Annotated in this window: 37 protein-coding genes; 23 read left to right on the plus strand and 14 right to left on the minus strand. The window is 37.3% G+C overall.

From position 1 onward, the window contains the following. The 3 genes from RUH60_RS06975 to RUH60_RS06985 form a co-directional block, all read left to right on the plus strand. A partial coding sequence (locus RUH60_RS06975; protein ID WP_313806774.1) for a M20/M25/M40 family metallo-hydrolase occupies nucleotides 1–1611 on the plus strand: 1611 nt, incomplete at its 5' end. A gap of 36 nt (nucleotides 1612–1647) precedes the next feature. Beyond that, the gene (gene pepT, locus RUH60_RS06980) at nucleotides 1648–2895 is read left to right on the plus strand and encodes a peptidase T (protein ID WP_313806776.1); all 1248 of its coding nucleotides are present in this window, start codon (nucleotides 1648–1650) and stop codon (nucleotides 2893–2895) included. A 23-nt stretch (nucleotides 2896–2918) separates the two neighbouring features. Then, the gene (locus tag RUH60_RS06985; protein WP_313806777.1) at nucleotides 2919–3506 is read left to right on the plus strand and encodes a YdeI/OmpD-associated family protein; all 588 of its coding nucleotides are present in this window, start codon (nucleotides 2919–2921) and stop codon (nucleotides 3504–3506) included. 49 nt (nucleotides 3507–3555) lie between these two features. Here RUH60_RS06985 and yajC read toward each other — a convergent pair whose 3' ends face one another. From yajC to RUH60_RS07005, 4 genes are all read right to left on the minus strand, one after another. Beyond that, nucleotides 3556–3831: a preprotein translocase subunit YajC gene (gene yajC, locus RUH60_RS06990; protein WP_313806840.1), complete on the minus strand. Its 276-nt coding sequence runs from the start codon at nucleotides 3829–3831 to the stop codon at nucleotides 3556–3558. A gap of 18 nt (nucleotides 3832–3849) precedes the next feature. Then, a complete protein-coding gene (locus RUH60_RS06995; RefSeq protein ID WP_313806779.1) occupies nucleotides 3850–4329 on the minus strand; it encodes a DUF1573 domain-containing protein in 480 nt (159 codons plus the stop codon). Between the two features lie 11 nt (nucleotides 4330–4340). Further along, on the minus strand, nucleotides 4341–5285 hold the full coding sequence (gene nusB / locus RUH60_RS07000; RefSeq protein ID WP_313806781.1) for a transcription antitermination factor NusB: 945 nt from the start codon (nucleotides 5283–5285) through the stop codon (nucleotides 4341–4343). A 79-nt stretch (nucleotides 5286–5364) separates the two neighbouring features. Continuing rightward, nucleotides 5365–6471 (minus strand): Glu/Leu/Phe/Val dehydrogenase dimerization domain-containing protein, encoded by a 1107-nt coding sequence (locus tag RUH60_RS07005; protein WP_313806783.1) that lies wholly within the window; start codon nucleotides 6469–6471, stop codon nucleotides 5365–5367. Nucleotides 6472–6670: 199 nt separating this feature from the next. Between RUH60_RS07005 and RUH60_RS07010 the strand changes: the two genes are divergently transcribed. Beyond that, nucleotides 6671–8407 carry an ABC transporter ATP-binding protein gene (locus RUH60_RS07010; protein ID WP_313806784.1) on the plus strand — a complete coding sequence of 579 codons (1737 nt, stop codon included), beginning with the start codon at nucleotides 6671–6673 and terminating at the stop codon, nucleotides 8405–8407. Between the two features lie 72 nt (nucleotides 8408–8479). Beyond that, nucleotides 8480–8851, plus strand: coding sequence for a PUR family DNA/RNA-binding protein (locus tag RUH60_RS07015; RefSeq protein WP_313806785.1), 372 nt, complete (start codon nucleotides 8480–8482; stop codon nucleotides 8849–8851). 60 nt (nucleotides 8852–8911) lie between these two features. Here RUH60_RS07015 and RUH60_RS07020 read toward each other — a convergent pair whose 3' ends face one another. Beyond that, nucleotides 8912–9244 carry a tRNA-binding protein gene (locus tag RUH60_RS07020; RefSeq protein ID WP_313806787.1) on the minus strand — a complete coding sequence of 111 codons (333 nt, stop codon included), beginning with the start codon at nucleotides 9242–9244 and terminating at the stop codon, nucleotides 8912–8914. A gap of 81 nt (nucleotides 9245–9325) precedes the next feature. Here RUH60_RS07020 and RUH60_RS07025 point away from each other — a divergent pair, with 81 nt between their 5' ends. The 3 genes from RUH60_RS07025 (at nucleotide 9326) to RUH60_RS07035 (ending at nucleotide 12109) form a co-directional block, all read left to right on the plus strand. Then, nucleotides 9326–9889 (plus strand): thioredoxin family protein, encoded by a 564-nt coding sequence (locus tag RUH60_RS07025; protein ID WP_313806789.1) that lies wholly within the window; start codon nucleotides 9326–9328, stop codon nucleotides 9887–9889. A 258-nt stretch (nucleotides 9890–10147) separates the two neighbouring features. Then, nucleotides 10148–11713, plus strand: a complete 1566-nt coding sequence (locus tag RUH60_RS07030; protein ID WP_313806791.1) for an FMN-binding glutamate synthase family protein — start codon at nucleotides 10148–10150, stop codon at nucleotides 11711–11713. Between the two features lie 6 nt (nucleotides 11714–11719). Then, entirely contained in the window at nucleotides 11720–12109 is a 390-nt protein-coding gene (locus RUH60_RS07035; RefSeq protein ID WP_313806793.1) for a GreA/GreB family elongation factor, read from the plus strand. 38 nt (nucleotides 12110–12147) lie between these two features. Here the strand turns inward: RUH60_RS07035 and RUH60_RS07040 are convergent, their stop codons facing one another. The 3 genes from RUH60_RS07040 to RUH60_RS07050 all read right to left on the minus strand — a co-directional run bounded on the left by RUH60_RS07040 (nucleotide 12148) and on the right by RUH60_RS07050 (nucleotide 14119). Continuing rightward, complete coding sequence (locus tag RUH60_RS07040; RefSeq protein WP_313806794.1) at nucleotides 12148–12672, minus strand: hypothetical protein; 525 nt, start codon at nucleotides 12670–12672, stop codon at nucleotides 12148–12150. A 70-nt stretch (nucleotides 12673–12742) separates the two neighbouring features. Then, complete coding sequence (locus RUH60_RS07045) at nucleotides 12743–13105, minus strand: hypothetical protein (protein WP_313806796.1); 363 nt, start codon at nucleotides 13103–13105, stop codon at nucleotides 12743–12745. Between the two features lie 81 nt (nucleotides 13106–13186). Next, on the minus strand, nucleotides 13187–14119 hold the full coding sequence (locus RUH60_RS07050; protein ID WP_313806797.1) for a peptidylprolyl isomerase: 933 nt from the start codon (nucleotides 14117–14119) through the stop codon (nucleotides 13187–13189). A 130-nt stretch (nucleotides 14120–14249) separates the two neighbouring features. Here RUH60_RS07050 and RUH60_RS07055 point away from each other — a divergent pair, with 130 nt between their 5' ends. The 8 genes from RUH60_RS07055 to RUH60_RS07090 all read left to right on the plus strand — a co-directional run bounded on the left by RUH60_RS07055 (nucleotide 14250) and on the right by RUH60_RS07090 (nucleotide 23015). Continuing rightward, entirely contained in the window at nucleotides 14250–14708 is a 459-nt protein-coding gene (locus RUH60_RS07055) for a GNAT family N-acetyltransferase (protein WP_313806799.1), read from the plus strand. A gap of 10 nt (nucleotides 14709–14718) precedes the next feature. Then, entirely contained in the window at nucleotides 14719–15519 is an 801-nt protein-coding gene (locus RUH60_RS07060; protein WP_313806800.1) for a class I SAM-dependent methyltransferase, read from the plus strand. A 9-nt stretch (nucleotides 15520–15528) separates the two neighbouring features. After that, nucleotides 15529–15978 carry a DUF1569 domain-containing protein gene (locus RUH60_RS07065; RefSeq protein WP_313806802.1) on the plus strand — a complete coding sequence of 150 codons (450 nt, stop codon included), beginning with the start codon at nucleotides 15529–15531 and terminating at the stop codon, nucleotides 15976–15978. 75 nt (nucleotides 15979–16053) lie between these two features. Next, nucleotides 16054–16731, plus strand: coding sequence for a tRNA (guanosine(37)-N1)-methyltransferase TrmD (gene trmD, locus RUH60_RS07070; RefSeq protein WP_313806804.1), 678 nt, complete (start codon nucleotides 16054–16056; stop codon nucleotides 16729–16731). A gap of 118 nt (nucleotides 16732–16849) precedes the next feature. Next, nucleotides 16850–17200, plus strand: coding sequence for a 50S ribosomal protein L19 (gene rplS, locus RUH60_RS07075; protein WP_313806806.1), 351 nt, complete (start codon nucleotides 16850–16852; stop codon nucleotides 17198–17200). A 247-nt stretch (nucleotides 17201–17447) separates the two neighbouring features. Continuing rightward, nucleotides 17448–19670, plus strand: coding sequence for an NADP-dependent isocitrate dehydrogenase (locus tag RUH60_RS07080; RefSeq protein ID WP_313806808.1), 2223 nt, complete (start codon nucleotides 17448–17450; stop codon nucleotides 19668–19670). Between the two features lie 142 nt (nucleotides 19671–19812). After that, the gene (locus RUH60_RS07085; RefSeq protein WP_313806810.1) at nucleotides 19813–22188 is read left to right on the plus strand and encodes a TonB-dependent receptor; all 2376 of its coding nucleotides are present in this window, start codon (nucleotides 19813–19815) and stop codon (nucleotides 22186–22188) included. Between the two features lie 2 nt (nucleotides 22189–22190). After that, nucleotides 22191–23015 carry a DUF4249 domain-containing protein gene (locus RUH60_RS07090; RefSeq protein WP_313806811.1) on the plus strand — a complete coding sequence of 275 codons (825 nt, stop codon included), beginning with the start codon at nucleotides 22191–22193 and terminating at the stop codon, nucleotides 23013–23015. An 82-nt stretch (nucleotides 23016–23097) separates the two neighbouring features. Here the strand turns inward: RUH60_RS07090 and RUH60_RS07095 are convergent, their stop codons facing one another. The 4 genes from RUH60_RS07095 to RUH60_RS07110 all read right to left on the minus strand — a co-directional run bounded on the left by RUH60_RS07095 (nucleotide 23098) and on the right by RUH60_RS07110 (nucleotide 39269). Further along, nucleotides 23098–29970: a choice-of-anchor J domain-containing protein gene (locus RUH60_RS07095; RefSeq protein WP_313806813.1), complete on the minus strand. Its 6873-nt coding sequence runs from the start codon at nucleotides 29968–29970 to the stop codon at nucleotides 23098–23100. Between the two features lie 82 nt (nucleotides 29971–30052). After that, on the minus strand, nucleotides 30053–36229 hold the full coding sequence (locus tag RUH60_RS07100; protein WP_313806815.1) for a T9SS type A sorting domain-containing protein: 6177 nt from the start codon (nucleotides 36227–36229) through the stop codon (nucleotides 30053–30055). Nucleotides 36230–36568: 339 nt separating this feature from the next. Further along, entirely contained in the window at nucleotides 36569–37762 is a 1194-nt protein-coding gene (locus RUH60_RS07105; protein WP_313806817.1) for a hypothetical protein, read from the minus strand. Further along, nucleotides 37713–39269, minus strand: a complete 1557-nt coding sequence (locus RUH60_RS07110; protein ID WP_313806819.1) for a helix-turn-helix domain-containing protein — start codon at nucleotides 39267–39269, stop codon at nucleotides 37713–37715. Before RUH60_RS07110 ends, RUH60_RS07105 begins: the two co-directional genes overlap by 50 nt. A gap of 382 nt (nucleotides 39270–39651) precedes the next feature. Here RUH60_RS07110 and RUH60_RS07115 point away from each other — a divergent pair, with 382 nt between their 5' ends. The 5 genes from RUH60_RS07115 (at nucleotide 39652) to RUH60_RS07135 (ending at nucleotide 47100) form a co-directional block, all read left to right on the plus strand. Further along, the gene (locus RUH60_RS07115) at nucleotides 39652–40314 is read left to right on the plus strand and encodes a thiamine diphosphokinase (protein WP_313806821.1); all 663 of its coding nucleotides are present in this window, start codon (nucleotides 39652–39654) and stop codon (nucleotides 40312–40314) included. A gap of 86 nt (nucleotides 40315–40400) precedes the next feature. Beyond that, nucleotides 40401–41696 (plus strand): DUF389 domain-containing protein, encoded by a 1296-nt coding sequence (locus tag RUH60_RS07120; RefSeq protein WP_313806823.1) that lies wholly within the window; start codon nucleotides 40401–40403, stop codon nucleotides 41694–41696. 41 nt (nucleotides 41697–41737) lie between these two features. After that, nucleotides 41738–43726 (plus strand): excinuclease ABC subunit UvrB, encoded by a 1989-nt coding sequence (uvrB, locus tag RUH60_RS07125; RefSeq protein ID WP_313806825.1) that lies wholly within the window; start codon nucleotides 41738–41740, stop codon nucleotides 43724–43726. 107 nt (nucleotides 43727–43833) lie between these two features. Then, nucleotides 43834–44745 carry a hypothetical protein gene (locus tag RUH60_RS07130; RefSeq protein WP_313806827.1) on the plus strand — a complete coding sequence of 304 codons (912 nt, stop codon included), beginning with the start codon at nucleotides 43834–43836 and terminating at the stop codon, nucleotides 44743–44745. 171 nt (nucleotides 44746–44916) lie between these two features. Then, nucleotides 44917–47100 (plus strand): prolyl oligopeptidase family serine peptidase, encoded by a 2184-nt coding sequence (locus RUH60_RS07135; RefSeq protein ID WP_313806830.1) that lies wholly within the window; start codon nucleotides 44917–44919, stop codon nucleotides 47098–47100. Between the two features lie 62 nt (nucleotides 47101–47162). On the opposite strand, the gene RUH60_RS07140 is transcribed toward RUH60_RS07135, so the two are convergent. Beyond that, nucleotides 47163–47564, minus strand: coding sequence for a TerB family tellurite resistance protein (locus tag RUH60_RS07140; RefSeq protein WP_313806832.1), 402 nt, complete (start codon nucleotides 47562–47564; stop codon nucleotides 47163–47165). A 74-nt stretch (nucleotides 47565–47638) separates the two neighbouring features. Here RUH60_RS07140 and RUH60_RS07145 point away from each other — a divergent pair, with 74 nt between their 5' ends. After that, on the plus strand, nucleotides 47639–48055 hold the full coding sequence (locus tag RUH60_RS07145; RefSeq protein WP_313806834.1) for a DUF1456 family protein: 417 nt from the start codon (nucleotides 47639–47641) through the stop codon (nucleotides 48053–48055). Between the two features lie 6 nt (nucleotides 48056–48061). Continuing rightward, nucleotides 48062–48589, plus strand: coding sequence for a DUF4269 domain-containing protein (locus RUH60_RS07150; RefSeq protein WP_313806836.1), 528 nt, complete (start codon nucleotides 48062–48064; stop codon nucleotides 48587–48589). Nucleotides 48590–48643: 54 nt separating this feature from the next. Here RUH60_RS07150 and sucC read toward each other — a convergent pair whose 3' ends face one another. After that, nucleotides 48644–49837, minus strand: coding sequence for an ADP-forming succinate--CoA ligase subunit beta (gene sucC / locus RUH60_RS07155; RefSeq protein WP_313806838.1), 1194 nt, complete (start codon nucleotides 49835–49837; stop codon nucleotides 48644–48646). Nucleotides 49838–49935 lie beyond the last annotated feature (98 nt).

Raw genomic sequence — 49935 nt, forward strand, 5'->3', positions numbered from 1 at the left:
TCGCACGACAGTAAAAAACTGGTTTTCCGTTCTTCAAGACCAAAAACGGAAGCTGCCATTAAAGATTATAAAGAGTTGCTGGCCGAAAATTTAGTCGCTCCAACTGAAATGGAAATCTACACCTGCAACATCGATGGTTCCGATTTAAAGCAGATTACCCATTTAGGAAAAGCCAATTGGGCGCCTTATTTCCATCCTTCTGATAAAAAAATTATATTTTCTTCGAATCATCATGCCACAAGAGGTTATGATTTTCAGTTGTACATGATTAATACTGATGGAACGGGTTTGAAACAAATTACCTACGAAAGCGAATTCAACGCCTTTCCAATGTTTTCACCTGATGGTAAAAAATTGGTATTTTCGAGCAACCGTCAACAGGGAAAAGCTCGTGAAACCAACGTTTTCATTGCCGATTGGGTTGATTCGGATGAAACGGAAACCATCAATCCGTCAAATTTGAAAAAGCATATTTCGTATTTGGCATCGGATGAATTGAAAGGAAGATTAACCGGCTCCAAAGAAGAAAAACTCGCGGCTCAATACATTGAAAAAGAGTTCAAAAAATTAGGTTTGAAGCCCTATAATGGTAAATCGTTTCAACAGCCATTTACATATTCCGTTAGATTAAATCCTCACGATACCATTTCCAAAGGAAAACCGAATAATGGCAGCAACGTAATCGCCTATTTAGATAACAAAGCCAAACGAACTATAGTAATTGGCGCGCATTACGATCATTTGGGATTGAACGAACACCATCATTCTACCAAAATGAATTCGGAAGGAGAAATTCACAACGGAGCTGACGATAATGCTTCAGGAGTTGCTGGTGTTTTAGAGTTAGCCAGAATATATTCGCAAAACAAAAACAAAGAAAACTTCAACGTTATTTTTGCTTTATTTTCGGGCGAAGAAGACGGTTTAATCGGTTCAAAACACATGGCTTCCACAATAAAAAAAATGTATCCGAATGTAGAAGCGATGCTTAACATGGACATGATTGGACGAATAGACGATAAAAAAGCAATGGTCGTAGGCGGAACCGGAACTTCTCCAAAATTCCCTGAAATCATTGAGAAAAACAAACCTGCAGGATTTAACATTACTCAGGAAACTGGCGGTGTTGGCCCATCCGATCATACTTCTTTTTATCTGAAAGATATTCCAGTGTTGTTCTTCTTTACCGGAACGCATCAGGATTACCACAAACCAAGTGACGATGAAGAAAAAATCAATTATACCGGAGTAACTTCTATTGTTGATTACATCTTCAGAACAGTTAATTCTATCGGAAATTTAGACAAAATCGAATTCACCAAAACCAAAATTACCGCCGAAAAAGTAGTACCAAAATACAAAGTTACATTAGGTATCATGCCGGATTATACAGATCACGGCGATGGTTTACACGTAGATGGCGTTACCGAAAACCGTCCTGCCCAAAAAGCCGGAATTCAGGCTGGAGACGTAATCACCAAAATTGGAGATTGTTCCATAAAAGAAGTATACAGTTACATGGAATGCCTTGGGAAAATTAATTCCGGAGACGAAAAAGAAGTCACTTTTTTAAGAGACGGAAAAGCCCAAACAGTTAAGGTAATCTTTTAATTTACCGTATATTTGTTCTTCTTAAAAACACCTGTTATGCAACATATTATTGACCGTTTCATCAGCTACGTAACTGTTGACACGGAATCTGATCCAAACTCAAAAACAACGCCAAGTACAGCTAAACAATGGGATTTAGCTAATAAATTAGTAGACGAATTAAAAGCCATTGGTTTACAAGATGTTACCATTGACGACAAATCATACATACAAGCGACTTTACCGAGCAATCTAGACTATGAAGTTCCGACGATTGGTTTTGTGGCGCATTTTGATACTACTCCAGATTTTACAGGAGCGAATGTAAAACCGCAAATTGTTCCGAATTATGATGGTGGCGATATCATTTTAAACAAAGAACAGAACATTGTTTTATCGCCTTCGTATTTTGAAGATTTATTGTTGTACAAAGGACAAACCTTAATTACAACCGACGGAACCACATTATTAGGTGCCGATGACAAAGCCGGAGTTACAGAAATTGTAACTGCAATGGAATATTTAATCAATAATCCGCAGATTAAACACGGAACGTTAAAAGTTGGTTTCACACCTGACGAAGAAATCGGTCGGGGAGCAGACTTTTTCGATGTAGAAAAATTCGGTTGCGAATGGGCTTACACTATGGACGGAAGCCAAATCGGTGAATTAGAATACGAAAACTTCAACGCTGCCGGTGTAAAATTGAAGTTCAAAGGGAAAAGCGTGCATCCGGGTTATGCAAAAGGAAAAATGATTAATTCTATGCTTTTGGCTACGAAATACATTTCCAAACTTCCGAAAGATGAAGTTCCGGAAAGAACCAAAGGCTACGAAGGTTTCTTCCACGTAGTACATTTAGACGGAAGTATTGAAGAAACGAACGTTCAGCTAATTATCCGTGACCACGACCGTAAAAAATTCGAAAAACGTAAAAAGAAAGCGGTTAAAATTGCTGAGAAATTCAACAAAAAATACGCAAAACAGTTTGGTGCAGACATCGTTGAGATCGAAGTAACCGACCAATACTACAACATGCGCGAAAAAGTTGAACCGGTAAAACACATTGTTGATTTAGCCGAACAAGCCATGAAAGATTTAGGCATCAAACCATTAATTAAACCAATTCGCGGTGGAACTGACGGTTCGCGTTTATCGTTTATGGGATTACCTTGTCCTAATATTTTCGCAGGCGGTCATAACTTCCATGGAAAGTACGAATATGTTCCGGTGGAAAGCATGCAAAAAGCTATCGATGTTATCATCCGCATCGCTGAATTGACTGCTGAGAAATACAAAAATTAATTTCCTTTTAATCCGATTATCATATGGGAATGAGTGAAAAAAATCCGTGGAACAAAACCAACCAATGGGACGAAGAATTGGCCGTTTTAAAATCCATAATCGATAAAACCGAACTGGAAGAAATGACCAAATGGGGCGGCCCGGTTTACACCATCAATAAAAAAAATGTGATTGGCATTGGCGGTTTTAAATCGTATGTTGGCGTTTGGTTTTTCAACGGAGTTTTTCTCAAAGATGAAAAAAAAGTTTTGGTAAATGCCAACGAAGGTGTAACCAAAGCATTGCGTCAATGGCGCTTCGAGTCGAAGGAAGAAATTCTGAAAAACGAAAAATTCATCTTACATTATATCAACGAAGCGATTGCCAATGAAAAAGCCGGTTTAGCCATCAAACCCGAAAAGAAAGAACAAATCGTTTCCGAAGTATGGAATGCCGAACTCAAAGCCGACAAAGCTCTAAAAACAGCTTTCGAAGCTTTCACACCTTACAAACAACGTGAATTCTTAGAACATATTGAATCGGCGAAACAGGAAAAAACAAAGCTTTCTCGTATCGAAAAAATCAAACCTTTGGTTCTAGAAGGAAAAGGATTAAACGACAAATACCGTTAACAAAAAAGCCTCCAATTACGGAGGCTTTTCTTTTATATTGTACTGAAAATTATTTTGCAGCGTTTGCTTTCTGGCTCAATTCTAAAGAAATGGCAGAACGCTCCATTTTGATTTTTCCTGCCATTGTTTCCACAACTACTGAATCTTCGTATAATTCAGCAACTTTTCCGTGAATTCCTGATTTTGTGATGATTTTGTCACCCACTTTTAAAGCGGCTTCAAATTCTTTTTCTTTTTTTGCACGTTGTTGTTGCGGTCTGATCATTAAGAAATAAACCACGGCAAACATCAATAAAAGTGGCAAAAACGAACTCATTTGTCCCATATCCATAATAACTCTATTTTAGTGAGCAGCCGGTGCGGAACCTCCTGCTTTTGGTGTAACATTTGCTTTAATTGTAATTTTTTCAGAACCTTCAGCCGTATTGGTTGTTAAAGTAACCGTTTTTTGCTGTTGCCCTGGTTTTCCTGATGAATTGAAAGTAACTTTCATATCCGCAGAAGCTCCCGGTTTGATTGGTTCTTTTGGCCATTCCGGAACCGTACATCCGCAGCTTCCTTGTGCGTTCATGATGATTAAATCGGCTTCTCCTTCATTGGAAATTGTGAAAGTCGTTTCTACTTTATCACCTTCATTAATCGTTCCGAAATCGTGTTCCGCTTCGTTGAATTTGATTTTTGGCAATTTACCTGAAACAGCACTTTCCATTTCAGCTTTGGCAACATTCTCCGGATTAATTTTCTCCGAAGCATTTTCGTTTTTACAAGAAGTTGAAAGGACTAAAGCTGCCACAGCCAACATTCCGAAAGTTTTTTTCATCATACTTTAATTAATTACATTAAACCTCTGCCGGTTTTAACCATTTTATTGTCGCGTTGGAATTCCTTTACCAAGTTGTCTAAAATTCCGTTGATAAAAATACTACTTTTTGGAGTAGAATATTCTTTCGCCAATTCTAAATATTCGTTAATTGTTACTTTTACCGGAATCGATGGGAATTTCAAAAACTCACAAATCGCCATTTTTAAAATAATCGTATCCAATTCTGCGATACGTTCTGAATCCCAATTTGGTGTTTTATCCATGAATTCTTTAGCTAAAACTTCATCGTTTAAAACTGTTTTTCGGAACAAATGACTTACGTATTCGCGGTCATCGGCGTCTTTGTACAATTTCGGAACATAGAAAGAAGTTTCATCTTCGGTTTTAATTTGCTTTAACTGCTTTGCAATCATTGTATTCACCAACGGAATATCATCAATCCAAGTCAATTTATGATCTTCTAAGTATTCGTATAATTTGTCGTTTGGCGCAATGATTTCAGTAAACAAATCGACTACAAATTGCTTGTCTGCATCGAAATCAGCTTTTCCGTTGCTCATGTATTGCTCATACAATTTGCTTGATTTCACCTCTTCTAAAAGTAGCAAAATGTAATCGTCGTTGTTTTTCCAGTTGGTGATTTTACGGTCTTCTAAAGCGATGGATAACGAATTGCTTTCGTCTAGCAAGCGTAAAACTTTGTTGTCGATAAATTTTCGGTTGGGATTGCGTTCTTCTTTGGTCGCAAGATGTTTTTTGCTGGATTTTTCGATAAAATCTTCTTCCGCTTTACGGATTTCAACTAGAGCCGAAACCATAATCAGGTACAAATCCTGAACATTGTCGATACTTTGCAGCAGAAATTTTTCTTCTTTCTCCAGATTATCGGAATGATTTTGGTACATCGCATAAATCGATTGCATCACTTTTACACGGATATGTCTTCTGTTTAACATCTTGGTAAGAACTTTAAAAATTAACGGAGCGGAAGATTTTCTCCCGCTCCGCAAAATTAAGAAATATTTTGACAGTAAATTATTTTCCTGCGTTTTCTTTTTTTCTAGCATCGATACGCTCTTGCGCCATTCTCATAGCCGCTTGATGCGTCGTGATGTTGTTTTCTTTAGCATAGTTGAAAATATCCAACGTCGTGTTGTAGATATTTTGTGTTCTGCGCATTGCTTCGTCTTTTCCGTAACCAGCAATTTCACCGTAAACATTGATGATTCCACCTGCGTTGATTAAGAAATCCGGCGCATATAAAATACCTCTTTCCTGTAATCTTGCTCCGTGAATTTGCTCTACAGCTAATTGGTTGTTAGCAGCACCCGCAATAACTTTCGCTTGAATTTTCTCGATAGTGTCGTCGTTGATAGTTGCTCCTAAAGCACAAGGCGCGTAAATATCAACATCAGCACCGTATAAATCACCACCTGAGAAAACTTTAGCACCGTATTTAGCACCAACTTCCTGTAAACGCGCTTCGTTGATATCGGCAATCTGAACGATAGCACCTTCCTTAGAAATCAATTCTACCAAAGTTTCACCTACGTGACCGATACCTTGAACTAATACTTTTTTACCTTCTAAATTGTCTGAACCAAACTGATATTTTGCAGCAGCTTTCATTCCCATGTAAACTCCGTAAGCAGTTACAGGTGAAGGGTTTCCAGAACCTCCGATTGACTCAGAAATACCGGTTACGCTGTTCGTATACTTTTTGATTAAATCCATGTCAGCAGTAGTTGTACCAACATCTTCTGCAGTGATATATTTTCCGCTTAATGAATCTACAAACTGACCGAATTTAGCAATCATTTCCGGTGTTTTATCCACTTTAGAATCTCCGATGATAACTGCTTTTCCTCCTCCAAGATTCAATCCTGAAATTGCTGATTTAAAAGTCATCCCGCGAGACAAGCGTAAAACGTCATTTAACGCTTCCCATTCGTTCGTGTATTTCCACATACGAGTACCACCTAAAGCAGGTCCTAAAACTGTGTTATGAACACCAATAATTGCTTTTAATCCAGTATCTTTGTCGTGACAAAATACGATTTGCTCATGATTATCAAAGGAAACCTGACCGAAAACCGGGTCGATTTTGTGAAGCTCATTAGCGTTTGTAACTTCTGTTATCATGTTGTATATTATTTTATTGAGTTGAATTATATTCAAAAACCGATTGCAAAATTACAATTTTATTCAGAATATTTCAGTGTTAAGCCGAAAAATTAATTTATTTTTAATATTTGTTTTCAGAATAAAAAGTCGTTTTTACAATACAAAAAACATGTTTTTAACATAATTTCATTAGAATTATTAAAATTCACCCCAAACAATGAAAGAACTTCAATATTTAAACAAATATTTCATCAAATATAAATATCGATTTCTGCTCGGTATTATCATTACAATTGTAGCACAATTCTTCACCTTATATACACCTAAATTGGTTGGAGAATCTTTTAAGATTTTAGAACATAAAGGATTATCTCCTGAAGCACTCACCAAAAATCTTTTATTAATTCTAGCTACAACTTTAATTGCCGGATTTTTGACTTTTTTAATGCGTCAGACTTTAATTGTAATGTCTCGTCACATTGAATTCGATTTAAAAAACGAAATCTTCCAGCAATACGAACGTTTAACCCAGAATTTCTACAAACAAAACCGAACCGGCGACTTAATGAACCGCATCAGCGAAGATGTTGGAAAAGTGCGCCAATATGTTGGTCCGGCAGTAATGTATTCGATAAATACCTTGATTCGATTTGCAGTGGTTACGGTTCAGATGTATATCGTATCGCCAAAACTAACTTTATACTCACTTTTACCATTACCAATTTTAGCGTACAGTATTTTCAAAATCAGTTCCGAAATCAATAAACGAAGTACCGCGTACCAACAAAATCTTTCCAAACTTTCGACTTTCACTCAGGAAATGTTTTCCGGTATTCGGGTGATTAAAGCTTATGCTTTAGAAGGTCAGAAACAAAACGATTTCACAGATTTATCCAAAGAAAGTAAGACCAAAAACCTTGATTTGGCAAAAGTTCAGTCGCTATTTGGTCCTTTTATGATTTTACTGATTGGTTTGAGCAATCTCGTTGTGATTTATGTGGGCGGAATGATGTACATCAACGGTTCGATTCCTGATATTGGTGTAATTGCTGAATTTATCCTTTACATCAATATGCTTACTTGGCCAGTCGCTTCACTTGGTTGGGTTTCGTCTATGGTTCAGGAAGCGGAAGCTTCACAAAAAAGAATCAACGAGTTTTTAAAAGTGGAACCTGAAATTCAGAATACCGTGGAAACAAAATCTGAAATTCACGGAGAAATTGCCTTCCAAAACGTTTCCTTTACGTATGAAGACACTGGAATTGAAGCACTTAAAAACGTTTCCTTAACTTTGAAAAAAGGAGAGACTTTGGCTATTTTAGGAAAAACCGGTTCTGGAAAATCTACTATTTTGTCTTTAATCAGTCGTTTGTATGACATTGAAAAAGGAAGTATTACGATTGATAACACTAGTATTAAAGATTTGAATTTATATGATGTCCGTAACCAAATTGGATTTGTTCCACAGGACGCCTTTTTGTTTTCGGATTCAATTAAAAACAACATCAAGTTCGGAAAAGAAAATGCTACCGACGAAGAAGTTATTGATGCCGCCAAAAAAGCCGTTGTCCATAAAAACATCGCCAAGTTTAAAAATCAGTACGATACCGTTTTAGGTGAACGTGGAATTACGCTTTCCGGCGGACAAAAACAGCGTGTTTCGATTGCCAGAGCTTTAATCAAAAATGCACCAATTTTACTACTAGACGACTGTTTATCAGCCGTTGATACGGAAACGGAAGAAGCGATTTTAAACAATCTTTCCGAATTCTGCAAAGACAAAACTACCATTATTGTAAGTCACCGAGTTTCTTCTGCCAAAAACGCCGATCAGATTATAATTTTGGAAGATGGAAAAATAATTCAGCAAGGTTCTCACTATCAGCTTGTAAATCAGGAAGGTTATTACAAAGAGCTGTATTATAAACAACTTTCCGAAAAAGAAATACTTTAAAATATTTGTATTTACAGTTTTTTTTCAGATTTTTGAGTTCACCTAACACAATTAAATTTTGAAAGAAGGACTATGAGAGAACATGAAATGTTAGAAAAGGAAGAGATCTTTTCTAAAGTTTTAAGAGCAGGACGAAGAACATACTTCTTCGATGTGAGAGCAACAAAAGCGGAAGATTACTACATCACGATTACTGAAAGTAAAAAATTCACGGAAGAAGACGGATCGTTCCACTTCAAAAAACACAAAATTTATTTGTACAAAGAAGATTTCGCTGCTTTTCAGGAAATTTTAACCGAAATGACAGATTTCGTTCTAAACCAAAAAGGTGAAGAAGTAATTTCTGAAAGACACCAGAAAGATTTCAAAAGAGAATTTTCTGAAAAATTAGAAGAAGTTAAAGCTGGCGGAAGCTACACTGATATTGATTTCGACGATATTTAATCGAATACTATAAAAAAAGCCCAAATTCAACTTTGGGCTTTTTTATTTCTATGCTATTGATTAACCGATTCGTAAACCGTTTTCGACTGCAAAATCCGGAGCCAATAAAACAATATCGTTATCCGCTCCAACTGAACCCATAACCAAACATTCGCTCATAAACTTTCCGATTTGTTTTTTAGGAAAATTGACAACAGCAATTATCTGACGATTAAGCAATTCCTCTTTTTGATAACGCTTTGTAATTTGTGCCGATGATTTTCTAATCCCAATTTCAGCACCAAAATCTATTGTTAATTGATAAGCTGGTTTTCTCGCCTCGGGAAAATCATTCACTTCGATGATAGTTCCAACACGCATTTCGACCTTTTCAAATTCTTCCCAGGTAAGCATACTTTCTGTTTTTCACTAAAGTACAAATTCAGTCAGAAAATTCATTTTTGTTTAGTAATTTTAACGGATAATTAAATGATTATGGCCAGAACTCCATCCAACATGCTTCCTTTGGGAACAATTGCTCCAGATTTTTTACTGAAAGACACCAATTCAGGATACACATATTCCTTTTCAGACTTGAAAGGTAAAAAAGGTACTTTGGTAATGTTCATCTGCAATCATTGTCCATTTGTGCATCATGTAATTGAAGAAGTAGTTCGTATCGCCAACGATTACCGCGTTCAAGGCATGGGAATTATCGCGATTTCCAGTAATGATGTAGCAAAATATCCGCAAGATTCTCCGGAACTTATGCAGGATTTTGCACTGAAGAACAACATCGAATTCCCTTATTTATACGATAAAAGTCAGGAAGTTGCCAAAGCTTATGACGCTGCCTGTACTCCAGATTTTTATCTTTTTGATGTTTTCGACAAATTGGTTTATCGCGGTCAGTTAGACGACAGTCGCCCTGGAAACGGAATCCCATTAAGCGGAAGTGACTTACGAAATGCCATTGACGGCGTAATCTACAACCGAAGCATCAATCCGGAACAGAAACCCAGTATTGGTTGTAATATTAAATGGAAGTTAAATTCTTGACCAGAACTTTTTCTTTCCTTACATTTGAAACTATAATTTTCAATGACTTGAATTATAATAACACATACCAAACAAAATTAGCTTGCATTTCGTGCAGGCTTTCTGTGTTATTCTCACACAATAAGGCCTTCATCAATTAGGCCTCCGTCTAACTCTACATACATTTCTCAGGCGGAGGATTTCTTTTTTACAACTCTGAAATTATTTTCATAACAAAGCGGCTTCACTTCGAGGTTCGCTGCCTTACATTTTATAATTATGTCATCAAGAAAGTTTTTTGACCATCTTGTGGCGCGCCAGATAATCTGGTTTATTGCTATAACATTTTTAATAGGTGTTACAGTTGCCGCATTGTTTCATAAGGAGTATTCAGTACATTTAATTGCTCCACTTTTCATTATTTTAATTGTGTGTCTGGACAGTTTTCAGTCAAAGCACACTTTACTTAAAAATTTCCCTCTAATAGGGAGATTTCGTTATTTTTTTGAGTCTATTCGACCAGAATTTCGGCAGTATTTTTTCGAAGGTGAATTAGACGGAAAACCTTTCAACAGAAGACAACGTCCCATCGTTTATCAAAGAGCCAAAAACGAAAAACAGACCATTTCATTTGGTATGCAGGATGACCCTAATCGAATAGGTTACGAATGGGCTGCTCATTCTATTTATCCTAAAAAAGCAAATGAACAACTCTTTAGAATTACTGTCGGAAATGAACAATGCAAACAGCCTTATAACGCAAGCATTTTCAATATTAGCGCCATGAGTTACGGAGCGCTTAGCAAGACAGCGGTTACTTCTCTGAACAAAGGCGCTCAGCTAGGTAATTTTGCACATAACACCGGAGAAGGCGGCATTAGCGACTATCATTTACAAGGCGGTGATTTAATCTGGCAAATTGGTACCGGATATTTTGGCTGTAGAGATGATGAAGGTAATTTTTCCGATGAACTTTTTACAGAAAGAGCCAATTATACTCAAGTAAAAATGATTGAAGTAAAACTCTCTCAAGGTGCAAAACCAGGACACGGAGGCTTATTACCCGCCGAAAAAAACACTGTTGAAATTGCCAAAATTAGAAGTATAAAACCGAATACAACTGTACATTCTCCTTCGGCACATACCGCTTTTAGTGATGCGGAAGGCTTAATGCTTTTCTTGGCCAAACTTCGAAAATTATCTAACGGCAAGCCAATCGGTTTTAAAATCTGTATCGGACGAAAAGATGAATTTATCGAAATTGTAGAAGCGATGTTCACCACAGGAATCTATCCGGATTTCATTACCATTGACGGTGCAGAAGGCGGAACTGGCGCGGCTCCCCTGGAATTTATCGACCATATGGGAATGGCACTTACCGATGCAATTGTATTTGTAAACCGAACCTTGACACAATTTGGTATTCGGGAGCATGTTAAAATTATGGCATCCGGGAAAATCATTTCGGCATTTGATATCTCAAAATCTTTAGCATTAGGAGCAGATGCTTGTTACAGTGCACGCGGAATGATGTTTGCCTTAGGTTGCATTCAGGCGCTTCAATGCGATAGTGGAAAATGTCCTGTTGGCATTGCAACCCAAAATAAATCGCTTTACAAAGGATTAGAGGTATCCGACAAAAGTGTTCGTGTAGCCAATTTCCATAAAAACACATTAAAAGCTTTAGCAGAATTTATTGGCGCTTGCGGTTTTATTAATCCTAAAGATGTAACTCCGGACATATTTTCCCGAAAAACCTCTGAAAATTCAAGCTTAACTTTTGCTGAAATCTATTATTCAAATTTAACGAGAAGACAAAATCCAGAACCTATTAATTTTAATTAAATACTTATGAAACCAATTCCAACATTTTCAAAAAATGAATATCATTTGCTGAAAGAATTAACCAAGAAAAACATTAACACCGCTAATTCTAAAGACTTAATGCTTTTAAACGAAGAACTGGATCGCGGAATTATTGTAAAAGAATTTGACCAATTCGAAAACTTTATTCGGTTAAATTCGACAGTAACCGTTGAAGATCTTACTGCGAAAAGGAAAGTTTCTTTTCAAATTGTTCTTCCGTCGATGGCAAATGTAAAAGAGAACAAAATTTCTGTTTTGGCACCGCTCAGTATTGCCATCATCGGATTTAGAGAAAACGATCAGATTGACTGGGAATTACCTGCCGGGATAAAAACCTTTAAAGTAATTGCAGTTGAAAATGAACTTGAAAATTAATAATTGAAAGAACACCTCATTAAAATGGCGGTGTTTTTTTATTTGCTCTTTTCAAGAACAATATCAATCGGACGGTTTTGCTTTTTACCGAACTGAACCGCTTTTTCACTCTGTGAAGCACACAAAACATACATATTGAACGCATACAACTGCACCATTTGTGTTTTGTACTTCTTGTTTAAATCTTCCACTTTTAAACGGAAATTATCGGCTGGAAAAGTATTGGCAATAGAAAGTAGATAATTGTCTTTCGCGTACGGAAAAAACCATCTCGCTTTCGGATTTTCTGCTGTTAATTTATTGCCTTTTTCATCAATCTGATAATTCAGAGAAAACTGCATTGGTTTGTTGCTGTTGTTCCAACTGTACAGATTGTTTATGTTGATTAAATCGTTTCCTAAACTATCTACAATCGTAATTTTCAGATTTTTGATGTTTTCTTTTTTTCCGTCTTCGTGAACATCCAAAACCAAATAGGACATAAAATCATAACCACAATGCATCGTCGTGATTTGCGATTTCACCGAAACAGTAAACAACAGTAAAACGAAAAGTAAACGCATAATTTGAAAAAATAATGGTGTAAAAATACGATTTAAAAGAAAAGCTCCCAAAAACGAGAGCTTTCAATAGTTATAAACTTGCTGTTACATATTCTAGAACCGCAGCTGTTTCTTCGTCTGAGATGTGAGCTTTTTTCTGCATTCGGATTACAATCGGCTTCCATTCTTCTTTTGAAAAGCTGTTGGTTTCAAACAATTTATGACATTTTCCACAATTGTTCTCGTATACTTTTTTTCCGAAAAGTTGGTTTTCGTTTAAAACTGCAGCGGTAGAAGCTTCAGATTTTGCTTCCATACGGGTAGCCTGTATCACTTCTTCTTTTACAATTTCTGTAACAACATCACCATCGTTTGAGGTTTGAGCTGCCTTTTTAGCTCCACAAGAATATACAATCATTGCTACTGCAGCAATTCCGAATAAATTCAATTTCATAGTTTCATTGGTTTAGGACGTAAATCTAATAAAAAAAGCTCTCCAAAAAAGAGAGCTTTAAAATTTTATGATTTGAGCAAATTATTTCACATCCATCAATTCCACATCGAAAACCAACGTGGCATCCGGCGGAATTACACCTCCTGCTCCACGAGAACCGTAACCCAAGTACGATGGAATCACAAAACGTGCCTTATCACCAACTTTCAATAACGCAATACCTTCGTCCCAACCTTCAATTACCTGACCTCTTCCCAATGAGAATTCGATTGGTTGTTTTCTTTTGTATGAGGAATCGAAAACCATTCCGTTGTCTAAAGCACCTTGGTAGTGAACGGAAACTGTTTTACCTTTTTCCGCTTGTTTACCGTTTCCTTTCTGGATGATTTGGTAACGCAAACCGCTATCTGTTTTTTGAAAACCGGCTGCTAATTTTTCTAATGCTTCTTCCGCTAAACGTTTTTGTTCTGCTAATCTTTTTTCTCTTGAACCTTCGAAAGTTCTGAAAGCTTCTACTGCGTTCCATTTTTCAGCTTCTGTCCCTACTCTAACGATTTCTATTGAATCGATTGAATCACCTTGAGCGATTGCATCCACAACATCTTGACCTTCTACTACATTTCCGAAAACTGTGTGTTTTCCATCTAACCAAGAAGTTTCAACATGCGTGATGAAAAACTGAGAACCGTTTGTTCCAGGACCAGCATTCGCCATAGACAATACACCAGGACCGCTGTGTCTCAATTCTGGATGAAACTCATCATCAAACTGATAACCAGGACCACCAACTCCGCTTCCAAGAGGACAACCTCCTTGAACCATAAAATCAGGAATTACTCTGTGGAATTTTAATCCGTCGTAGTATGGTTTTCCTTGTGGTTTAACATCGTTTTCTAATTTCCCTTCAGCTAAACCAACAAAGTTTCCAACTGTTCCAGGAGTTTTATCGTAAGTTAAGTTCACCAAAATCACTCCTTTCGAAGTATTGAATTTTGCGTAAATTCCGTCTTGCATCTTTTTGTGTTTTAAATTTTCGAAGGACAAAATTACGAATATTAAATCTAAAATCTTTCATAAATAATTGATTGACCAGAATAACAAGACAATAAAACTCATTAAATTTGTTAGGCAATTAAAACATGCGATGGAACCAACTATCATCACTTACAAACCGGAATACAAACAAAATTTTATCGATTTAAATACAGCCTGGCTGGAAGAGTATTTTTTTGTGGAACAACATGACAAAGACGTTTTTGAAAACATCGAAAAAGTAGTTTTAGAACCCGGTGGCGAAATTTTCTTCTGCTTAATTAATGGTGAAGTTGCCGGAACCGTTGCCATGCAAAAAGTAAACGACGACGTAATTGAAATGGCAAAATTAGCCGTAGACAAGCATTTTCAAGGTAAAAAACTCGGTAACTTATTGGTTGATGCTTGTATCGATTTCGCCAAATCCAACCATTACAAAACTTTAATGCTGGTTTCGAGCACCAAGCTTGATGTTGCTTTGAATTTGTACCGAAAATATGGCTTTATCAAAGTTCCGATGGATGAAACCGATTACCATCGTGCAGATATTCAAATGGAATTGTATCTTTAAATAAAAAATCATGGAAATCCCGGAAGATTATATCGACATTAACCGCAATACCTGGAATCAGAAAACCGAGGTACATTTCTCTTCGGAATTTTACGATATGGAAAGTTTCCTGAACGGACGCTCGTCATTAAACGACATTGAGCTTTCGGTTTTAGGAGATGTTTCCGGTAAAAAAGTTTTACATCTGCAGTGCCATTTCGGTCAGGATACCATTTCGTTGGCAAAACTTGGCGCACAATCTACCGGAGTTGATTTATCCAACAGAGCTATTGAAAAAGCAAAAGAATTGGCCGATCAAATGAATGCCGATGCACAATTTATCTGCTGCGATTTGTACGATTTACCGAATCATCTCAACGAACAATTCGATATTATTTTCACCAGTTACGGAACCATTGGCTGGCTTCCCGATTTGGACAAATGGGCAAAAATCATCCATACTTTTTTAAAACCCGGAGGGAAATTTGTTTTTGCAGAATTTCACCCGATTGTTTGGATGTTTGATTATGATTTCAAGAAAATCGACTACAATTATTTTAATGTAGAATCAATTATAGAAACCGAAGAAGGAACGTATGCTGATAAAAACGCGGCTATTTCAAATAAAACCGTAAGTTGGAATCATCCGCTTTCGGAAGTTTTTTCGGCTTTAATAAAAAACAATCTGGAAATCACTTCGTTTCAAGAATTTGATTACTCACCTTATAATTGTTTCAACCACATCGAAGAATTTGAACCGAACCGATTCAGAATAAAACATTTGGAAAACAAAATACCTATGGTATATTCCCTAACCGCAATCAAAAAATAACAATCATACATGGAAAGTTTATTCACGCCTGACGGCAACCAAAACATTATCGACAGAATTAATAAATTAGAACCAACATCGCTTTCACAATGGGGAAAAATGACAGTTGACCAAATGATGTCACACTGTATTGCCCCACTTGATGTAGTTTTTGGCGATCTTCAATTAAAAATCAATCCTGTTATGGCTTTCTTCGGAAGAACTTTTATCCGAAAAAAAGTATTGAGCGCACCAAGATTCAAAAAAGACAGCCCGACAGCACCGGCATTTATCAGAACCGGACATTATGATTTCGATGCTACCAAAGCCGAATTGATTCAGAAAGTTCAGCGATTTAAAGAAGGACCACAAGTTATCAGAACCAATACGCATCCTTTTTTTGGACCTATGACCAATGCAGAATGGGACAGTATTCAGTGGAAACATTTGGATCATCATTTGAGACAATTTGGAGTTTAATCTGGTTTACAGTCGCAGTATTCAGTTGGCAGTTCTTGTGTGAGTTTGTATCTTTGCGACTCAATTACTCAAAAAATGCGCATCGACATCATTACCGTTTTACCGGATTTAATCCGAAGTCCGTTTGAAGCTTCTATTCTAAAACGAGCCATCGCTAAAGGTTTGGTGGAAGTTCATATGCACAACCTTCGTGATTACAGCACCAACAAACACAAAAATGTGGATGACTACCAATTTGGTGGCGGCGCTGGTATGGTAATGAGTATCGAACCGATTGACGCTTGTATTTCCAAACTGAAAAGTGAACGCGACTACGACGAAGTGATTTACATGACACCGGACGGCGCTACTTTGAATCAGAAGATGGCGAATTCAATGTCGTTACTAAAAAATATCATCATTCTTTGTGGCCATTATAAAGGTGTGGATCAGCGAGTTCGTGATCATTTTATTACTAAAGAAATTTCTATTGGTGATTACGTTCTATCTGGAGGAGAATTGGGTGCAGCTGTTTTATGTGATGCTATCATCCGATTGATTCCGGGTGTTTTGAGTAATGAAACTTCGGCCTTAACCGATAGTTTTCAGGACAATTTGCTTTCACCTCCAATATATACTCGCCCAGCAGAATACAACGGTTGGAAAGTTCCTGATATTCTTTTAAGCGGCAACACACCTGAGATTGAAAAATGGCGTGAAAACATGGCTTTTGAACACACTAAAAACCGTAGACCGGATTTGTTAGATGATTAAACTTCTAGCAAAAATTTGCAATTTCAAATAAAAATCGTAATTTCGCAGCCACAATTGGACTAACCTCTGACGATATCCGTGTATGTTACTCTGATTCAAACGTTTAATTATAACAATCATGTCAAATTTATTAAAATTTGTTCAAGACGAATTCGTAGCGAAAAAAGATTTTCCTGAATTCAACGCTGGTGATACAATCACTGTTTACTACGAAATTAAAGAGGGTGAAAAAACTCGTACTCAGTTCTTCAAAGGAGTTGTTATCCAAAAAAGAGGTTCTGGTGTAACTGAAACTTTCACTATCCGTAAAATGTCTGGTGCTGTTGGTGTAGAGCGTATCTTCCCAGTAAACATGCCAGCTTTACAAAAAATTGAAGTTAACCAAAGAGGTAAAGTTCGTAGAGCTCGTATCTTCTACTTCAGAGAACTTACTGGTAAAAAAGCAAAAATCAAAGAAAGAAGAAGATAATTCACTTTCTGAAGTTTATAAAATCAGCCTCGATAACCTCGGGGCTTTTTTTATGCAATAAATTCACCTCTAAATTATCATTTTGACAAATTAAAACTTCCAAAATAGCAATCTGATAATTCTTCATTTCAGCAACGATTTACGCACAACTTTTTGGGCTGATTTTCTTATATTTGCTACGCTTTTTTAAGCATCTTTCAATAAATACTTTTAAAAACACAGCTATAGCATTTAAAATTCATCCAAAATGGCACAAAATTCAAAAATCCATTACACTTTGACTGATGAGGCTCCAATGTTGGCCACACATTCATTTTTACCCATTGTACAAGCTTTCACGGCTCCTGCAAACATCGATATCGAATTGAGAGACATCTCTTTAGCAGGTCGTATTTTGGCAAACTTCCCTGAATTTTTAAAAGACGAACAACGTATTGGTGACGCATTAACGGAACTTGGTCAATTGGCTACAACTCCAGAGGCGAACATCATCAAATTACCAAATATTTCCGCATCGGTTATCCAGTTAAAAGAAGCGATTGCAGAATTACAAGCTCACGGTTTTGCCGTTCCAAATTTCCCTGAAGAGCCGCAAAATGACGAAGAAAAAAACATCAAAACCAAATACGGTAAAGTATTAGGTTCTGCGGTAAACCCCGTGTTACGAGAAGGAAATTCAGACCGTCGCGCTCCAAAAGCCGTTAAAAACTACGCTAAAGAAAACCCTCACCGAATGGGAACTTGGGCTTCAGACAGCAAAACCAATGTTGCGCACATGAATTCAGGCGATTTCTACGGAACTGAAAATTCAACTACAGTTGCATCTGATTCTAAATTCAGAATTGTTTTCACAGGAACTGATGGTGCAACTAAAGTTTTAAAAGATTTCTCTGGTTTGAAAGCTGGTGAAGTTATCGATAGTTCAGTGATGAACTTAAATGCTTTAAAATCATTTGTAGCTACTGCAATTGCTGAAGCAAAAGAGAAAAACGTTTTATTATCAGCGCACTTAAAAGCTACGATGATGAAAGTTTCCGACCCGATTATTTTCGGTGCGATTGTTGAAACTTTCTTCAAGGATGTTTTCACTAAATATGCCGATTTATTCAAATCGTTAGATATCAACGCCAACAACGGTTTACAGGATTTATTCGAGAAATTAGCCGGAAACGCACAGGAAGCAGAAGTTAAAACTGCAATTGACAGCGCTTTAGCTAACGGACCACGTGTGGCCATGGTGAATTCTGACAAAGGAATCACTAATTTCCACGTTCCATCAGATGTAATTGTGGATGCTTCTATGGCGGCATTAGCTCGTAGCGGCGGTAAAATGTGGAACAAAGAAGGAAAAGAAGAAGACACCATCTGCATTATTCCAGATCGTTCGTATGCTGGTTTCTACCAAGCAGTTATTGACGATATGCGTAAAAATGGTGCTTTAGATCCAAAAACTATGGGTTCAGTACCAAACGTTGGATTAATGGCGCAAAAAGCAGAAGAATACGGTTCACATGATAAAACTTTCCAAATGACCGCTGCCGGAAAAGTAACGGTAGAAGACGAAAACGGAAACGTATTATTATCGCAAAATGTTGAATCTGGTGACATCTTCAGAATGTGTCAAACCAAAGACGCTCCTATTCAGGATTGGGTTAAATTAGCTGTAAACAGAGCTCGTTTATCGGATACTCCGGCAATTTTCTGGTTGGATAAAGACAGAGCACACGATAGAGAAATCATCAAAAAAGTAGAGAAGTATTTAAAAGATTTCGATACAACCGGTTTAGATATTCGCATCATGGATGTTAAAGACGCGATGACGGAAACCTTAAAAAGAATCCGTGAAGGAAAAGACACTATTTCTGTTTCAGGAAACGTATTACGTGATTATTTAACCGATTTATTCCCGATTTTAGAATTAGGAACTTCGGCTAAAATGTTATCCATCGTTCCGTTGATGAACGGTGGTGGATTGTTCGAGACCGGTGCTGGTGGATCAGCTCCAAAACACGTTGAACAATTTACAGAAGAAGGTTACTTACGTTGGGATTCTCTTGGTGAATTCTTAGCCTTACAAGCTTCTTTAGAGCATTTGTCACAAACACAGAACAATCCTAAAGCACAGGTTTTAGCTGACACTTTAGACGAAGCGAATGCCAAATTCTTAGCTACGGATAAATCTCCGGCTCGTAAAGTTGGTGAGATTGATAACAGAGGTTCGCACTTCTATTTGGCTTTATATTGGGCTCAGGCTTTGGCCAACCAAACTAAGGATACTGAATTGCAGGCTAAATTTGCTCCAATCGCAGCAGAATTAACTGCAAACGAAGCTAAAATCAATGCGGAATTAATTGGTGCACAAGGAAAACCTCAGGATATTGGCGGATATTACCAGCCATCTGAAAACGCTACCACAAAAGCAATGCGTCCTAGTGATACATTAAATACAACATTAGCAAAATTAGCGTAAGCTAACAGCTGATTATACTTCTAAGGCGGTTCATTTGAATCGCCTTTTTTTATTTCATTAAACCTCAACAGATTAACCAAATCTTAACAATTATTCTCTTTCAAAATCACGAAATTTGTAAGACAACCAACAACTTACAATTATGCTTTCGCTGTTAAAGAAATATCTTCCGATTTATTTTATATTCTTGTTTGCGGATGCATTTTCACAGGAGAAATTCACTATCAGCGGAACTATCAGAGATTTAAAAACCAACGAAAGACTAATCGGTGTAAATGTTCAAACGAAAGAATCAAAAGCCAACACGATTACCAATGAATATGGTTTTTTCTCACTAACGCTTCCCAAAGGAAATTATACGCTTTTAATTTCATCCGTCGGTTTTCAGACAACGGAAGAAACGATTGATCTTTCCGGCAATCTGACAAAAAATTTCTCACTAAGCGAGATTAGTAAAGAACTCGACGAAATCGTTATCGTCAACAAACAAAAAGCCAACATCCGAAAACCGGAAATGAGCGTCAATAAATTATCCATCGCTACTATTAAACAAATGCCGGTGGTTTTAGGCGAAGTCGACATCATCAAATCGCTCTTATTTTTACCTGGAGTTACCAATGCCGGTGAAGGGCAATCGGGTTTTAATGTTCGCGGTGGTGGTGCCGATCAGAATCTTATTTTATTGGATGAAGCCACAATTTACAATTCGTCACACGTTTTTGGGATGTTTTCGGTGTTCAATCCAGATGCGATTAAGGATTTAAAATTGTACAAAGGTGGAATTCCTTCTCGTTACGGCGGACGCGTTTCTTCGGTTTTGGATATTTATCAGAAAGACGGTAACAGCAACAAATTCAGTCTGAACGGCGGTATCGGATTAATTTCCAGCAGAATTTTAGCCGAAGGTCCAATTGTAAAGGAAAAAGGGTCTTTTCTTTTCGGTGGACGCGCTTCGTATGCCCATCTTTTTCTAAAACTGACTGACAATGATAATTCCGCTTATTTTTACGATTTGAACACGAAACTGAACTACAAATTCGACGATAAAAACAGTTTATATCTTTCCGGATACTTTGGACGAGACGTTTTCACTTTAAGCGAAGTTTTTACCAATACCTACGGAAATGCAACCATCAACACCCGTTGGAATCATTTATTTTCCGATAAATTGTTCTCTAATTTGTCTTTTATTTACAGCGATTACTATTACGGCTTGATTTTAGATTTCGTCGGATTCAACTGGAAATCGGGCATCCGAAATGTCAATTTAAAATACGATTTCAAGCATTATCTATCTGAAAATATCAAATTGACCTACGGAGCAAACGCCAACTATTATACTTTCAATCCGGGAACGATTGAACCTTTAGATGATGAATCGTCCATCAATTACAGACAACTGGACAAAAAATATGCTTTAGAACCCGCTTTCTATATTGATGCGGAACAAAAAATCAGCGAAAAAATAAATATTTCCTACGGATTACGCTACAGTTTGTTTTACCGATTGGGTGAATCAACCATCAATTATTACGAAAACAATCTGCCGGTCACTTACGATGAAGAACTTCAGATTTATGAAAAAGGCGAACCGATTTCTACCGAATATTTTAAAAAGTATGAAACTATTGCTTACTTCGACAATTTAGAACCGCGTTTTGCCATAGCTTATGAAATTAACGCAAAAGAATCGGTAAAAGCGAGCTATCATCGGATGTCGCAATACCTGCATCTGATTTCCAACACGGCTTCTCCTACTCCGTTAGACGTTTGGACGCCGAGTGACAATTACATCAAACCACAACTTTCCGACCAAATCGCTGTGGGTTACTTCCGAAATTTCAAAGATGATAATTACACGCTCGAAGTAGAAACCTATTACAAAACGGTAAAAAACCGCATGGATTACATTGATGGAGCCGATTTGATTGCCAACGAAGCCATTGAACAAGTTATCCTGAACGGAAAAATGCGATCTTACGGCTTAGAAGTTTTGTTCCGAAAAAACACAGGCAAACTCAACGGTTGGATTGCTTATACGTTATCCAAATCGCAACAGAAAACTCCCGGAAGAACAACAACCGAAGTAGGAATCAACAACAGTGACTGGTACAATTCCGCTTATGATAAAACGCATAATTTAGCCGTAACCGGAAATTACAAATGGAACAAAAAATGGACATTCGGAGCCAATTTTACACTTCAAACAGGGCAACCTGTTACGTTTCCCAACGGAAAATATGTATATCAAGGGATAACCGTACCTAGTTACAATTCCAGAAATGGTGACCGATTACCATACTATCACCATTTGGATGTTTCGGCAACTTTAACTCCAAAATCAGCGGAAAACAAACGTTGGAAAGGCGAATGGGTTTTCGGTATTTACAATTTGTACAGCCGAAAAAATGCGGCTTCTATTGGCTTCCGCCAGAACTATGAAACAGGTGCCAACGAAGCGATTCGACTGTCAATTTTCGGTATTGTTCCATCGGTTACGTATAACTTTAAATTTTAAAGATGAAAACACTACAGTATATGTTTTTGATTGTTTCAACACTTTTCATCACCAGTTGTGAAGATGTTGTTGATGTCGATTTAAACGATGAAAATCCGAGATTGGTTATTGACGCCGCCATCAAATGGCAAAAGGGAACTGCAGGCGAAACCCAAACCATCAGATTGAGTATGACCAACAATTATTTTACCAATGATGTTGTTCAGGCAACTGGTGCGATTGTTCAGATTACTAACAGTTCAAGCACCATTTTTCCGTTTATTGAAGTTGGAAACACAGGCGAATATATTTGTACCAATTTCGTTCCGGTAATCAATGAAAATTATACTCTGGAAGTTACTTACGATGGCGAAACCTATTCGGCAACTAATACCCTTTTAGCAACTCCGGAAATTATGTATGTGGAACAGGAAACCGTTACTGATGTGGACGGCAGCGATAAAATTCAGCTGAAATGGTTTTTTCAGGACAATGGTGCCGAAGATAATTTCTATCTGTTAACCGTAAAAAACCCGAACAAAGTCATTCCGGAATATGGAACTTTGAGTGATGAATTTTTTCAGGGAAATCCGATGTTTGGCTTTTATTCGAGTGGAGAAACTGAATCCGGAACTACCGTTTTACTTCAGGTTCAAGGTGTAAACGAACCGTATTACAACTACATGAACAAACTGATTACCATCGCCACAACCAATGGTGGAAATCCGTTTGCCACACCTCCGGTTACCTTACGAAGTAATATTGTCAATCAGACTACTTTTGAAAAGTATCCACTTGGCTATTTCAGTTTGGGGGAAATTGATTTGCGGAATTATCCGGTGCAATAATAATGTCTAAAAAATGTCCTATAAAAAAACAGTCTGCTCAAATTGAACAGACTGTTTTCATTTCAAACCTTATAACGTATATCTAAAGTTCGCGATTGATATAAACCCAACCGGTTACTGTTGAATTATCTCCTTTCACAATACTGTAGAAATAAGTTCCGTCAGGTAATTTATCTCCTTTTTTAGAAGTTCCGGTCCATTGCTTCTGATAACCTTCTCCATACGAATACACTTCGGTTCCGTATCGGTTGAAAATCGTCAACTGCTTAACGTTTAATCCGGTAAGATCAAATTCGTCGTTCTGTCCATCGCCATTAGGAGAAATTCCTTTTGGAATGAATCCGCATGAAACGTCAACGGTTACTACTTCACTGTATGAACCGGCTAGATTACATCCGTTAACATATTCATCAATAGCGTAAGTAACTGTATAAATACCATTTGCACTGGAACTGATATCCAAAGCACCTGTTAAAGTATTCAATGATAAACCAGACGGTGTTACACTAAATGTTCCTCCGGTTGTAAATCCGTCAGCAGTTGTAATGGTTGAGGAATCACCAACGCAATACATTTCTTTATCATAAGCAAATACTACCTCAGAAGCAACTGCATCATTAACGATTACTTCAATAGCAACTCTTGGCCCGATACAACCGTTAACATCTACTGCACTTACATAATAGATTGTAGTTCCTGGAAGTGAAGTATCAGGAATTGGTGCTGTTGTAGAACCAGTCCCACCGAATTCTTGTGTATACCATAACAAAGTATGATTTGCAGGCGGAGTTGCTGTTAAAGCGTTTGCTACAACATTTAAACAATATTCCACTTGAGATTCAACAGTTGGAACTTCAGTAATTCCTTGATAGGTTATTGTAACTGTAGATTCGCAATAACGGGTTTTCCAATGATAAAGATATTCTCCAGCAATATTGAACCCAGAAACTGTAGCTGATGTAACAGTCGGAGTATCTATAGTTGTTGGTGCAGGATTTGCTGCGTCTGCTACCCATTCTCCAATACCTTCGGCTTCAACTAAAGTTGATGTGCTACTACAATCTAATGTAATAGATGCATTTTTAACTCTAGTATCAGCTTTGAAATTTGCGGCATCGATAACGTGACCAATTGCATTTCCTTCTACACGGAAAATAAATCGTGTTGTTGTCTGACCTGAAGGTACCGAATAGCTGCCTTGAACCAATTCCCAAACCAAACTATTGGCATGGTCTGATGCAATTTCTGCAAATGGTCCTGAAGGTGGTCCAGCAAATAACTTAACCGTTGTTCCGGTTCCGGTTGTCTGTCTGGTTGCGCTGGCGAAACTAAAATCCATCACGGTGATTTCGGATGTATCAAAATCTTTATACAATCCTTTAATGTTTGGATCAGCCGGATTCCAATCTGCAGCATCATCTTGAATTAATTGGACACATTGACCACCAGAATATGGAGTAACATTCATCGAATTGTTCGCTTCTTGAAAAAACATTGTTCCTCTGTTTGTATTTACTCTCCATCCTGGAGTTACTTTAGCATCAATAATAGCTGTAACACCTGTCACAACTTGCATCGAAAGTTTCTCAAAGTCGTAATTGAAGGCATCCATGCCACAAATATCAGATGGTGTGCTCACACAAATATCAAAACGTTTATCGTTTGGTGTAGTTCCATCCAACTTAACTCTGATTTTATAAGTGTTTCCTACTACCAATTCAGAAGAATAAGCTGCAATTAAGGAATTATTTTCACTACAAGCCTTTTCGATTAAAGTACCATCTGTCTGCACTTCATAAAGTGATAATATGATTTTTGGCCAAGGTCCTTGGAAGCTACTACCATAATAACTCCCCGGATTGAAATTACTCAATTCAACAGTATGCACTTTTGATGTTGCTACAAACTCATACCAAATATCTCCTCCGTTCACTCCGTCACAAGATGTTGCGTCACTTGAAGCGGTTGCCCCAATAAAAGATGCCATAGTTCCCTGTTCATCACAATTACCATCAGTATTAACCTGAAGTGCAATTGCCGTAGAAGCTTCATCATTTCTAACATAGGCTTTGGGTCCTGACCAATAACTTTTATTGGTATCACTACAAATTGCTCTCACAAAAAATTCGTTAGTTGCTCCCATTGGATAGAAGAAATCAGAGGCTTGAGGCGTGTATGATGGTGTATTGACAATAACTCCTGATTGCGCAATCGTTCCATTAGCGAATGGTTGAACAAAAACTTCCCATTGCGTTTCAGAACCTCCAGGTGTCCAAGAGAGAACTCCAGCATTACTTACTGTCAAATTCGTTGGCTGAGGACAGGTAATTGTTCCACAACTTGGAATGCCGGTATAAATATTGTTATGTACCGTACCCAAACCAAGCGGACTCGTCCAAACAACATTATTAGACTGGTCTCTAATAACAGCTTGCGCTTGTGAATATTGAGCACCACTTCCTAAACCATCCCAGTATAAATTAAACTCTACACCAGAACACAAAAATACCTGATAATCAATAACCAATGGTTGATTAGGTGCTACAATTGGGAAGGTAAGAGTTTGCAATACGATTCCGTTTTGTACTACATTGATGCCTCCTGCCACATGTCCTGTATTACCATTACTTAATGAAACAGTATACTGACATAAATTGGAAGAATCACATCGAGTTAAAATTTCAATTGGCCCTACCCAAACACTTTGATCTGTTCCACTACAAATAGCTCTCACATATACATCATATTTTGTTGAAGGATCAAGCCCAGTAATTGTATAAGGATGAGTTGTAGCTGTATGTAAATACTCAGGAAGCGTGTTCCCCGTTGGAGCTGGTGAACCAAAAGGCTGAACCGATAATTCCCAAGAAGATTCCGAACCTGTTGCTTCCCAATCTACTACAGCTGTGTCATCTGTTACAGTTCCAGTTGTTACATTAATTACTGATGGACATGCTGGAATATCTTCAACAATTACGTTATCAATAAAAGTTAATTGTCCTCTATAACCCCAAGGGTTAGAAGGAAAACCAGGAGTATGAAAACCAATATTAATATCGGTTTGCGATGTGATATTGGTTAAATCAATTACCTTTTCACGAACTTCCATATTATTAATTGTTTCGCTTTTAAACTCAACATAAAGCGAACCTGTTTGTGTAACAGTTGCATTGGCTGACATTGTTATCACAGCTCCATTTTTAGCAATTACAGTGGTTCCGAATGCAAATGGATAACCTTGCATATACACGACATCACCTACATTAATACGATTAAGTTCAGTCGAAGTTACAGTAATTGTATTAGATCCCGCTACAACACCAGTACCATTAGTTGTTGTAGTATAACTGTTTTCATATAAAAGCGTCGATAACTGATTCACAACGGCGCCATTTGTAGAAAGAAACACCTTCAAATCTTCTTTGAAATCACTATGATATACTTTGTACGAAAAGCGTAAACGCTGACCTGCATGAGCCTTTAGTGTAGGCGTTACCAACCAATCGTTGTTTGCACCATTAGATCCGGTGAATAATGCCGCCATTTGATCACCTTCAATAGGTTGAACGGTGGAATTTAAATTCCAATCGTTAGCATCATTATTCAGGTTGAAAATTTTCCAGCAAGCTTCTGATGTTGAATTTGAATCAAACGTCTCAAAAAATGGTGTATCTAAAGCAATACAACTTGTTCTGAAAGCAAACGGACCAACCCATTCGCTACTATCAGACGAGTTACAGATAGCACGTACATAATATTCGTATCCGGTATTCGGATTTAAACTTTGAGCATTATAAACTGGGTTTGTATTCACAACTTCTCCCGTTCCCGGAGTTGGAATTCCTTCTCCTGCTTCTTGAACAACAACTTCCCATTGAGTTTCCAAATATCCTGCTGACCATCCTAAATTAGCGGTAGTTGTCGTGATTCCTGAAACTGTTAAATCTGAAGGGTTTGGACACAATACCATATCTTCTACTACAAAATCATCTACTACAACGATTCCGGTATCTGCTGGGTTTGGCATATCCGCAGGAAGTCTGAAAGCAAAATAAGTTACTCCAGTTCCGGTAAATACTGCAAAATCCTCCATAAAACCAGGATTATCAAAATCGTGTGCCGGAATCAAAGTTGTATAGCTGCTAAAATCCGGGGTTGAAGACATCAAAACTTCAAAGTTTCCTCTTGGCATTGGAAAAAATGGAGTTGTCGTTACTCTGTATTTAAAGCGAACTCTTTTTAGACCCACAGCGTTAACGGGAGCACTAATCAACCAATCGTTGTATGTTACAAATGGTATAAATGGACTTTGTGCCTGTGGGCGGATAGTTGCCTCAGTTCCATTAATAGTCCATTGCGCAGCATCATTATCCACATTATTGGTTGACCAACAGAATTTTTTAGTTGCCGTATCTGTATCGTTAAAACTTTCAACATAAGGAACCGGTTGTGCGATACACAGAGTGTTGAAATTGGTAGGTCCTGCCCAAATACTTGTTCCTGTAGATCCTGAACAAACTGCTCTTACATAAAATTCGTAACGGGTTGATGGACTTAAATTTGTAATCGTATATGGATTTGTAGTTACAATATTCACTACGGCTCCCGGAACATAAGGTGCAGATGGCTCGCCAGTTCCCAAAGGTTGTGCTATGACTTCCCACTGACCGTTATTGAACCCGTTCGTCCAAGAAACTTCTGCTGTTGTTGTTGTAATCGAACTAGCATTTATAACAGGATACGTAGGCTCTGAACAGTTCGGTAAGTTTTCAATATAAACATCATCGATATAAATCCATGTTCCTGTTTGTGTTGCTCCCGATGGCACTATCCAGGCGATATTAACATCTCCCGTTACGTTTGGCAAAGGCACAATCATTTCAATTGCTTGATACGCTGTAGTATACGAAGCTAACGGAACTACAGTAGTTGTAAAATTCTGAGCACCAACACCAGTGGTTGACATTTTTACTTCAAATGAACCAGGTCCAGCATTTGGATTACTTGCAGAACCCCAGTTACCGTAAATTGTATATTTGAATTTCAATCTTTTCTGATCCACTCCGTCAAAGTGAAATTGAGGCGAAACTAAAATATCATTCGTGTTTGTTCCTGCATTTGAAGTACGCAACTTTGCAACAGGCTCACTGGATGAATTGTTTCCGAAATGGAAAAAATCTGCATCATTGTTCAAATTAATCTGTGACCAACAGTCATTCATTCCGGAACTTTCAAATCCTGTGTAATAAGGCAATACCTGAATATTACAAGGTGTTCTGAAATTTAACGGAGCTGTCCATTCTCCCGGTGTTCCTCCACAAACTGAACGCACAAACAAATTATAGTTCGTAGCGGCTGTCAATGGCATACTTGGGTTGTTCGTATTGGTTGCTGTCGGTGTTACAACATCGGTTCCATTTGGAACTCCCTGAGAAGCTTCTTTTACAATATATTCCCAATTGCTAACTAAATTTTGTGGATTTGCCCAAGAAAAAGTAGCACTGGTCTGTGTTAAATCGTTATAAGATAATCCCGAAGGCATTGGACAAGAAGGCTGTGATAAAGTAAATGTAAAACAAATACTTGCAGCCGAACTTTGCTGATACGGTGATGAAATTATAAAGTAATAAGTTTGACCTCCTTGCATCAACATATTTTGAATCTGACCGGAAGTTACTCCAGATGGCTGTCCTGTAATAATTGATCCTAAGCAATTAGCTGTTCCAACTGTACAACTATCGAAAATAAAAACACTCGACAAAGCATTGAAACATCCCGCCGACGAATTCACATTTACAGCCATACTAATATTAACCAAACCAGTCGTAGCTGGTGTATACGTTAAAAAGGCATGATCTCCAAGCAGCCAGTTTTGTGATGACCCAGAAGGTTGACAACTCAATCCTTGAGAATTCAGAGGTGTATAACTTTGGGTATCATGATAGAGGTTCAAATTGGTACTTAAAACATATGGTGATGTCGAAACATTTTGCGGAATAACAATTGGTGTAGCACATGACAATCCTAATGTTGCAGTCGTAATCTGGAAAGGTCCTGCCCAACCACTGGATGTTGTTGCATCACAAACTGTTTTGATATAAACATCATAGGTAGTCCCATCTTCTAATGGGTTGCCATTTGTTAATGTTGTTGTGTCATAAGTAAGTCCCGGAACAGCAGTTCCCGTAGCTCCAATTCCGCTTCCTTGCTCAACAATTTGAATTTCAAAATTATTAGCTGTCGGATGATTCCAGTTAATCAAGGCACTATTTGCAGATGTGGCAGATGTAATTCCGGTAACTTCAGAACAGGTTTCGATTACTCTAATATTATCTACAAACCAAATATCACCGCTGGTTCCTGATGGATTAGCAGCATCCTGATTTGTTATTGCCACAAAAGCCAAATAAACCGGTATTCCCTGAGGTAACGTAAGCGGTACTATTTTTTCCTGATAAGTGGTCGCCGGCACATTCAATTGTGCTTCGGTCCATGAAGCTACAACGGTTGTAAAACTACTGATATCCGGTTGCGAAGCTGTAGAAAGTCGCAATTGAAAAACAGTTCCTTTATTGGTAAAACTTCCCTGTTTCGTCCAAAATCGAATTTCAGGATTATTAGTTGTTAAAAATTGAGGAGAGATTAAATAGTACTCAGCAGTAGTCCCTACAGTACTATTCAACGCTGGATTGACTTTAGCTCCTGGTGTTCCTAAATACCCTTCTGCAGGTGTAGAAGCAACCCAGTTGTTACTAACGGTCTGATTGCTGTTAATTCCCCATGTGGCCGGAATTCCTCCACTAAAATCTTCTAAATTCAATTGAGCCGATGCATCAGTTGAATATAACCCAAGTAAAAAAGCCAACAAGACCATTTGTAATGATTTTTCTCTCAATCGCTTAAGAAAAAATCTGGAATTGAACAGCCAATTGGAGTTGTGTAATTCGGTTTGCATTTTTTTAGTTTTACTGAGTTAAAAACAGCTTTAAAAAAATGTAGGACATTATAAAAATGCCCTACATGATAAAAAGCAAAAATTAATTTTTAATAATTTTCAATACTTGAGTGCTTTCTTCTGTAAACACTTTAACCAGATACGTTGACGCTGATAAATCATTAAAGTCAACCTGAACCGTATTATCATTAGTATTTTGCACTTTTACAAGTTGTCCTAATAAATTGTAGAATTCAACTTTTGTAATCGGATCTTTTGCTGAAACGGTTAAATAGTCAGTAACCGGATTCGGATAGTATTTTAAGCCCTCGATTTCAAAATCGTTTGACCCTAAACATGGTCCGTTTGCCTGAATGGCTAATCTTGGTCCTTCACAACCAGCAACAGTTTGTGATACATAATAAGTATTGCTCACTACAGCAGTTGTTGATGTTGGTAAAACAGTTCCCAAAGTTGCTGCATCATACCAAGTATAGGTCGCTCCCGTTTCTCCAGTCACTGAGAAATCTGCAATTGTCCCGGTTGAACAAGCGTCTTGTGTCGCTGCTCCGGTTGGCGCAACAGTATTAACTACAGTCGCTGTAACTGGTACTCTAGTCGATTCACATGTTTCATCATACGTTAAATTATGGAAACAGTTTGTTGTATTAGCAGTTGTATTAACCGCATCAACCAACGATGAAATGTTTCCTGTCAATTTAAGGGCTCCGCCTGTTGGATATGATATTGTTGCAGTACTATTTCCTAATGAATTGGTCGTTGCAGCTAAACCGTTAGAAGCTACCAATCTGTAACCAACTCCAACAGGAATTGTATAATCTAAAGTTACCACTTGCGGTGTAGAACCTACAGTCCCTGTCACTAATGTTGGAATAAAAGTAACTGGACTCGTTCCTGTAACAATGTTTCCATTAGCATCGTACAAACTCACTGTAATTGGAGCTAAAGCGGCAGTGTTTTTCGGATAAACAGTTACTGTTCTCAATTTAATATTATTGGTTACATCAAACGCAATTCCTTTAAACAAAGCTGTAGAAAGTGCTGATCCTGTATAAGTACCAGTATTTACAGCATTTGAGGTTTCCGAACCAGAAGCCACATAATACGTAGTTGTTGAAGAAACACTTGGGCTATATGCAGTACCTGTTGCTACTAAATTACCTCCAGAAGCCGCATCATACCAATTAAGAATTGTGCTTCCTGAAGCTGTTAAGTTAACCGTTCCACTAGTACAAATTGAACCGTTAGTTACTACAACACTTGAAGTTGTCACCGTAACTGTTACAGGAGTTGAAGTTCCTGTAGCCGAAGAACATGTTACATTACACCTGTACATCGTATCTGCATAAAGTGTAGCAATGTAAGTAGCTTCATCAGCACCTGAAACATCTGTCCAGTTAGCACCTCCATTAACCGAAGTTTGCCATTGATAAGTTACACCAGCACCCGTAGTTGCAGTTTCTAAACTCAATGTCACTGACTGACCTGAACAAACTGAAGCTGATGTAGAAATCGTTGCTCCCGGAGCCGGAGTTCCTGTACAACCAGGACCATCAGCATATGCAAAATTGCCTAAAAACCCTCCAGTTTGAGGCGTAGCTAAATTCAATACCGGCACACTATATGTTGTACCATCAAAGTTGGTTGCCGATGCAGGAGTAGCTACTAAATCATATACTCCATTTTCAGTTGCTGAATGAACAATCATACTTGATGAAGTGATTGGAGCAGATCCGATTCTTACATTATATCCTGTAAAATTACCTGCTGTACCTACTCTTGAAACATTCCAACGATCTGCACTTAAATTAGAAGCATTTGCTGCATTTACTGTACCTGAATTAGTGTCAAAAGCTTCAGCCATTAACTCAACTCCTCCTGTAGAGGCAATATATACAGGCATATACTTACCATTTTTACCAACTGGAAATAATCTGTATTGTGTAAGTGTACCACCCGTCTTGTTAGCGTGTGCACAAGGACCATCAATGTGTGTTGTGTTACTTCCGTTAGGCGCACTAAAACTACCAGGCGTAAATGGAGTTCCTGTTACATCCTCAAGGCCACAATAAATAGGATAAGCCGCTGAAGTATGAAGAATACCATTCGTTAATGTAACTGAACTCCAAACTCTGAAATTCGGAACCTGTAATGTTACACCGGCCGGATTTGTATTATTAATCGTTAAACTTTGTAATGCATAACCTGTTTTTGGTCCGTTCGTTAATGACCATTGATTCGTTTCCCATACACCAGGACCTGAAATTGTTTGTGGTAAGGTAGTTGGTACAACCGTATCATCAATCATGTTAGCCAATTGCAAACTCGTTCCTGCAGACGGAAAGTAAATCGCTCCGTTATTGGTAATATTTCCACCAACATAAACTACTGAATTCGCAAAAGTTTTTTTGAATACACTACCAGCTGTTACGGTAAATGCATTCTGAACGTTCATGTTGTAATTGTTATTGATATTGTTACTACCAACATTCATAAATCTTGATGCTCCGTTTGGTGCATCTACAGTTAAATTCCCTAATGATAATAAACCTCCGCCCGCTTGAAACTGACAGTTAAATCCAGTCGTTATAGTATTTGCATTTTGAGTTGACACTCCATCTCCTATCTGCAATGTATGATTTAAGCCTGCTGCATAATGATTTGCAGAAGCGTAAATGAACGCTCCACTCGAAAGTGTATTAAACGGAGAGAAATTCATAACCAATGGAGATGGCGCTCCAGTTTGAATTGGTTCTGATAATGTTAAACTTGTTCCTGAAATATCTGTTACAAAAGTACCAGGAGCAATTCCGGCACCACTCACAGACATACCTGCAACAATACTTGGGTTTGCCACTGTTAAAACTGTACTATAAGAACCCTCTGAAATGGCATTAAAAGTCATCGTTTCTTGTGTAGTGATAGGTGATGTACCTAAACCTGTAACAGGTGAAGACAACGTGATTTTAGCTAAAGCGTTTGATGTTATATTACTATTAAAAACCAAACCAGTAATTGTTGAACCTGCTTGAATTCCGGTTCCCGAAACACCTTGTCCTAAGGCAAGATTTGCATTACTTGCATTCGCTTCAAGAACTACTGTCGACCCTCCATTCTTCATTGACGAAAAATTCAAAGGTGTACCTGCAGGAATTGCAGCAGTAACCGGAGCAGACAATGTTAAAGTAATTGGCGGTGGAAACCCAGCCATTCCAACAGTAATATTTGTGATTGTCGTCCCGGTAGGAATATTAGCATGACCTGAAACTTCCTGACCAATTTCAAAAAGGTTGTAGGTTCCTGTGATGTTAACAGTACTTCCTGTAGCGGCACCATTTACAGTAAATGTACCAGCTGCACCAGCAGTGTTTAAATTATAATTTCCAATAGTTGAACCAGTAATAGGAGTTGTTTCGTTTACCAACGGGTCAACAATGGTAATCTTTCCACCTGTCAAATTCAGATTAGAAGTTTCTATTTTACAAGAAGCTCCTCCAAACGCTACTGAAGTTGCAGCATCACCATTATTGTTACTGTCAATAATAATGTCACCACCCGACTGATTGAAAATACTTTCTCCTTTATGAGCAACAAAACCATTTACTTTTAAGTTTCCGGAGGTCATTGTATGAGTTCCGTAATTGTAAAATGCTGCTTTGTTATTGACACAACCAACAGTCATTGTTGTTGATCCTCCATTATTTGTCAATGTTCCGCCTTTAGCAATAATTACGCTTGATGCATTAGCTGTAGTTGTAACTGTAACGTTATGTCCGTTAGCAATAGAAACTACATCTGTACAAGTTGGTACAACTCCTCCTACCCAAGTAGATGTTACATTCCAATCCCCTGACGCTGCCGATGTAATAGCTGTAGCCATATTCAAAACCGAAGCATCATTTGCTCCAATATAAACCGGTGCCGCTGTTAAACTCGCAAACGGAATTTCTTTTCTGAATACGAAAGGAGTAGCTGTTCCATCTTGGTGTGTTCCTGCTAAAGCTGCAGACGCATTCATCAGTCTTGAAGAACCATCAATAACCTGAAAACCTCCGTTAGCATATACCCCAACTCTATTGGTTGAAGTTGTTGCATTAGGTGCGAACACTAAAGCGGGTCCAGCTGGAACAGCATTCCCGTCTGGAGTTGAGACTGCCCAATTTCCATTGTATCTGTTGTTGATTGTGTAACTTCCGTCAGCAATCGAAAGACTTCCTGTTGTTGTAGCAGCATCAGTATAGGTAACCGCTACTTCACCCGGTGTAGCCGGAGCTGCATCTGGTAATAAATAGAAAGATCTATCCAAACCTGTGTTGCTGATAAAAGGATACCAAAAAGCTTTACCGTTATTATCTGTTCCTGGGTACTCTGTTCCCGGTTGAATCTCTTTCGTATTTACAGTTGAAGTCCATTTTGAAACCATTCCGCCAGTAAAACCATTACCTGATGGGATAACAATATTTAACCCAAGCATTGCGCTGAAGTTTCCAAGTACTAATTTGTTACCACTAGTAACATTCACTCTACCTTTTGACAAATTCAAAACCGATTTAACTCTTACTCCGTTTGCATTCCAGATAACATTCGAAGCAGCAGTAGCAGTATTATTAACCTCCAACTGATTTAAAGTACCTGAAACATTGGCAAAAGCATTAACTCCAGGTGTTGAACCTCCAAAGAAACCTGCTGGATCAACTGTTACTGTCTGAACCAAAGAACCGTTAAGATTCAATCTTCCCTGATAAGCTGTTGCAGCCCCAAGACTACTGTCAAATCTGGCAGCAGGGCCAACGTCTAAATTGTGTTTTAACTTTAAATGTTTCCCATTTGTTCCATCGTGGTTATTAAATCTAGCGCCACTTGCCGCCAAGTTTAAATCATTATTAATACTAAATTCATCAATAACATTACTAATTGCATATTGTACTAGTGTATTCACACCTGCCAAAATCAAATCCTGACAACCTGAATATCTTGCATCCAACATTACCACCTCATTATCGTTATCCAAAACAACAACATCTGCTGGAGTTGGAACTTTCCCGCCATCCCAAGTTGTTTCCTGCGACCAAAGTCCTGAATGAGCACAGGTAATTTCTTCTGAAACTCTTGAAGTAAGTGAAATATTGTCAATAGCTGCCGGTGGAAGTGTTCCAGCCGAAGTATTGTTTGTCCATGTAAAAATCAATCGGAAAATTGTTCCTGCAAAACTGCCAGGAATAAATGCTGTTGTTTTGGTAACCGCAACCTGTGGATTTGAATTAAACGAAACCATAGTTGCTCCAGACCAAACCCCTCCATAAGTAAAAGCACTTACAATCTGTGAATTTGCTCCTTCAACAACTTGCGAAACTGGTGCAGCCCAAACTTGCCATCCACCACCTGAACTTGGTGCTGATTTCACATCAAAAGTTAGTGTAATTGCATTTTGACCTACTGGAACAGTAACATCTTTGTAAAAATATACCGTTCTAGCACCAGAATTACCACCATATGAATTTGAAGTTCCGTTATCATTACTGATATAAGCAGCATTACCGGATATTGCAGATGAAGTTGCTGTAAAATTCAAAGTTTGTGCTACAGCAAGTGCCGTTCCGTTAATGGATGCTTTAGATAATCCTAAAGTTGTTCCATTGATACTGGCAACATAAGTATTCACATCAATAAAACCCGCAACTGGAGCAATTGCCATACCAACCACAATGTTAGGATTAGCAGCCGATAAAGTAACAGAATATGTATTTGCTGCAATAGAAGCATTTGTTAGTTGAGTAGTCCCAACACTAATACCTCCAGCATATTTTCCAAATCCTAAAGTAATGCCAGAAGCAGAACCTGTAGCATTTTGTGAAAGTGTAAGCGTTGTTCCGACAATACTCTGTACAAAGGTATTAACCGGAATATTTGCGCCATACACTAATTGCCCCACAACAATACTTGCATTTGGAGCAGTCAAAGTAACGGTTGCTGAGGAAACAGTAGTATTACCAACGGAAGTCGTTCCGGAAGCTGCGCTACCAACAGTCCATTTAACTGGGCCTGTTCCTTGATTGGCAACTGTCCATCCGTTTGCTTCAAATGTGCTTCCTGAGTTAAATCCTCCATCCGTAGCCGGATTGATGATTGTAGTCTGAGAGAACACAGCATTTGAAAAACAAAAAAACAATAATGCCAAAAACTTATTGTGGAATTGTCCATCTTCTTTTGAGGCGACAAAGCGATTAATCACTTTGCTCTGTTGTAATTTTTTAATCATAATTCATACTTTTTGTTGATGTGTCAATAAAGTAAATGTATAAAAACAGATACTTAATATATTAACACAATTCTTTAAGAATTCCTTAATTTCAAAAATAGAAAAATGTTAAAAAACCCTTAAAAATCAAGGGATTCGAGAGTAAAAATCAAAAAAGAGAACATTCAAAAAAGAGTAACGTAATTGTGAATAATTTCATGATTTTTTAATAAAAAAAACACATTGTTAAAAAATCACACGATAATTTCAGAAGATAAAAATGGTCATAAAAAAATAGTACAGAATTATTAAAGTTGAATAATTCTGTACTATTTATAGGTAAAATAAGTAATTAAAAAACTACGTTTTATTATAGTCTTTAAGCATTTTTTCTCCCTGAAGGTTTTTTATTGACGCTTCTAATTTTAGAATTGTTACTTTTCTTTTTCGAGAAGACAATAGTAGAAAAGCAGTAAGAACAATCAATATTACAGCTACAATTAGGGTTTTATACAATATGCCGGGAACTTCGTTTTTATACTTTTCAGCAAATTCAACCTTAATCGCTTCAAGTGAATTACCCGCCGATTTACGTTCCCTCACTTTAACTTCATTTTGGATATCCAAATACTTCTGATGGTACTTTCTGTATTCATCCCATTTATTGATGGCTAGATAATTTTCAGACAAACCGCGGTAAATTTCCTGGTTTAAAATCAAATCATCAACCTCTTTTGAAGTAGTAAGTGCTTCATGCAACAGCGAAATCGCCTGATTGTAATCGCCTTCCATTGTGTAAACCTGTGCCAAACCTTTTTCTGCAAATCCCAACAAACTGGCTGCTTTAATATTTTTGGCATATTGCAATGATTCCTCAAAACTTTGTTTAGCCAACTTCGTATCTGACATCAGTAAATAACAGTTCCCTTTATTATATTTTGCAATACTTATTACATTGGAGTTTCCTACAACATCTTTAGATTTCATGATTTCCTGTACACCTCGGTCGAAAAATTCAATGGCTATCCCACAATTCAGTTTCTCTTTATAAATAAACCCCCTTACCACATAATTAACCGCCAGACTCACATGAACGGAATCAGGTTTATCATACTCAAGACATAATTTTTCAGCCTTATCTAAATTCTCTATCGCTTTGTCGAAAATTTTAAGCTGATGATACTGAATACCCGTTTTGGTTGTTACGGATATCTTTAGTCTCTTATCTTTGGTTTGAGGAAGCAATTCATTAGCCTTAATTACATACTCAAGTGATTTTTGATAATCTCTTTTAGCAGAATAACCGTCAGAAATTAACTTATACGCTCTAATTTTAACATCGACATCATTAGTCGCCTTTAGTATTTCATTCCCGGTTTTAATTGTCTTATCCGGATTTTTATACATTTCTGAAGTAGAAACCTTAATTATACTGTCAATGCTTTTTGAATCCTGAGCTTGAATTTGTAGCCCTGAAAACACCAGCAGCAATACTAACCAAAAATTAATCGTTTGCTTCATCATCACTGGCGGTATTAAGGTTAGTATTTTCATTCGTTAGTAACTCAATAAAAGTCACTGGAGCAATTCCGGTAATGGACTTAAAAACGGTAGCAAAACTACTATGAGAAGAAAAACCGGAAACATCTGCCAAATAACTGATTTTGTAATTCAAATAATTTGAATCAGTTTTTAACTTTTCAACTATATAACTGATTCTCAATCTGTTAATATAAGTATTAAAGTTTACTTCATAATGAGTATTAATAATCTCCGATAAATACTTCGTATTGGTATCAAACTGACCGGCCAAAACTGAAAGTGACATCTCTTTACTGAGAAAACGGGAAGAACTCTCAAATTTTTTGAGTTTCGTTAATAAAAGTTGTTCGGTCTCTTCTGGAATTGTAGATTTCTTTTTAACAGTCTTCTTTTCAGTTGAACTTTCAGTTTGACGCGTTCTCGTTAATAGATTGTTTCTGGTGATTTCTAGATAATTGATAACTTCTTCAAGACGTCGCTGCCTGCCCACAACACGAAACCAATAAACGGCAGACAACACAGCACCAATTAAAAATATAGCCAAAAGCAAGTACATATAACGCAGATAATCTGCCCTTTTACCTTTGTAATTTTCTTCATATGATTTAGAAATAAGGTTATGTGCAGTATTAACTGATTCCTGCTCTTTTGCGTCTACTTCGGTATTTATTTTTAAAAATTCAGCATTGTAAAACTTATAATTCGACTGATCGTTTAAAGCAATATAATTGGCAATGAGCTGACGTCGAATTTTTCTTGACAAATAATCATTATCGATTAATTTAGTTGTTTTCATAGCCTCCAAAATCTCGGCTACAGCAATTTTATGTTCTTTTTTTTGAAAATTCACATTGGCTAATCCTAACAAAACCAAAGCCTTTCCGTAATCATTTTTATTACCTTCTTTGGCAATACGATTCAAAACAGATTCAAAACAAACAATAGATTCCTCCAGCTTGTCTTTACTATACAAAGCCTTTCCTTTTGAAATCATGATTCTCATCCAGATATCCGAATGTTTATCTGAAATATCGTCAATGATGGTTTTATTTTTTTCAATCAGCTGAATTGCCGCATCAAATTTTTGCTTGTCCAATAACATCCCTACTTCTTCAAGAAACAAAAGGGATTTACCTATTTTAAGTTCATTGGAATCCGATACAGATTGCAATCTGTTTTGGGCTTCATCAAAATAGAATCGAGCCTGATTGTCAAGATATAATGTCCGTAATATTTCCGATTTCCCAACCGCAGCTTTTATAAGGAGAAAAGGATCATCCTCGGTTTCTTCATCAACTTTAAAAAGATAATTAAGTGCATTGCTGTAATCTCCTTTTACTGTATAAATCTCAGCAATTAAGAGATTAACCTTATTTTTTTCTGTATCAGATATGTTTAAAGAGAGTAAATGTAAGGCTACTTTAAGCCCTTCATCCGGATTCGTATAAGCCAAACTTTCAGATTCGGAAAACAAAACCTGCTCTCCCATAACTGTCTGAGCATCTGTTCGGAATGACATCAGGATGGTTGAAAAAAATAATACGAAATAAAGATTAAATTTTATGTAAGGGTATTTCATTAAATTTTAGTGCGCAAATACGCAAATTTTAATTAGCATTCTTTTTCCCAAAAAAAGAACCTCAAAACAGCTACTAAAAATAGGGATATAATATCAAAATTACTGCATTTTTAAATTCTATTTTTTGTTTTTTTTATACTTTTTAATATAATAACTATTTTTCTATAAATTATTACAAAAACACAGCCTTTTCAAGTATATCTTCATTCTCTCACTGCTACTTACATTTAATCGGAACAACATACTTTGCTAAACCAGTTAATATTCTGTATTCGGAAATCAAAGTCACAATTCCTATCTTTGGAAGATTAACATCATTAAAATGTCATCACACCACATCGTACGCGACGATCAGGAACCCGCTTTAATCATTGCCAATGGAGCCGAGTGCAGCACCGAATTACTTGGTCAATTGCTAGAATGGTCACCTTTGGTAATTGTTCTTGATTCTGCTATTGAGCGCGTATTAGATTTAGGAATAAAAGTCGATGTACTTTTAGGCGATTTCGACCGTGGTTTTGATGCCGAACATTACCGTGAAAAACAATATCCCATAGAAATCGTCCACACTCCAGATCAAGACAAAACCGATTTGGAAAAAGCCTTCGATTATTTAATCGAAAAAGGTCATAAAGCGGTAAACGTTATTTGGGCAACAGGAAAAAGAGCCGATCACACTATCACTAACATTACCAATATTGTACGTTATCGTGACCAACTGAAAATTGTGATTTTAGACGATCATTCAAAGATTTTTTTACTGCCTAAACATTTTCAGAAATGGTATACAAAAGATAGCATTATTTCCTTAATTCCTATCGGAAGTGTAAACGGAATACATTCTGAAAATCTGTATTATCCCTTACACGATTACAGCTTGAATCTAGGCTATAGAACCGGAAGCAGCAACCATGTTTCTGAAGACGGAATTGTAGTTATAAATCATCAAGAAGGCGATTTGCTTTTGATTGAATCACTTGATTAATCTGAGTATTTTGTAGCTGGTTATCTTTTCGAAATTTTGCCATTCCCTATTTTTTTAGTATATTATCGTTTGATAAAATATTTGCCATGAAAAAATTATTAGAATACCTGAATTTGGAGCGCGAACTGGACGATTTTGACATCATTCATGAAAAAGTAGCAAAAGATATCAGTTTTAAAGGAACCAACCTCTGGATTTTAGTTTTTGCGATTTTCGTAGCTTCCATCGGATTGAACATGAACTCAACTGCTGTGATTATCGGCGCCATGTTAATTTCACCTTTAATGGGACCGATTAACGGAATGGGCTACAGTGTTGCCACTTACGATTTTCCATTATTCAAAACCGCTTTAAAAAACTTCGGATTTGCCGTCGTGGCCAGTTTGATTGCTTCGACTTTATATTTTACAATCAGTCCGGTTTCAGCTGCACATTCTGAATTATTAGCCAGAACCAGCCCAACAATTTATGATGTATTAATTGCCTTTTTTGGCGGATTGGCAGGAATTGTCGCCATCAGCAGCAAACAAAAAGGAAACGTAATTCCTGGTGTTGCCATTGCGACTGCTTTGATGCCACCTTTATGTACAGCCGGTTACGGTTTGGCTACCGCTAATTTGACGTACTTTTTTGGAGCTTTCTACTTATTTACCATCAATACCGTTTTTATTGCTTTGTCTTCAACTTTGGTTTGTCAATTGCTGAAATTCCCAATTCGGGCTTCAATTGATGATAAGCGAAAACGAAGCGTCAACCAACTTTTATCGTTTATTATTCTGATTACTGTTATTCCGAGTATTTATTTCGGTTACGGATTGGTGATGAACGAAAAATTCACGGAAAAATCAAAGAAATTCATTGAAAGCATCAGTGTTTTTGAAGGTAATTATCTTTTGAAAAGCAATATCGATGCCTCAAAAAAGATAGTCACTTTAGGTTTTGCCGGAAATCTCCTCGACGATAATTACAAATCTAAAATTTATAAGCGAGCACACGCCTTTGGCATCGACAGCACAGGCATTGTCTTCCAAAAAGCACTTACTTTTACTAAAGAATCCGAATTGAACAAATCGAACAATCTTCAGGCACAAGTTAATCAATTGCAATCAGTTATATCGGAACAAAACAGAAAAAAAGACAGTTTGAATTTAGTCGGAAATCAACTCCTTAAAGAAGTCAACACGTTGTATCCGGAACTAAAAGGATGTGCGTTTGCGGTAACTAAAAGTTATTCGGTGAAAGATTCGGTACAAAATGTGGCTTTGGTGTCATTTAACAGTTCAAGAAATTTCAATGCTGAAGAAGAACAACGCATTAAAAAATGGCTTGCATCACGACTAAACATTGATAACATCAAGTTAATTATCGAAACTGACAAGTAAAATAATTTATCTTTGTAAACCGATAAAAAAGGAGCTCCAGCATGAAATTTCAAGTCGTTTCCGATTACCAACCCATGGGCGATCAGCCACAGGCCATTGAAAAATTAGCCAACGGCATCATTAATGGAGAGAAATACCAAACTCTACTTGGTGTAACCGGCTCTGGAAAGACATTTTCTGTTGCGAATGTCATTCAAGAAGTACAACGTCCAACTCTGGTTTTAGCGCACAACAAAACGCTGGCAGCTCAGTTGTATTCGGAATTCAAACAGTTTTTCCCGAACAATTCGGTACAATATTTCGTTTCGTATTACGACTATTATCAGCCGGAAGCGTTTATTCCCGTTACAGGAACCTATATCGAAAAAGATTTGTCCATTAACGACGAATTAGAGAAATTGCGTTTAAGCACCACTTCTGCCCTGCTTTCAGGACGTCGCGATGTTTTGGTAGTTGCTTCTGTTTCGTGTTTGTACGGTATCGGAAACCCTGTGGAATTTCAAAAAAACGTAATTTCCATTGAACGCGACCAAACCATTTCCCGTACCAAATTATTGCATCGTTTAGTGCAGAGTTTGTATTCGAGAACCGAAGGTGAATTCACTCCGGGAACGTTTAGAATTAAAGGTGATACGGTAGAAATTTTCCCGAGTTATGCTGACGAACCTTTCCGCGTGCATTTCTTCGGTGATGACATTGAAGAAATTGAAGCTTTTGATGCCAAAACTGCTCAAGTCATAGAAAAATATTCAAAACTGAATATCTATCCAGCGAATATGTTTGTGACTTCTCCAGATGTGTTGCAAAATGCAATTTGGGAAATTCAGCAGGATTTGGTAAAACAAGTTGATTATTTTAAAGAAATCGGTAAACATTTAGAAGCCAAACGATTGGAAGAAAGAACCAATTTCGATTTGGAAATGATTCGCGAATTAGGCTATTGCTCCGGGATTGAAAATTATTCCAGATATTTAGACGGACGACAGCCCGGTACTCGCCCATTCTGCCTGTTAGATTATTTCCCTGATGATTTTTTAATGGTAGTCGATGAAAGTCACGTAACCATTTCACAGGTGCACGCCATGTACGGAGGTGACCGTTCTCGTAAGGAAAACTTGGTCGAATATGGTTTCAGATTACCGGCCGCAATGGACAATCGCCCGTTGAAGTTTGAGGAATTTGAAGCGCTTCAAAATCAGGTTTTGTTTGTTTCGGCTACACCGGCGGATTATGAATTGCAAAAATCGGAAGGAATTTATGTGGAACAAGTAATTCGTCCTACAGGATTATTGGATCCGATTATTGAAATCCGCCCGAGCGAAAATCAAATTGATGATTTAATCGAAGAAATTCAATTGCGCTGTGAAGCAGATGAACGTGTTTTGGTGACTACTTTAACCAAGCGTATGGCGGAAGAACTGACCAAATATTTAACGAAAGTTTCGATTCGTTGTCGTTATATTCATTCGGATGTGGATACTTTGGAACGTGTGGAAATCATGCAGGATTTGCGAAAAGGAATCTTCGATGTTTTAATCGGTGTTAACCTTTTACGTGAAGGATTAGATTTGCCTGAAGTTTCTTTGGTTGCCATTCTAGATGCTGATAAAGAAGGTTTCTTGCGTAGTCATCGTTCACTAACACAAACGGTTGGTCGAGCTGCCCGTAACGTAAACGGAAAAGCCATCATGTACGCCGATAAAATAACGGCCTCGATGCAAAAAACGATTGACGAAACTTCTTATCGTCGGGAAAAACAAATTAGTTACAATAAGGCAAACAATTTGGTTCCGAAGGCATTGAACAAAAGTTTAGGAAATGTTTTGGCTGGCAATTCTGTTTCCACGCAATATTTTGAAGATAAAGCTTATAAAGCGAATGAACCGGAAAGTTTATATCTGTCCAAACCGGAAATCGAAAAGAAAATCCGTGAACTTCGCAAATCGATGGAAAAAGCCGCTAAGGATTTGGATTTTATGCAGGCTGCGAAGTTGAGGGATGAGATAAAAGTGTTGCAGGAAAAAATTTAATATTACAACATTACACTTTGTAATTGTTATATTAATCTTGTAATTACTTTTTTTCGTAAAAGAATCAAATAGCTTGTTATTTTTGCTAAAACCCTAAACTATAAATAATGAAACAAGTTTTTAGATTTTTTGCAGTTATCCTAGCCTTATCAACATTTTTTGCTTCTTGTTCTTCTGATGAAAGTAATCCAAATCAAGTATTAGATGCTTCAATTACCGCTACAGTTGACGGTCAATCTTGGAGTTCAATGCCTGGTGGTGCAACCTCAGTTTTAAGTGGCTTTGGAATGTTTGGCGAAAATCAGACCATTTTCAACATTACAGGATTTAAAATGGATATGACCACTCTAAACATGATGATTCCTGCAAGTGATCTTAATGAAGGAACTTTCAATTACGATGAAAACTCCACAGCTAACCTATCCTTTTCAAACGAAGTAAATTCATTCTCAAGTTCAGAACCTGGCGGAAGTTTTTCACTTACTATTACAAGTTTAAACCTTGACACTGGCACCATTTCTGGAACATTTTCCGGAACACTTATAGACTTTGAAGGAAACAGTATTTCAGTTACAAACGGAGAAATAAATAATGTTCAAATTATGACAACAAATTATTATTCGAATGGAACTATGAGTTTATCAAGAAATGGAGGTGCTTCTTTTACTATGGACAGTAATGCTGATGATTCGAAATTAATCACAATTATGGAGAATAGTGAAACTAATCAGGTTATGGTAAACGGAAACAATGGTACATTAACTTCTGATGCTGGATTATACGTTATTGCTTTTCCAAAAAATGTAACTCCGGGTACTTACAACCTTGCAACTGATACAGGATTTACTGCAGGATTAGGCAATAGTGACAGCGAACCAGAATATAACTTAACTAGTGGCTCCATAACAATTACCTCTCATAGTGGCAACACTGTTTCAGGAACTTTTAGTTACACCGTAAACAATGGTGTACAAACCGTAAACATTACAAATGGTAGTTTCAGTATTACACATAACTAAATTTAGAAACACATAAACAAACCGAAAGGAGTTGCCAGGCAGCTCCTTTTTTTATGATATTTTAAAAATACAACCACCTAACAATCAGTTGTTTAAATACTATTTTGTACCTTTAACCCACTCATTTCTACCTAGTTTTTCACTCAAGTATCCATTTAAAAAAAAGGGTTTATGAAAACTAGTTTTACTCTTTCAATCGGCCTCTTACTTTGTTCGATTGTTGCCGTTCAGGCACAACTAAAACCCCAAACCGCACAGGAAAAAGTAGTCATCGATGAATATCATGGTGTCAAACTTGAAGATCCGTATCGTTATCTCGAAAATCTTGATGATCCTAAAGTTGTCGAATGGATGAAATCCAACGCCAATTATGCCCGGGCAAAAATCAATGAAGTGCCGGAACGTCAAAAACTTATTGACAAACTCAATGAACTTGACAAACGCCGTGAAAGTGTTATTTTCAATTTACAAATCACCGAAAACGACAATTATTTCTATTTAAAAAGAAAAGCCACCGAAGAAAACGGGAAATTGTACCACAGACTAGGATATAAAGGTGCTGAAAAATTACTTTTCGATCCGGATACTTATAAAAAATCGGATGGTTTAAATTATAGCATCAGTTCGATTACTCCGAATGAAAAAGGTGATAAAGTAGCATTTGAAATTGCACCAAGCGGATCCGAAAGTGCCGAATTACTCATAATTGACAGCAATGGAAAACTGTATCCTGAAGTATATGACCGCTGCTGGTTCAGTTCGCCTTCCTGGATGCCGGATGGTAATTCGTTTACCTATGGGCGCTTAAATTCTGCGGATGTTACCGATGTGAATCGTTTATTAAACTCAAAAGTTTTTTTCCACAGACTTGGGGATGATCCCAAAAAGGATGTAGAATTCTTATCCAATAAGACCAATCCGGAATTAGCAATAGGAGCAGAAGAATTTCCGTTAAATTATTATCATAAAAATTCGAATAAAAACTATGCACTGGTTGTTACCGTAGACAAACGCCTTAAGCTGTACACAACCGATTTCACTAACAATTTTAATCCCACAAAATGGAACACTTTAATTAGTAAAGAAGACGAAGTCACAAATTTTAATATCGATAAAGACTTTCTTTATTATCAGACTTTTAAAAACGCACCTAATTACAAAATCATAAAAGTTCCAATTGCAAATCCAAATCTTGACAATGCTGTTACAGTTGTAGAGGAACCTAAAAATGGAAATATTACAAGCTTTACCATTACAAAGGATGGTTTGTATTATTCTGTTACTGAAAATGGTGTAGAGGCAAAAGTATTCTTTCTGGAAAAAGGAAAATCACTGCCTACCGAATTAAAACTACCTTTCCCTGCAGGTACTGCAGATTTAGCAACCGTTAATGAAAACAGATCAGATATTTGGGTAGTGCTTTCAGGGTGGACCTCCCCTACCAAACGTTTTTTATACAATCCTAAAACGAACGATTTCACTTTTCAACCCCTTACAAAACAAATCGAATATCCAGAATTTAAAGACATGGTTTCCAAAGAAGTAATGGTAAAATCACACGATGGCACTATGGTTCCGGTTTCAATCATCTACAACAAAAAAACCAAACTTAACGGTGATAATCCGGTACTTATGATGGGTTACGGCGCATATGGTATGTCTTTAAGTCCCAGATTTAGTCCCGGATTTATATTGTCGTATTGTGCCTATGATGGTATTTTTGTAGTACCTCATGTTAGAGGTGGCGGTGAATTAGGAGATACTTGGCACAAAGCAGGTCAAAAAACAACCAAACCAAATACCTGGAAAGATTTTATCGCTTCCGCAGAATATTTAATCAAGGAAAAATATACTTCGTCGAAACGAATTGCCATTGCCGGTGGTAGTGCCGGTGGTATTTTGATTGGACGCGCCATGACTGAACGTCCGGATTTGTTTGCAGCCGCGATTCCTGAAGTGGGATGTTTAAATATGGTTAGAGCCGAAAATTCGCCAAACGGTCCAGGCAACACACCTGAATTCGGAACTGTAAAAAATGAAACGGAATTTAAAGCCCTTTTGGAAATGGATGCTTTTCATCACATCAAAAAAGGAACCGCATATCCTGCCACGTTAATCACTGCAGGAATGAACGATCCAAGAGTAATTGCCTGGGAGCCTTCAAAATTTGCCGCCAGATTGCAAAATGCCAATTCCTCCGATAAACCGATTTTATTCCTCACCGATTTTGAAGCCGGTCACGGCATGGGAGACAGTAAAACTAAAGCTTTTGAAAGTATTGGCGATTTGATGACTTTTGCTTATCAACATACTGGTCATCCTAAATTTCAGTCGTCGAAAAAAATGAAGTTTTAATTATAATATACTTTTAAGGAATAAAAAGACGGAAATCATTCCGTCTTTTATATTTATAGCAATTAATTATGTTGTTCCATAAAAGCAAACAACAAAACCTCAGGATCAATCATCTTGGTTGGTGATTGTGTCATTGCTTTTAACGTCTTTTTAATTCCCATTGGGTTGAGTCCCATATTGATACCGATTTCATTGATGGCTTTGATTTCCCGGTCATGCAAAACACCGTCGCAGTGCATCAATAAAGCCAATCGGTAAAACTGCATGATGCGGTTATGTTCGTCTTTAATTACTTTCACAGCATCGCGTTTAGCAAACAATTCTAAAAAAACTTGTTTTGAAATGCCTAATTCCTGAGCTACTATCCAAAGAAAATCGTATTCACGGTCATGCAATTCACCATCTACAACAGCAAAGGCAATCATCTCGGAAATTAAACTGATCTTTTCTTCGTAAGTGTCCATAATCGTATTTTTTGCTAAAATAAGACAAATTTCTGTTTGCTTTACGCCTATCTTTGTAGCAGATATACAAAATTATGAACAATAACGATATATTAAAAAAATTACGCGTTGCGCTTCAGCTTCGAGATGAACAAATTGTTGAAATTCTTGAATTGGTCGATTTCCGAATTTCAAAAGGAGAACTGGGTAACTTTTTCCGCAACGAAGACCATCCGAAATATATGGATTGCGGCGATCAGGTTTTGCGCAATTTCCTAAACGGATTAGTAATTCACCTACGCGGAACCAAAGAAAACCCAAAAAATCCAACTGAGGTTCTGAAAAAGAACAAAGCCGAAGCTTTAAAAAACGATAAAGAAAAAGCCAAAACTGCTACTGACAAACCAAAATCAGCTTTCAAAAAACCTATTGGTAAAGGAAAACCCGCTCCCAAAAAAGAACCTATTGTTCAAAGCGTTAAGTTTAAAAACGGAAAGAATAAAAAATCGTAATCTTCTGTGTTGAAGAAATTTGATACAATCACTTATTTATCTGAAGGAAATAATCTTCAAAAACAGTGCTTTGACATTTTAACTCATTACAAAGTTTTTGAGCATTTAAAAAATTACAACCCGATTCTGGTTGGAACCATTCCAATTGATATTGCTACTAAAGACAGCGATTTGGATATTGCTTGTTATTGGACCGATAAAGCCAATTTCATCTCATCTGTAAAAAAAGGCTTTTCAAAGCACATCGATTTTAAAATTACTGAGACAATTATAAATGATGTTGAAACTGTAATTGCTAACTTTCTTATTGATGCTTTTGAAGTGGAAATCTTCGGGCAAAACATTCCGGTTCAGCAACAAAACGGCTATCGGCACATGATTATCGAAGCGGAAATTCTGGAAAAAGAATCGGAAAGTTTTAAAAAAGAAATCATTCGACTAAAAGAAAACGGTATCAAAACCGAACCTGCTTTTGCACAACTTCTGCAACTCGAAGGTAATCCGTACGAAGCGTTACTCAACTACAAACCATAAAAAAATCCCGAGTCTAAACTCGGGATTTCTATATTTCAAAATATACTTTCTGAATTAAGATAAAGCAGCTTTTACTTGGTCAGCAGCTTCCTGGAACTGAACCGCAGATAAAATCGGCATACCAGAATTATCAATTAACTCTTTAGCGATTTCAGCGTTAGTTCCTTGTAAACGAACGATGATTGGCACTTTAATAGCGTCACCCATATTTTTATAAGCATCTACAACTCCTTGCGCAACACGGTCACAACGAACGATTCCACCAAAGATGTTGATTAAGATAGCTTTTACGTTTGGATCTTTTAAAATGATACGGAAAGCCGTTTCAACACGTTTTGCATCTGCTGTACCACCTACGTCTAAGAAGTTAGCCGGCTCGTAACCTGCATACTTAATTAAATCCATAGTTGCCATTGCCAAACCAGCTCCGTTTACCATACACCCTACAGTTCCATCTAAGTCTACGTAGTTTAGTCCTGCTTCTTTCGCTTCAACTTCGATTGGACGCTCTTCAGTGATATCTCTCATCTCAGCTAAATCAGCGTGACGATATAAAGCGTTGTCATCTAAAGTTACTTTAGCGTCAACAGCCATAATTTTATTATCAGACGTTTTTAATACCGGGTTGATTTCAAACATCGATGAATCAGAACCGATATAAGCTTTGTACAAAGCATCAACGAATTTCACCATATCTTTGAAAGCATCACCAGATAATCCTAAGTTGAAAGCGATTCTTCTAGCTTGGAAACCTTGTAAACCTACAGCTGGGTCAATTTCTTCTGTGAAGATTTTCTCCGGAGTGTGTTCTGCTACTTCCTCGATATCCATTCCACCTTCCGTAGAATACATGATCATGTTACGACCTGCTCCACGATTCAATAAAACAGACATATAGAACTCTTTCGTTTCACTTTCTCCTGGATAGTAAACATCCTCAGCCACTAAAACTTTGTGAACTCTTTTACCAGTTGGAGGCGTTTGCGGTGTAATCAAATCCATGCCGATGATTTGTCCTGCAATTTCCTGAACCTGATCTAAGTTTTTAGCCAATTTCACACCACCACCTTTTCCACGACCACCTGCGTGAATCTGTGCTTTGATTACATGCCAACCTGTACCGGTTTCTGCAGTTAATTGTTTTGCCTTAGCAACAGCTTCTTCAGCATTGTTGGCTACATAACCACGTTGAACGCGTACACCATAGCTAGCTAATATTTGTTTTCCCTGATATTCGTGTAAATTCATAATAGATGTGTTTTGCTTTAAATAAAGTGCCACAAAAATAACAAAGTATATTGAATGTGCCTAATGTTTTTTATTGAAATCACAGAAACAATTTCATA

This window comes from Flavobacterium sp. (assembly GCF_032153895.1).
Taxonomy (GTDB): domain Bacteria; phylum Bacteroidota; class Bacteroidia; order Flavobacteriales; family Flavobacteriaceae; genus Flavobacterium.

Bases quoted from the DNA above. Each gene is read 5' to 3' on its own strand.
- RUH60_RS07040 (WP_313806794.1), bottom strand. From the start codon at position 12,672: ATGCGTTTACTTTTCGTTTTACTGTTGTTTACTGTTTCGGTGAAATCG.
- RUH60_RS07045 (WP_313806796.1), bottom strand. From the start codon at position 13,105: ATGAAATTGAATTTATTCGGAATTGCTGCAGTAGCAATGATTGTATAT.
- RUH60_RS06985 (WP_313806777.1), top strand. From the start codon at position 2,919: ATGGGAATGAGTGAAAAAAATCCGTGGAACAAAACCAACCAATGGGAC.
- pepT (WP_313806776.1), top strand. From the start codon at position 1,648: ATGCAACATATTATTGACCGTTTCATCAGCTACGTAACTGTTGACACG.
- RUH60_RS07030 (WP_313806791.1), top strand. From the start codon at position 10,148: ATGTCATCAAGAAAGTTTTTTGACCATCTTGTGGCGCGCCAGATAATC.
- trmD (WP_313806804.1), top strand. From the start codon at position 16,054: ATGCGCATCGACATCATTACCGTTTTACCGGATTTAATCCGAAGTCCG.
- RUH60_RS07080 (WP_313806808.1), top strand. From the start codon at position 17,448: ATGGCACAAAATTCAAAAATCCATTACACTTTGACTGATGAGGCTCCA.
- RUH60_RS07100 (WP_313806815.1), bottom strand. From the start codon at position 36,229: ATGATTAAAAAATTACAACAGAGCAAAGTGATTAATCGCTTTGTCGCC.
- RUH60_RS07090 (WP_313806811.1), top strand. From the start codon at position 22,191: ATGAAAACACTACAGTATATGTTTTTGATTGTTTCAACACTTTTCATC.
- nusB (WP_313806781.1), bottom strand. From the start codon at position 5,285: ATGTTAAACAGAAGACATATCCGTGTAAAAGTGATGCAATCGATTTAT.
- sucC (WP_313806838.1), bottom strand. From the start codon at position 49,837: ATGAATTTACACGAATATCAGGGAAAACAAATATTAGCTAGCTATGGT.
- RUH60_RS07055 (WP_313806799.1), top strand. From the start codon at position 14,250: ATGGAACCAACTATCATCACTTACAAACCGGAATACAAACAAAATTTT.
- RUH60_RS07140 (WP_313806832.1), bottom strand. From the start codon at position 47,564: ATGGACACTTACGAAGAAAAGATCAGTTTAATTTCCGAGATGATTGCC.
- RUH60_RS06995 (WP_313806779.1), bottom strand. From the start codon at position 4,329: ATGATGAAAAAAACTTTCGGAATGTTGGCTGTGGCAGCTTTAGTCCTT.
- RUH60_RS07145 (WP_313806834.1), top strand. From the start codon at position 47,639: ATGAACAATAACGATATATTAAAAAAATTACGCGTTGCGCTTCAGCTT.
- rplS (WP_313806806.1), top strand. From the start codon at position 16,850: ATGTCAAATTTATTAAAATTTGTTCAAGACGAATTCGTAGCGAAAAAA.
- RUH60_RS07135 (WP_313806830.1), top strand. From the start codon at position 44,917: ATGAAAACTAGTTTTACTCTTTCAATCGGCCTCTTACTTTGTTCGATT.
- RUH60_RS07095 (WP_313806813.1), bottom strand. From the start codon at position 29,970: ATGCAAACCGAATTACACAACTCCAATTGGCTGTTCAATTCCAGATTT.
- RUH60_RS07010 (WP_313806784.1), top strand. From the start codon at position 6,671: ATGAAAGAACTTCAATATTTAAACAAATATTTCATCAAATATAAATAT.
- RUH60_RS07050 (WP_313806797.1), bottom strand. From the start codon at position 14,119: ATGCAAGACGGAATTTACGCAAAATTCAATACTTCGAAAGGAGTGATT.
- RUH60_RS07110 (WP_313806819.1), bottom strand. From the start codon at position 39,269: ATGTCATTCCGAACAGATGCTCAGACAGTTATGGGAGAGCAGGTTTTG.
- RUH60_RS07115 (WP_313806821.1), top strand. From the start codon at position 39,652: ATGTCATCACACCACATCGTACGCGACGATCAGGAACCCGCTTTAATC.
- uvrB (WP_313806825.1), top strand. From the start codon at position 41,738: ATGAAATTTCAAGTCGTTTCCGATTACCAACCCATGGGCGATCAGCCA.
- RUH60_RS07020 (WP_313806787.1), bottom strand. From the start codon at position 9,244: ATGCTTACCTGGGAAGAATTTGAAAAGGTCGAAATGCGTGTTGGAACT.
- RUH60_RS07025 (WP_313806789.1), top strand. From the start codon at position 9,326: ATGGCCAGAACTCCATCCAACATGCTTCCTTTGGGAACAATTGCTCCA.
- RUH60_RS07130 (WP_313806827.1), top strand. From the start codon at position 43,834: ATGAAACAAGTTTTTAGATTTTTTGCAGTTATCCTAGCCTTATCAACA.
- RUH60_RS07015 (WP_313806785.1), top strand. From the start codon at position 8,480: ATGAGAGAACATGAAATGTTAGAAAAGGAAGAGATCTTTTCTAAAGTT.
- RUH60_RS07060 (WP_313806800.1), top strand. From the start codon at position 14,719: ATGGAAATCCCGGAAGATTATATCGACATTAACCGCAATACCTGGAAT.
- RUH60_RS07035 (WP_313806793.1), top strand. From the start codon at position 11,720: ATGAAACCAATTCCAACATTTTCAAAAAATGAATATCATTTGCTGAAA.
- RUH60_RS07005 (WP_313806783.1), bottom strand. From the start codon at position 6,471: ATGATAACAGAAGTTACAAACGCTAATGAGCTTCACAAAATCGACCCG.
- RUH60_RS07085 (WP_313806810.1), top strand. From the start codon at position 19,813: ATGCTTTCGCTGTTAAAGAAATATCTTCCGATTTATTTTATATTCTTG.
- RUH60_RS07105 (WP_313806817.1), bottom strand. From the start codon at position 37,762: ATGAAAATACTAACCTTAATACCGCCAGTGATGATGAAGCAAACGATT.
- RUH60_RS07120 (WP_313806823.1), top strand. From the start codon at position 40,401: ATGAAAAAATTATTAGAATACCTGAATTTGGAGCGCGAACTGGACGAT.
- RUH60_RS07065 (WP_313806802.1), top strand. From the start codon at position 15,529: ATGGAAAGTTTATTCACGCCTGACGGCAACCAAAACATTATCGACAGA.
- yajC (WP_313806840.1), bottom strand. From the start codon at position 3,831: ATGGGACAAATGAGTTCGTTTTTGCCACTTTTATTGATGTTTGCCGTG.